This window comes from Cohnella lupini, assembly GCF_003386205.1.
Taxonomy (GTDB): Bacteria; Bacillota; Bacilli; order Paenibacillales; family Paenibacillaceae; genus Cohnella; species Cohnella lupini.
The window spans coordinates 346,029-394,524 of record NZ_QRDY01000004.1 but is presented as its reverse complement, the minus strand read 5'-3'; the positions used below and the strand labels follow the sequence as shown (position 1 = coordinate 394,524).

Here is a 48,496-nt window from a genome sequence, read left to right as displayed (position 1 = left end):
ATTACTAAGCGGGGAAGAAAGAAGCTGCGAGCCTTGCTCTTCCGAGTCATAATGCCGCTGGTGGCGAAGAACAGGGCCTTTAAGACTTTGCATGAATACTACACCAAGCGACCGGACAATCCGCTAAAAAAGATGCAATCGTTGATCGCGTTATGTAATAAGTTGATTCGAGTTCTTTTCGGCATCATGAAAAAAGGCCATGAGTTCAGTGAAGCAAAGATGTTGCAGGATATTCCTCGATTCAATGTTTTAGAGATGGCAGCTTAACGTAGTAAACGTCATTTGCGTTCGAACAAAAGCAGTGAAAACAGACAACTGAAGCACGGATGAGTCAGAACTCAACTAACATACGGACAAAGATCCTGTCGGGCAGCATATCTGACCTCCACCTCATGGACAGGTTGAATGAAGGAATGTGGGAGCGTAGACTCTGTGAGACTTGGGAGGGTTGACCTCCATGAGGCATGTGGAGATCCATAAGTGCAACCATACTTTTCCTAGATAACCACTTTCTTTAGAGCAGTGGCTAAGGAGATGTTCTTTTGCACTTTTCTTGCCCCCAACATTTTCTTTGATTTCAACTTGATTCCAAAATGAAGTCGTCTGCACTGAATGAATTAAATCATAAACCTAAGATACAACGAGCATTCAAAAGAAAAGTGATTCTCCATAGAGGGAGATTAGTTTAAGCAATACGGTATTTAAGAGCATTGGTATATTACTATGTTTTAAGAGATGATAGAGGAGTAGATGGTATGAGTAATAAATCGGAAGAATTCCTTAGAAAAATGTTAGATTTTTTACCGTCAACCGAAGTTGAGTATAGAGAATCAATCGCGTATCATGGTGAGGTTCTAGATACTATTATCATTGAACTAGTATTCATGCCGAAAATTATTGAATTATTAATTGAGGACAGAAACATCAATTTGCTAGAGAGTATTTTTAAATACTTTGAAGAAGTATCAAAGAGTAAAGATTTTCACTTAAAGAGCATTTATAAAACTACAACATTAGAAATATTTGGGAATGATAAATCAATTCTAAGGACTGCACAGAAATACATGGGAGCCAAAACTATGCAGCTTCAAATAGAAGCTGATATAGCATTAGGTAGAATCTAATTCTCACAGACTCGTAAGATATTGAGGGTCCCAACTGAGAAGTTGAAGTAACGGGCAGGATTGCTTAGGCGCTTCACGAATTATTTAGGATCTGCAAACATTTAGTGCATATGAGGAGGAACATGAATGTTTGGTTTTAAAAACAATAAAAAATATAAAATTCCTGGAGATAAAATACTAAAGTTAATGGATTCTAATGAGGGATGTATTGCAACTGACAGGATTACCATAGATGGCTGTAAAGTTGGTTTCATGTACAGAGAAGTACCGTCCCCTAGCAATCCTGATAGTGGTTGGCGCTTTATGGCTGGCGATGAGGATGACGACTATATGAATAATCCTGAGAATCATTCCGTTTATCAGGTAAACACGATATGTAATTATGATACAGAAATTATTCAATTTCTTGATGCTCCAACAGGTACTGCTTTTATAAGAGATGAAACAGGTAAGCTTGTTTTAGATGAGGATTGGGAAAGTCCAGAATATTGAACTAACGGATACAATAGTTCAACACATCTTGGAGCAGTTTGCCGTCGCCAGCTGCTCGCTGTTTGGCTCAACTAACTGGCAGTTTAGTTGAAGATTAATTCCGGTGAACCTTACCATAAGTTTTTCTTGGGGGAAGTGACCTAACAATACGATTAGCCAGAATAGTTTGATGTGAATGAAGAAAACAACACTTAGTGTGGTATACACTCGTGTTGCTCTCGTGTTTTAATATCCAAACTTCTATTTCATACTTGTTGATGTTAGATTGGGTTTATGCGCAGCAAAATTCTTCCGCGTCCATGTCTTGCTTCGCTTTTCTCCAGTGCTTTATTAGCTTGGTTTAGCGGGAATATGGAATCAATCACTGCTTTAATCGTACCGTCGGCAATTAATTCCGTTAAGGTCTGCAGATTCGCGTATGTTGGGAATTTGGTGTTAAATTTAGCTGTAACACCATGCTTTTGAGCGTTCTCTTGTGATGGATCCTGAGTCAAAGAGACGAGAATTCCCCCCTTCTTTAGAACGGCCCACGATCGATTCTCGGTCTCGCCTCCAATGGAATCGACGACCAGATCCACTTCTTTGACGACGTCTTCGAAAGCCGTCATGGTATAATCGATGACTTGATCCGCACCTAAAGACTTGACGAAGTCCATGTTAGAGGTTGAAGCCGTAGCGATCACGATCGCTCCCTTCCATTTGGCCAGCTGAACGGCAAATTGTCCAACGCCGCCTGCTGCAGCATGAATGAGGACGGTTTGGCCAGACCGGAGTTCACCTTCAATGAACAACGCTTTCCAAGCCGTTTCGGCTCCTGCTTTAATCGTTGCTGCATCTTCAAAGGTGAGAACATCGGGCATCTTAACTAATTCCTGGACTTTCGCAATGCCATATTCTGAATAGGCTCCTCTAATACTACCAAAAATGCGATCACCGGGCTTGAAATCTGTTACACCTTGCCCCACCTCTTCGACAACTCCGGAAGCGTAAAATCCAGGAATGTAGGGGAAGGTTATAGGAAAAACTTCTTGAAGCCAACCGTTACGGATTTTATAGTCTAGCGGAATAATCGTAGCATATACGATGCGGACGAGCACTTCATCCTTTTGCGGTTGGGGGCGTTCAACTGTTTCTACCTTTAAGACATTTGGACCACCATATTCATTGACCAGAATGGCTTGCATCGACTTATTAGACATGCTTATCTCTCCTTTATCAATCATCATTTTCTTAAAATTTACAGTTAATTTTCTAAAGAAGCGGCTATTTTTTGTGCCAGAGCTACAAACTGTTTTTTTTCTTCGTCATTGAGAACTTTGGTTGTGATCTCTTCCAGCTTGCTCCAAGCCTGAATCACTCCGGGTTCAACTTCACGCCCTGTTTGAGTGAGCGATACGATGGTTACGCGTTTATCTTCCTGGGAGCGGCTGCAGGTGACCAACCCCGCATCTTCCAAACGACGAACGGATTTAGCTATTGTCGAGTGATCAAGGCGTAGCGACCTTGAAAGACTATTCTGTGATTGGCTGTCTCGGTGCCACAGCTGCATCAGTACGAGTTCCTGCCCTGGGTATAGGCCTGCTTCTCGAAGCAGTTGTCCTGCATTTCTATGATGTGAACGAGCCATGCTGAATATAGAGAAGCTTACGGGAAATTGCGTTACCGAACTGATTTCATTTTCAATGGTTTCGTTATTGATGTTTTTCTCCAATGTTTCATTCCTTCTTTCAATTGTGTGGTCGTCAACATATTCGATTAAACACAGGATAACATTTAGATGTGTTGCCGTCAACATAAATATAAAACAGATTAATTTCCCAGTTGGTGTGGATGACTTTGGAGTTGCAGTTGGTTTAACACAAGTGACATTAAGGGGCAATAGTTAAAAGAAATTTTTAAAAAAGCTGCCATATAGGCAGCCCGGTGATAATATGCCGATAGTATCGATAAGCTTAAAAGCACCATCGTCTAATAACAACAGGTCATTCCGTTAACGGATACAAATCGAATTACATCTACGCCGGATGCCCTAAGTCCATTGGCGAGGATATATTTTCATGTAAGGAGTAATGAAATGGTCAGAGTGCTGAATGGATTGGCTATATTTTTCATCATTTCAGGGGTTTTCTCGGGTATCATCCTTGGGAATTACGGCACGGGCGGATTTAGTTGGAGTCTGGCTATTACGTGGTGGATCAGCGGAATGATTACAGGTATCGTTTTCTTCGCGATCGCAGTAATTCTGGAGTATGTCGAAGACACGAATGCCCGAGTACGGAATCTGGAATATGAGCTGATTCAAAAAAACGCACCGCCGTCTGTACCGACTAAAATCGGCAACTCCAAAGCCAACCTTAGCAAACTAAGCGGGTTCACACTTGGAAAACCGGAGGAATAGACAAGCAAAAAAACGTTGAGTCACAAAATGAGAGCTATGAGAGGCTGGCCTTTAACGTACCCCGCTCGCTGGATTTAAAGACCGGTATTCGGACTGTAGAAGATTGGACCATTCGCTAAACTAACGGATATCGATAGCGCAATAATCATGAGAAGATGGCAACCAGTGTTTCGGCTGTCGTCTTCTCAACTAACGGGCATGATTGTTCAATAACTTCGCGAATAGGGCATATAAAGGTCAAGAACGGATAAGGGCATAAGTAGATCAAGACATATTCGGTGGGTAACTCTAAGAAGAGGAAGCATCGGCTAACACCGCAATCACGCTTCGGGCTACGCCCTCGAAGTTGAGAAGCCAGGTAGTAGATTCAGCCGGACACATCCGACTCCGTCGGACGTCGAGAATTCGAGAACGTTAGCCGAAAGAAGTTCTTATATGTTTAGGAGGAGTCTATATGATATTAGAAAAAGTTATAAAAAGAATTGTAATGCAAAGTGAATATAAGGATTTTGTTGATAAGTATATAGATAATATACTTACCGAATTTAAAGGTAAGATTCATAGCATTTATATGTGTGGCTCGATTCCAAAAGGAACTGCTAGACCTTTTAAGTCAGATGCAGACTTTACTATTGTATGTGTAAATCCCAAAGATATTGATTACGAAAGATTGTCAAATATTAAAGACAGGCTTTTGGGAGAATATCCAGTATTAACTAAGATTGATACGACAATTTGCTCGATTGACGATGTATTAAGTAAACCGAATGAGTGGGGTTTTTGGATTAAGATAATTTGTGTTTGCATGTATGGTCATGACGTTGGTGAAAGAGTGCCACCGATAATTATTTCTCCAGAGTTCATTTTAGACTTAAATACAGAGACCAAGGAGGAAGTGGATCGTATACATAGTTTACTTTCTAATGCTAGTGATAACACATTGAAAACTAGATATATTAAAGGATATTCTAAGAGATTAATTCGTGCATTATACTCTTTGGTTTTAGAAGATACAGGTGTATGGCAAGATGACATTATTAAGATGAAAGATACCATTTTAGACTATTGTGAGATTGACTCCGCTTTAGTTGATTATCTGTATGCTTGTTACTTGGATAGTCATGTACATGTTGAAGAGTTTCTTGGAATTGCAGATGAAGTATATAGCTATTTTGAGAACGCCTTAAATACAATGGCTGCTTCCAGAACTTCCTTCGGCTAAACCAGCTAATCAAAGTCAATACAGAGGTTTCCTGCGCAACCGTATGACACAAAACGACGCACTCAAATAAGCCTTCCCGGAATTAGAAGGCATATGGTAAAATGTTCCTAATATCTAATTGCCAGATGTGTTAAATGGCGTATTTCCGCTCCAGACGCCGAAAATCATGCGTAAAAGCTTGTTTACAGTAGCGACAATGGCGACTTTTGCTAGCTTGTCTTGCGAGCGTTTTAACTGGTAATGTCGCGATAGAATTTCATTTCTCGGACCGTTAACTTGCTTCGAGATTCCGGCAACGGTAGCTTGAAACAAAGCGGTACGGAGGTACGTTGAGCCCCTCTTTGAAATGCGATTCTGATTGGCCTTAAAGGTTCCCGACTCGTAAACAGATGAATCCAGCCCTGCAAAAGCGGTCAACTGTTTAACGGAAGGGAACCTTTTTATATCGCCAATCTCGGCATGGATGGTAGCCGCTTACGCATCGGGGCATTCGCCCCTCGGTCCGGCAGGAGCGTGTCGGGTTGGAAATTGTAACTTTGACCTACGACTCAAAACATACGTCATTTTATGCGGAGAGTGGTTTCATACCTTGTTCTGGAGGTTTGTGGAGGAAAAAAGACTAAGCTAACTAAGTGAGATATGGAAATATTTGCGTAATAAATAGAAACGCTAAGCCGATCACAGCAAGAGGCACCTGAAGCTGCAATGAGTCCTTATATAATAGAAAAACAAACAAATGGGAATGTGATTTTGATATACTGGAAATAAAAGGGAAGCGTGCAAACCGTGCAGGGGAGCCTCGATATGCATATTTTATTGATCTTTATTTTTGTTGCCGTAATTTTTCTTCTAGTTGCCAGCATATTAAGAGGACGAGGAAGAGAACAAAGCTTCGAGGGCCGAAGATCCTGTCATACTACAGCTTGCAAACCGCGACCGGACCTTACTGAGGCTATGATGCACATCGCTTCGTTGCCGTTCCTCGATGAGCACTCTACTGTTATTGCGGCGGGGGCCGACGACGTCTGGCTTAGATTGGGCGAAAAACTAGACCGATTCTTCTCGCGTCCTGGTATGGCCAGCTATGCGCGACTGGTTGGATCCACCGATTGCACCGCGTCTGGGCCACGGCCCCTTGCAGAGGGCTCGACGTTGCCCGGTTTTCGGGTAGTTGTTGCGGTCCCGGGACGTGAGCTGGTTCTCGAGGGGTGCCATCGTTTCTCGTCCTACGCACTGATCTTTCGCCTCGAAAACGTCAGTCCGGGTCGATCACGGTTACGCGCCGAAACTCGAGCTGCCTTTCCCGGCCTGGCAGGCGGCCTCTACCGACTGATCGTCATTGGTACGGGCGGGCACGTGGTTGGAATGCGCCGCTTACTCTCATCAATCCGACTTCGATCTGAGTAGCGCACACACGATATCGTGCCCGAGGCGATGATACTACCACTCACAGCTAGGTACGTAGCAATGCGGCACACATTTCGTAAAGTAATATTTCTATGCAAAGGAGAATTGCATTTTGAGAGAAGAGAGGATATTGCTGATCGATGATGAGGAAGGCCTTCTGGTTATGCTGGAGAGTCTGCTTCGTAAAGAGGGTTTTGCGTTTATCACCAAAGCACTCACGGCGGCTGAAGCTCTACAGGCTGTTTGCCGCGCTCAATATAAACTAATCGTGCTGGATGTCATGCTCCCGGATATGGATGGTTTTGCCCTATGCACGGAGTTGCGTAAAATTACGCATGCTCCAATCTTATTTCTTACTGCCCGTTCAAGTGACTTGGATAAGCTGCAAGGCCTGTGCCTTGGCGGCGATGATTATATAACGAAACCATTCAACCCGATGGAACTTACAGCCCGTATACATGCTCAACTTCGAAGAATATCAGTTTATTCGTCAGCGGAACCAAATCACGCTGAAGAGGTATACGAATACGATATTTTTACTGTAAATCCAACGACCGGAGAGCTTATCGTAGATGGGATAGACGTGCCGTGTCCAGCCAAGGAATTCGAACTGTTGCAGTATTTCTGCAAGCATCCTAACCGCGTATTTACTGCGCAACAGCTTTACGAGCAAGTATGGGGCTCGATGGTGCAAGGGGATGAGAAGACTGTCGTTATCCACATCTCCAGACTACGGAAGAAGATTGAAAAAGACCCATCGGATCCTCAAATCCTCAAGACGCTAAGAGGGATCGGGTACAAGTTCGTTGCCCCTGTCGATAGGAAAAAGCTATGAGTTTCATGATTCGAATTGCACTGCTGCTATTATTGGTAGTTGTTATTTTTTCCCTAAGTGTACAGTTGGTCTTGTTCGTGACTTTAGAGCTTTTTTGGCCAAACGCTAAAAATTCTGATGGTTTGGAATTGTATGGATTAGTGGTGGCCGGCTTTTTCTTCCTGTTCACGTTACTGCTTATCGGGTGGTACTTAGGAAAACCGATTTACGGGATGATCGTATGGATCAGACAACTGGCTAACGGGAATTATGAGGTGCCCGAAAGCTGGATTGCCATCCACTCCCGGAAAAATGACACCCTCAAACGGCCTTATGCGCTCTATAAAGAACTGTATGATCACCTGCTGTTACTTACAAATACACTTAAAGAAAATCATCAGGACAAACTTAAGTCGGAGCAAGTTAAACAAGAATGGATTCAGGGCATATCCCATGACTTGAAAACGCCGCTAACTTACATTTCCGGGTATTCCGCGATGCTGCTTAATCCGGGGTACCAGTGGAGTGAAGCGGAACAGAAGGAGTTTCAGTCTGTTATCGGGCAGAAGGCCGCACACCTCCAGGAACTTGTCCAAGATCTGAATGAAAATATCCATACGCAAATTCCGATTAAATTGAACGAAGTAGATCTCATTGAGCTTGTACGCAGAACATTGGCTGATGTCAGCAGTGCACCTTGGGCGTCCGGCTATTCTCTTATGCTGGATTCGTCGGAGACGTTAGGGCTTGTCGTATCTTGCGACTCGAAGCTGCTAATGAGAGCTCTGCGAAATCTACTTGTTAATGCGATTGTCCATAATCCGGAAGGAACCGAAATCGTGGTTCACATTAAGCGTGGTGGCGATCGGATTGCGGAAATTGATGTAGTGGATAACGGTATTGGTATTAACGATTCGCTGTCAAAAGGGGAAAACGCTACATCGTCTCAAGGACGATCGGGATTGGGATTATCCATTGCCAGACAGCTTATCGAAGCGCATGGTGGAAAAATGAACGTGATAAGTCAGATCAATAAAGGAACTTCGATTTCGATTCAGCTGCCCTTAGCGGGGAATTAAGTTGGAGTTGTGTTTCCGTTTACCTCGTGTTTATTTGCGATCCCTATAATGAAAGACATCAGACCGATCTTTGTCGGCTCATTCTTTCAAGGGTACCGCAAAGCAAAACAGGAGGTTTTTTATTATGCATTCTACTGCTAAACACCAAATTTCTATCAGATCAATTAGGCTGTCGCATTGGCCGCAGTGGATCGGGTATGCAGCGGCTGTCTGGTCACTACTTTATGGTCTGCTAGGTGTTTATTGGACATTGGGAGGGGAAGGATTTCCGTTTGGCCACGGTCATGACCCAAATCCTGAGTACTCGGCACTCGGATATGTACGCATAGAGACGGCAGCCCCTGTTATCGCAATTATGGGCCTATTGGGGGCAGTGGTTTGCTTAATGATGACTCTGACACGCCGGAGACATGCAGGCAGTCTTCGACTGGCTCTTTCAGCTTATGCTTGGCTCTTAGCGATATTGCTTCTTCTGGTCGTTCCTGATTATCGTACACTCGGCAGCGTTGCCTACGTCTTCGTTCTTAAATTCAGTATTATAAACTGGAGTATACTCAACCAGTTTCTCTGCATCATCGGGGGATTTCTATGGGTATTAACCGCCATTGCATATCAGAGGCGAGTCCATTTCGCTTGTGAAAATTGCGGAAGAACGGAAAAAGGCGTTGCCGGATGGACAGAGCCGGCAGCCGCAGCCAAGTGGGGCAGATGGGTCACGCTGATTGCTGTCTTCATCCCCATGGTGTATACAATAACAAGAATTGCTTGGGCATTTGATATTCCACTGCTGGTCAGCAGTGAATTTCTTCACAGCATGAATGACGAATTCCCGGGTATTTGGTGGTTTGGAGCTGCTCTGGGCCTTATTGAAATAGGAGGCTCAGTTCTCACATACGGACTTATTCGGCCTTGGGGGGAAGTCTTTCCACGGTGGACGCTGGGCTTGTCCGGCAAAAAAGTTCCACCCGCACTTGCCATCATTCCGGCTTCCATTATGTCTGTACTTACTATAGAGGCTGGTTTGATGATTTGGCGAGGATTTCTCTCGGGTGCGTTTGATCCAGGCAACATCGGAACCTTTGCGCCATCTCTTCTTTGGCCATTGTGGGGGCTTGCATTGGGAGCCGCGACGCTTGCCTACTATTACCGCAGACGTGGCCGCTGTATGCATTGCGGTCAAGGAGAGTGATAAAGTGATGAATACTAGGGGAGGACAACTTTCGCACAATACACAAGGTTATATCCCTGACACTGCAGACAAAAGCCTTCGTTGTTGGAGGAGGTGGCCCGCGTGGGTTGCGTATGCAGCAGCCGCCTGGTCCTTAATGTATGGGGCTCTCGGATTGTTCTGGACGCTTGGTGGAGCTGGTTTTCCCTTTGGAGTTAATGATGCTAGGGCTATGGCCGGGGAAACGATGTCGATGCTAGTCGGAATAACGCCAGAGGTAACGGCGCCTATTATAGCTTTTCTTGGATTGTCAGGTGCGGTGGTGGCACTGGCAATGGTGCAGTCATGGGGGAAGCAGGTTTCCCGTTCCATCCCTGTTACATTCGGGGCCATAATGTGCATCATTTTACTATTTGTGATCCCCGATATTCGTTTGTTGCAAAATTTCGCCTATGCTCTCATGCTTTACTTTGGTTTAGTCGATTGGCAAGTATGGAACCAGGTAATCTGTTTAATCGGCGGATTGTTATGGGGAGCATCGCTGTTGGCATATGGACGGAAAATAAATCATGCTTGTTCGAACTGTGGTCGGAAAGCCGGTATTGACCATTCAACGAGAGTGGCGATTGCGATGAAATGGTGCAAGCGATTATCATGGATCGCCATCATTGCTGCTTTACCTTATGGATTGACCCGCTTTGCGTGGAACTTCGGCATCTCTCTCGGATATCCGGTTAAAGAATACTTTGGAGAATTCGGACTTAGCTATGACGGGATTCGATATTATCATTTACCTTGGCAAGCCTGGGTATTGGTCGCCTTGGATTTCGCTGGAGCAGTCCTGATGCATGGTCTGATCTCTCGATGGGGTGAAGTTTATCCCCGTTGGTTTCCGTTTAAAGCCGGCAAGCGGGTTCACCCTATGACGGCGGTTATTCCTGCTTTGATCATTTCAACTTTAATCACCATAGCTGGAATTGGAGTGTGGTTTTCAACGATACAAGCGATCGTGAACGGTTCCTTCGATAGCCAGGATTTTCTTGCGAACTGGGGAGCCTCGGGACCAGGATTTCTCTTTATTTTTTGGGGGATTGGATTAGCAGGAGCATCAATTGCTTACTATTACCGTAGACGCGATCGGTGCTTGCACTGCGGAGAATTCTAAATGATTGGAGGATCAAAAGATTATGGACCAAAGCGTAAGCAATAACGCTTCATCCGAGCAAAGATTGAATGCCTTTGAACGCTTTACAAAGACATCAGTATGGCCGGGTTACGTTGGTTGCGTCTGGGCTGTCCTGTATGCGGTTTTCGTTCGATTCTATCAAGCAGCAGGTGGATCGATAGGGATTCCAGGTCAACCAATAAATCCTGAAACGCTTGCCATGGTAAGTTATATCGCTGGGCTCATCATCATGGTCTGTGGATTTGTCTTGATTGCACTCGTCAAGCCTTGGGGAAGGGTCGTTCCCAATTGGATCCCGTTTGTTGGAGGGAGAAAGATCCACCGGCTCATTATTTTAATCCCCACCCTCATCTGTACTGCTTTTTTAATTGCTCACGGAACCGCCAGTAGGCTATTTGATTTTAGTTATTCTTCTGACTACTCTTTTTGTGTCCTCTATCGTTTTTGATTTTGTCGATATAATAAGCTTTTAAGGAGATGCAGTCCTATGGATGATGCTATAAGCGTTACAATGAAACCGTTGACGAAATGGATTGGATTCGCCGCCTGTGCCTGGGGTTTGTTATTTGCTGCTGGCCATGTCTTATTATTCTTTGGAGGAGGTTCTTTCATTGTTCGACCTCAGTTTGCCAACAATTATGGGATCTACCTCCTCGCTTCCACCATCTCGGTGCTCTTGTTCATTTCCATTGCGATGTTGCCTCTGGCGTTGGTTTGGCCGTTTCGTTGGATTAGTCAACGCCGCTTGCAAATCCTCACCCTCCTGTTGGCATACCTAGCGTTAAGCAGTTTTGCCATCTATGAGTGGGTTATCGCCGCAGAACAAAGAGCGGCTCTGCTCACCGCTCTCGTGTGTGCCATTAGCATAGTGGCAGCCTTCGTGCGACCAAAGAGTCAGAGCGTTGCACGGTGGTTGGTGTTCATTGCCACCTGGGTATTTGGTGCGGGGATGGCCCTCTATGGCGGCGCCTATTTGATTCTTGCATTCTTCCAGCCCACGTTTGATAAATTCCTCGGCTACCTCTTCCTCGGAGGAATGACTTTTTTTGTCGAGGGTCTCCTCTTTTTGGCAACAGGTTGGTTGGTGAGCCGCAAGCGAGTCTTCGCACGTCACTTCTCGCAGCAAGTTTGATACATTAAAGCCTCATCGGAAAAATGGATCTCCTGCGCGATATCTACACCGACACTATTAAAATTCCAAAAGATTCGTTCACAGAAATTCTAAACATTCCTGTAAGGGCTAAGAAATGGCCTTTGTCAAAAAAGGAGCGCCTCGGTATGATGGGTTTGTCCACGGGTTCGAAACCCAACACCATCAAGGAGGCGCTCTTATTATGAAGTTTAAGCAATCAGACGGACAAATCAACGCGTTGAACGAATTACCGCTTCTCATCTTGTTATAGGTATCGATATGGCAAAAGAGACCGATGTGGCACAAGCTACAAACTACCGGGGGATCGTATTGTCTAATCGACATCTATCTTTTAGTAATACCATTGAGGGGTTTGAAAAGCTACGGCGGTGGATGGAAGGATTGCGGCAAAAGCACCGGCTAAGTAGCCTCATCATTGGCATGGAAACCACCGGACACTATTGGTGGAACTTGGCGAACTGGCTTGCAGACAAAGGCTTTAATGTGGTGCAGGTGAATCCTGCAACCACTAAAAGAAATAAGGAGAACCGCGATAATTGTCCTTCCAAGAGTGATCCGAAGGACGCACTTGTTATTGCAGACGTTGTAAGCCGTGGCTATTACTATGAATACTCCCGTCAAGCGACCAATTTTCAAAGGTTGCGCACCATGATGAGTGATCGAGAATTTTGGGTCACAGATAGCGTTCGCTTGCAGAATCGAATTGTCCGTTGGCTGGATATTCTCTTCCCTGAATATGCCTCGGTGTTTCAAGATTGGACCTGTCCACGATCGTTAGCGACCCTCAAAGCGTTCCCGTCTCCGCTTGATCTTAAAGGTCAATCGACGGCAGAGGTAATTACAGGTTGGAGAAAATATATGCAGCGAGCTGGCGGTTCCACTGGCATTCAGAAAGCAGCAGAACTCATTTCTAAAGCGAGCATGAGTGTGGGAGAAACTGCTGCGCTTGATGAGGCAAAACAGGATTTACAACGTTTAGTAGAAGAATACGAACGCGTCGTTAGCATATTAGAACAGATTGAACGGAAAATCGTAGCTTTACTCGGTGAGATTCCTATAGCTGGCCAACTTCGCTCAGTTAAAGGTCTCGGCCCGATCTATACCGCAGCAATTCTGTCTAGTGCGGGCGACCTGTAAGAGTATGCCCACGGGAAGGAATGTAAGGGCATAGACCCGTTGAGCCGTGGGATGGTAAGCTTCCAGGGATTTTGTGGAGTAACGCGTGCAGTAGAAGAAATTGGGGGAGATGTTCCAGACGTTTCTTCTGTTCCCGCATGCCCAGAACAATGACCTCACGGGTGCTACAACTTAATTTCCTTCCGAGCACTGCATTTCAACGTGATGAAATCCTGCGAATGAGTGAGTATACGTGAGATAAACCCTTAAGATCGAGGGACGTGTACGATAGATGAATAGCGCACATTGGTGAGCAGGCCCTGCAGGAGCCTGTTCATTTTATTAATTTAAATGGCAGGATAACGCAACCTTTTCAATTGGTAAATGTCCTAATTTATGGAAGATATTCAAGGAAAATCTGAAAAGATGGGGGAATGGTGTGAAGCAGAAAACGGTTATCAAGTTTGCTGTATTGATGTGTGCTTTCTCACTATTGTTCTTTCTTGGGGCTTGTTCTTCCAAAAGAGCCCACCAAGTTCAAGACATAAAAACCGCGATGAGCAAAGCTAATATAAACTATGAATCCATTCATCACATTGAAACTATTGATGAAGGTGTTGTTGTTTATTATTTAACTACTGGTGGTTTAAACGAGGGATTCATCGAGCGAAAAAGAGATCGATGGAAATGGGTTTTTGGTGGAGGAAGTGCTGGAGAGTCTCCTCAAAATGGTGTTTCCTGGCAGGTGACAAATGTAAAAGAAATGGGTATTGGATTAGCTAGTGGTCTTATTACAAATGAAAAGATAATCAAAATAACTTTTAATGATGAACCCGCTAAGATTGTTTCTAATAATGGAAAGACAGTTTGGTTTACTATTACACATACTCCTATTTCTAATTTTCAAGTGAGAGGCTATACAAATGACAATCAAGAAATTATAGTCAATTAATCTAACGTTCCCTGTAGCATAACACTCAACAGACCATCGATAAATTCGGCAGCATACTGAGCTAAAGGGCAGGATAACGCAACAATTAACTTCCATTTTCGTCAGTAACATTGCTTTGTAAAATTGGGGGTTTTGAAATGAAACGAATATGTTTAATGCTATTTATGTTATTACTTTTAAATACTGTTTGTGGTACGTGAACAGATTTTGGGACGAAAAGCAAAGAAGCGGACTCACATAATGAATCGAGTGTAGATTACATAAATTTTGGAGATAAGCAGTACCTTAACGATTGGGAATTGTTTGTTGTTGATACTGCGACGTTGAACATGGATCTCGGATCTCGGCTGGCACCGCTATATACAATCGAGGGATATCCTGACAGAGACGTGATTGCGGTGAAAGATGAAAGCACTGAAACTTGCTGCATTTTTAATACAACGGGCTACAGCATTTATTATTTATTTGAGGGATCGCACCCCAAATTACTTGAGTTACAAGTTTCTAAAGGATCCCAATTACTACGAACGCTTGAAGGAGAAGATATATGAACTTTTCAAAGCCTGTTGGATCAGACGGAGAGTTTGGTTTGGCTCATATCGAAAGTAAATTGCCTGCAGATATTTCACAATTTTTTATGGAATAGATCTGATCTTCTTTTTATCACGCTACGGAACGGTAACTCAATTAATACGGAGGCAAACATGAAACTACTGGCATACTTTACTCGCGCTTTGTTAACGCTTGCAACACTCGCTTCGCTGCTGTTACTCGCAGTCGCTTTTCTATTCAACGATACCGGCGAACCAGCCAATAGATTGCTTGCGATATGGGGAGTGTATCCGCTTATAGGAATCATCCTTCTAATCGTGAACGAGATTTTGCTACGAAGAACGTTCGCGAGTCGTTCTTTCTGGAAGGTTTACGGTGTTTTTTGGGCATGCGTCGCGGGCGCGGGGGGTTGCGCTTGGGCGATATACGTGTTTATCTGAAAGGTTTCGATAACGCAAGATCAGAGGGCTGCCGCGTAGGCAGCCCTCTCTCAACTAAAAATCAATAATCATTACAAGACATCAGCCGATCCCGCAACAATCAGCTGTCGACTTTACGTTATTGGGCAGTATTGCGCAATTCTGACAGGTGATAAACAATACTTTATTAATCAATCCAGGGCTTTGCGAGTGCGCACAATCGGATTGTGGTTCTTTTTATCTTGGCTATGTTAAATCTTGTTGTTGATATTTGATGACTACGAACAAATTCTTGTTAAACGGGCAGGTTTGCTTCATCATTTTGTGCGGGACTACCCATGGTTTAGCTAAATATACTTACGCTAACGCGAAAAGATAGCTCAATGAACCGCCTTTTTATCAAGGCGGTTTTCTTATGGCAAAATATCAACATTAGAATTTAACATAGCCTTTATCTTACACAATACAAAGAAAACGAAGGCGCACACGATGGATTTTCAATTGAAGGCGTAGGAACAATTGAGGTATTTGAAGGTAGTATCGGCTTCATTGAAATTTTCCCAAGTAAACTTGGTCATGAAATACGGTTAAAACTTAGCAACATCGGACTAAGCTAACTGGGAACGATAGCGAAATGAAGCAGATTGAGCGGCAGTCTGCTTTTTCATTGAAGTAACGGGTAGTTGTTATAGCGAATAAAGGAAATCAATGGTCATCTATAGAAATTATAGGAGCAGGTTAATTGGCGGATAAACAAACTATTACAAGGAGAAATATATGCTAAAGCTACCTGTTAATCATTCTGTTATTTCTTCTGAAGCATTAGGACCTGTCCTAATCGATCTATACGAAATCGGGAATATCATAGAATGCCGTTTTCTCATGAACGGGCTTAATGATACTTATTTACTGAAGACCTCTTCTGGGAAATACATACTTCGGATCTACAAAGCGAATTGGCGAAATAAAGCTGAAGTCCTCTTCGAGGTTGAGTTGCTGAATCACTTGATCATGAAGGAAATCCCTGTCGCGAGTCCATTGATCAAAAGGGATGGCGGTTATCTGACTGAAATCGTTGCCTCTGAGGGACAACGTTTTGCGGTTCTATTTACTTTTGCTGAAGGCGGGTATTCGGATACAAAAGAGGGCTGTGACTTATATGGCGAACAAGTGGCAAGGATGCATTTGGCTATGGATGATTTCAAATCGGATCAGCTAAGGTTTTCGATTGATTTGAACCATCTGCTTGACCAGCCCATTCAATCCATTCGAAACTCATTAGCCCACAGACCTGAGGACATGGACTATCTGGATTCTTTGTCCAAATTATTGTGGAACCGCGTAGATGAAATCTCATCGGAGCTGGAATGGGGAGTATGTCACGGCGATCTTCATGGATATAACGTACATTTTCACGAGAATTCCTTAACCCACTTTGATTTTGACTGCGGAGGCTATGGTTGGAGAGCCTATGACATTTCCGTTTTCTTATGGTCAAAGGTTAGGGGGAAGCAAAAGGAGCATTTTAACAATGAGCTGTGGAGTACTTTCCTAGAATCATACCAAAAAAACAAAGTACTATCTGAATACGATCTTAAAGCGATACCTTTGTTTGTAGCTATCAGGGAAATATGGCTGATGGGTCTTCACATCGGCAGCTCGCATATTTGGGGTGGAGGGTGGCAAAATGATCATTATTTTGATACCAACCTGCTTTTTCTACGAAATTGGTGCGAATTTCATTCTATAAATTGAATAGGGGGAATCATAATTGAAGAAGAAGTGGATGATAGGCGCAGTTGCAGCTATATTCCTACTCGGAAATGCAACGGGTGCTTGGGCGGGGTCGGCTTGGAAAGAAGTGAAGGCTCTCTTTAACCCTTCGATTAACGTAGAGCTAAACGGTGAACAAGCTGAAGGTATTAAGGCATTGCAATACAATGGAAGTCTTTATATACCTGTTAGGAGCGTCTCGGATTACTTCGGACTGAATTCGAAATTGGAGTTCGATAAGAAGGCGAATAAACTTACGATCGGCGGTCCAATGTACTTAAACTTGCATGAGAAGTGGGGCGACAACAGTTATCAGATTATCGTCAATGGAAATTGGAACCCTTCGATTCTGACGGATACAAGGAAACTGTACAGTAACTACTATATGGGCGTAGACTTCCAAGAGGAGACTATCAAGGATATAACAATGGACGACTATATTAAGCAGTCATTGGCTGACCAGTTCAAGTATCTCCATGTTGGAAAACAAACAGATACGAAGATAGCTGGAGTCGATGCTCAAGTTATGGATTATCAGACGAGCGATACAGTCGGTAAATTATTGATCCTCCAGAAGGATGCTGACTTTGTCTCCTTGATGTTTTTCGTAGATAAGACTCGTTACCAAGCCTCCGATTTAAAGGAATATGACAAGATCATCTCCACGTTTAATATTCAATAGTAAGCAAGCAAGGGCTTGCATTGAATTTTATGATGTTTAATTTATTGAGTATTGAGGATTCGTAAAACACACGCACGAGGTGAATGATGAGTAGCAATGTGATATTGCGAGATGTGAGTGAAGATGACCTGCCGATTTATTTTGAGCAACAATTGGACAAGACGGCCAACTATATGGCTGCCTTTACTGCTAAAGACCCATCAGATAAGGTCGTCTTTAAGGCTCACTGGGAAAAGATATTAAACGACGAGAGGATTATAAAGAAGACCATAATCCTTAACGGGGAAGTGGCGGGGCAAATTTCAAGCTTTGAACAGTTCGGTGAGCCAGAGGTTAGCTATTGGATCGGACGAGAATTCTGGGGTAAAGGTGTTGCGACGAGGGCACTCTCACAATTTCTTAACGTCGTAAACATTCGTCCCCTGTATGCTCGTGCAGCGAAAGACAATATAGCATCAATTCGGGTATTGGAAAAATGCGGGTTTAGGATTTGCGGTGAGGACAAGGGGTTCTCCAATGCACGTTCTGAGGAAGTAGAAGAATTTATTTTGAAGTTACCTCTCTAGGGAGAGTAGCAATTTGTACACATAAGGAGATAATACTATGGCAAAAAGCAAATTACTAAGAATGGACAATGTTAGCATCGTTGTAGAATCCCTTGATGAATCAATCTCTTTCTTCGAGGAGATTGGCTTGAAGCTCGAAGGGCGAGCTACTATCGAAGGCGAATGGTCTGGTCGCGTAACCGGGCTGGGTTCGCAGCATGTAGAAATTGCTATGATGGTTACCCCGGATGGCCACAGCCGAATTGAGCTTTCGCGATTTCTCACCCCAGCTACTATATCAGATCACCGAACTGCTCCCGTAAATGCCCTCGGTTATCTACGCGTCATGTTCACCGTTGAAGACATTGACGAATTGCTATCCAGACTCGCTAAGCATGGTGCTCAGCTCGTTGGCGAAGTGGTTCAATACGAGAACTCTTATCGGCTCTGCTACATTCGTGGAAATGAAGGACTTCTAATCGGTTTGGCGGAACAACTCGGTAATAAATAAGTGATGTTTAAAAGAAGGCTTAACAGAAATGGGTATATCATATAAACGCCGCCGGTTTCATGATAACATCGTGAGCCGGCGTTTTTTTGCGGGGATTTCTAAGTATGCTTTATAGAACACCAACAGATTCGATAGCCCGTTGAGCTAACTGGAAGAATAAAGTAACTATTTCATTGCTTTTACGTTCATATATATGGGGCGATTTGGATGGGGGCATGCAGGGACAAATGTAAACATTGCGTTAAGAGATGCCTGAGCTTAAAAATGGGTGTAATGCTAGGAGTGAGTAACCATTTATGAGGAGTTATAAATATTTATTTATTCTGGTTGTTTTGCTTTTATCGGCTTGTCAATCATCAGAACAATTAAAGCCGATAAGAGAAGAAACTATAGATTTCGACATGAAAGTTGCAAATGAAATGGTTGAGAAGAAAGAAACAATGATCATTGATTTAGCCCTGAGAGAAAAGGTGTCAATAAAAGAATACGAGGAATTAGAGAAATCTTTAACCGCAGAGTTTGGAAGCCATGCTAGGGAAATTTTAACGATATTATTTAACCATAATTCAGATTCCGAGCCCACGTCAGATATGTATATACAACAGAACACTTTATACCCAACTGTCTTCCATGAAGGAATAACTATAACAAACGCGGTCATTTATAAGAGCTATTACGAGAATGAGTTTTATAACGAAACTAGATTAAGCATTAAGGAAGAATATATGGGTGATGATGAGAAGTTAAAAGATTGGAAACGAGAATACATCTTTATTCCGAACGAAAATGGGGAGTGGAAACTAAATGGATTTTCTGGAGTTATGAATTTTCTGGGAGAAGATTACAATATGAACTATCTAGTGTTAAGACCGATTACCGAATGAGACCAAGAATGTATACCGATTTCCGATGCCAAAATAAGAAGGGTGAGTTGCGACATGATTAAATGTGAAATTCTTGTAAGAGACACCACTTTTTTAGCTGGATTCAGTTTCTCGGGACCATTCCCGCAATCATTTCCTTCGGAAGCTGTTAACGTACAGCAATTACTCGAAAACAGAAAGTCCGATTTCCTACCGACAGTAAATACCGACATTGTTTTTAGTCCGTACTATGTGTGCGAGACTCTAGCTACATATTTTGCTTGTTACGAGGTGTCTGAAGGGGCTGCTATTCCTGAGGGAATGGTGACGTTCAAGCTCCCAGGTCATACTTATGCAAGGGTTACTTGCACCAACAAAACCATCACTGATGGATACGATGCGATATTTGATTGGATTCAAACTAATGGTCATAAGCAACTTAATGGAGCTTGTTCTATTGAAATATTTTATAAAAAGGATACAGAACAAGGGAAAGCTGAGATTTTAATACCTGTGGAGTAATCGTACGAAGCTATAAGAAATATTTTACAACTGAGGGGGACTTTACTTGGATCTTGTTGGTTATGGATTTGGAGGTATCTTCGTTCTTTTCATTTTTTTATCTTTCATTTTTTTCGTAATTCATATCGCTCTTTGCGTTTGGGCATATCGTGATGCAAGAAGGAAAGGTAAGAGTCCCGAATTTGCCATCATTGTTCTTATTGCTCTGTTTTTCTTTCCAATCTTAGGGTTAATCGTTTACTTATTAATTCGAAATGATGATAGTCTTCGCTTATAGCGTCCTAGCACCGGCAGTCAAAAAGCCGACCAGAAATGGTCGGCTTTCGCGTATCTATGGCAACCGACTCGGCGCGGGAAGCAGATTCATTCGGTTCGAACAATCCGTTGCCTTTACCATTTACGATACCTGCGGTTGCGAATGCATTGATAGGCTCGGAAGCCCGGTATTGTATCGGAGTCGGCTTGTTTAATTTTCTTTGAGGTCGACAGTTGCTAAGGGGTACATTTCACATGTGGCCATGGTTTTTAATGTTTTTGATCATTAATTTTAGGCAAAGTAATTAATTTGTAATATTACCTTGACAGTCATAGTAGTATGCCGTATTATACAGATATGGAGGCGATGGTATGAGCGAGAACAAAATCACTTCCGACCTGCTGCGAGGACATACGGATACGATGATTTTACGGATCCTGTCCGAAGCAGACCGCTACGGCTACGAGATTGTTAAGCTCATTGCCGAGCGATCGGGCGGCGAGTACGAATTAAAGGAAGCGACGATGTACTCCAGCGTCAGACGTCTTGAGGTCGAAGGCGATATAGAGTGGTATTGGGGCGATGAATCGCAGGGCGGAAGGCGCAAGTATTTCAGGATTACGGAGAAGGGCAAGGAAGCTTACGCCCGCAACAAAAGCAATTGGGAGTATTCAAAACGCGTACTAGAAAACTTATTATGAGGGGACTTGACGAGATGAATCCGAAATTGACGAATTATTTGAACGGCGTATTTACGCCATACGATGGGGTAAAAAGCGTTACCGAATTAAAAGCCGACCTGCTCTCCGATTTACAAGAGAGGTACCGTGAACTAGTTGCCGAGGGCAAAGACGATGAAACGGCGTTTAACATGACCATTGATGGCATCGGCGACATCGAGGAAACGATACTGGAGGTCGCCAATATATCTCGCTCGCTGGAGCGGAAAGTCTTGACCAACTTTAGCGCGAGCAACTTGCCAAAAAGCGACTTTGCGGGCGTTATCGCGCATAAAGGACAATTTAATGCCAGCGCGTTACGCGGTGCCGACTTTGCGGGCGCGGACTTGACCGGCAGCTCGTTTAAGAGCAGCGACGTACGCGAAGCCAATTTTAACGGTACGAATCTGACTGACTGTATCTTTAACGCTGTTACGCTTACGAATGCAAGCTTTCATAAATCGATCCTTGTACGCACCAACATCAACGTTTCGGGGCTGGACGGCGTGAAATTCACGGGCGTAAAACTGACCGACGTCACGATAGCCAAGTCCGAGCTTAGAAAAACGATCTTTGATAACTGTATCTTTGACGGCGTGGTCTTCGATTATTCCGACCTGAGCGGGCAGTGTTTTGACGGGCAAACCTTTATCGGCGTTAAGTTCGACAAGTCGGCATTAAACGAAGCTTCGTTTAAGGGCGCTACGCTCAAAAATGTGTCATTTCAACCGTATTTTTCATTGACCAACAAGTATTACCGCTCTATCAAAACCATCTGCTTCGACGGTGCTTTCATGGATAAGCTGACCTATGCTTGGCTAAAAGGCATGGGAGCCGAATTGTCGAAAGTTACGGTTATCTAATCTTGCGTCCCTTTAAGCTTGGCTGTAATTGGCATTTTGTTTAGTTATCTCTCCGAATGAAGCAGACTGCAGCGGCAGTCTGCTTTTTCCAGTGAAGTGTCGACGGAAGGCGATATGGGAGGTTACCGATTCCAAGCCATCAACATCTGTCCTTTCTTGCCGCCCGCTGCGCTCGAGCGATGCGCTTCCGCGGCGCCCTCGGCACTGAACGGGAAAATCCGGTCAATATGCACCTTCAGCTTCTGCTCCTTGACAAGTCTAATCAGTGAAGCCCAATCGCTGCCGTTCGGTGCTACCCGGACAAATAATGCCTCTATTCCACGAATGATTGGTTTTTGTCCGATTCCCGGGGATACGAGGGAGAGAAGTTTGCCCCCGTCCTTTAGTACTTCGTAGCTTTTGCGTTCAGTCTCTCCACCGTCTCTAACCATATCGAGCACGAGGTCGACCGGGCTGACCGCGCGCGTAAAATCGTTTGCCACGTAATCGATTACCTCATCAGCCCCCAGTTGCCGGACGAATTCATGATTATCGGAACGCGCCGTAGCCACTACGTAAGCTCCATGCTGTTTGGCCAACTGAACGGCGATATGCCCTACAGCCCCGGCGCCTGCGTGAATGAGAATGCGGTGCCCCGGCTTCAGTTGGCCGTATTGGAATAGGGCCTGCCAAGCGGTCAATCCTACGCCTGATAACGCTACAGTTTCCTCGAATGAGAGCATGGGAGGGATTGCCGCAAGCGCTTTTTCATCGATGGCCACCTCATCCGCATAGCCTCCGCCAACAGCCGTTAGTCCGATTACGCGATCGCCTGGTTTTACCATTGTTACCTTTTCTCCGATTTCCCTCACCACTCCGGCGATTTCAATTCCTAGAACATGCGGCAACTGCAGGGGAACGATATCGCGGAACCCACCAGAGAGGAACAGATAGTCTCCGGAATTGATTGTTGTGACATACATATCCACCAGTGCTTCTGTTTCTTTCAACTCGGGCTTAGCCAGCTCCTGCTCCTGCAATACCGTAGGATCTCCATAATCAACCATCACGACTGCTTTCATATTGGTTCCTCCTATTCATGAGCATCTATTGTGCCCTGATCTATTTAGGAGTATAGTATTCGCAACCATTTTACCCAAGAGTAAAACTACACCTAGGCTAGAGGGGGAGAAAACCGTGAATGGCAACCGTAGTCCGCAATATTCATTTCTGAATGCGACAATGGAAGAAATAGAGGCGCTTCGGACAAAGCGTCAACGTCTATATGCCGACCAAACCCATCCTTCTTTAAAACGGTTCACGCAGCAAGAGCTAAATGACGAGGCATGTCCAACGTATAAGAACTTGCTAATCGGACGTTCGCACCGTCTGCCGGATCGTCAAACGCTGCTTCGAATAGCCGATTATCTGGAATGCACCCTCGAGGAACGCAATGATCTGCTCGTCGCTGCAGGGTATCTTCCGATTCATTCCGAAATGACTAGACAATCCTTGGAGAATGATCTGAAACAGGCGCAACAAATGATGAGCCAATTATCTCTTCCAGCCATGATCGTAACGCCGACGCTAGATATTCATGAGTTTAATGACTCATTCCGCCATTTATTTGATGTCTCCCACGAAACCTTTAACAAGCGAGGTATGAATCTGTTCGATTTTCATTTTAATTCAGATTTCCCTATTCGATACCGCTCCACCTTTAATGAGGCATCGTTCAGGCAGTGGGAGACTCATGCTATTCAGGGGCTCCAGGCTTTCAAACGGAACCATCTGCTTTCCCGTCATGAGGACTGGTATCAAAGGCTGATTCAAAAATTACATCAATATGAAGATGCCGCTAAGTATTGGAACGTGGAGCGGAACCAACCGGAACCCCAAGATAACCATGCCAGAACCATCCTAGCCAGAACGGCAAGCACAGGTGAATGGGTTCCCATCCGTTATAAACAGACCTTTCTTTCTGTCGGCAGAACAATGCACACCCGAATCGGGGTTTTCTTGCCGGATGACGAGCCGGCACGCAAGATTTTTGAAGACTTTAGTTGTCTTACACATTAACGCGGAGAACTTCGTGGAGTCTTCGGCTTTCGATCGTGCTTAATTGTCTTCCATGCTTAAAAAGAGTAATATCATGAGATTGGAAATCAAGAGGATGGCCGGTAATCACGCTGTTCTTAACATAGAAGGAGTGAGCTTGATGAATAAATTACAAGATCATTATGCCACGGTACCCGCCGAGAAGCTAAAGAGCTTCGTTGCTTCCCTGACCCAGCAGGCCGGAATGTCGGAAGAGAAGAGCCTGCTACTGGCGGATCTACTTGTCGAAAATGATTTGCGCGGCGTCTTCAGCCATGGATCGAGACAAGTTGCCACGTATGCACGCATTATGCGCGACGGGCTGATCAATCCGAATCCCGATGTGAAGGTGATAAGCGAAACCCCCGCGACTTTGCTGGTCGACGGCGACGGGGGCTTGGGCTATTTTCCCGCTTTTCGGGCAGCCGAGCTGCTTGTCGAGAAGTGCCGGGCATGCGGAATCGCCGCCGCGGTTACCAGGAATCACGGACACATCGGGGCGGCGGGCATTTATTCCCGGGTGCTGGCCGAGCACGATTTGATCGGTTATGTGACATCCGGACATCAGTTATCCTTAAACGCGGACCAATCCATCATGAAAGCGGCGGGCGAATCCCCGATGTCGTTTGCCGTACCGGCAGGTGATTCATCCGCTATGGTATTGGATTTCGGAGCGATGCACGACTTGTACGAGGATTCTCCCCACAGGGAAGAACTGATCCGACTGACCCCGGGCTTGGTATTCCGAAACATGGGTTTGGGCTTCATGTGCCAAGCTTTGGGAGGTTTTCTGGCCGGCGTGCCGGTTGAACAAGAGCGGGCGACATATACGTTTAAAGGCGCCAATCAAGGATCGCTCATTATCGCTCTGGATGCAGCCAAGTTCGGTTCGTTAGATGCTTTCAAAGACGAGATGGACCGGTATATGCAGCTGACGGCGGAAATGCAGCCGCTCCCCGGCTTTGACCGGGCTACCTTACCTGGAGTTCTGGAAGCCGAGCGTGAACGGAAATGGGGCGCAAGCGGCATCCCAATCGGCGAAGAGCACAGGAGCGTATTGGAGCAAGCTGCACGGGAGTTCGGCATCGAGCTTCCTTTTTAAGGTAAGTTATTTAGTCGAGTAAGAGCATTGAGCATTAGGCTACGGTTAAAAGGTGATTCCGTGTTGAACAGGGGTCATCTTTTTTCATTTGGCAAAACTACGATTCTATCAATAAAAAGGCTCCAACCAGCATATATAGGTGATATCCGTTCGGATTTGGTTGAGGAGGATATCATGATGCCTATGTTACCTAGCGAACATTATTTCGGTAAGTTAGAGCTTGTATTTTCATTTTATGGAGCTATGCCAACAGGGGTTAGCGTTTCGGAATCCGGCCGGTTTTTCATCTGCTTTCCGAGATGGGGGGACGACGTTACATTTACGGTGGCGGAAATTGTCGGGGGTAAATTGAAACCTTATCCGAATATAGAAACGAATGCGGTAAATCCATGGGATGTCGCAATGTCTTTCGTCAGCGTCCAAAGCGTATTCGCCGATGGAAGGGGAACGCTATGGGTATTAGATACGGCAGCACCTAATTTAACCGAACCTATTAAAGGCGGGGCAAAATTAGTCGCTGTAGATTTAAAGACAAATACGATAAGGAAGGTATATACATTTACGGAAGACGTGGTCCTGCCAACAACCTATCTGAATGATGTGCGATTTGATTTTCGTGTCGGTAAAGCAGGTTTTGCCTATATAACGGATTCGTCTTCCAAAGGACCGGGAGCAATTATTGTTCTGGATTTATACAACGGAAATGCGTTTAGGCGGTTAAATGGAGCATTTTCTACCTCGCCCGATCCTTATTTTCTGCCGAAAGTAGAAGGTAAAATTTTAATGAATCGAAATAAAGACGGCTCGACTTCTCCCTTTAGATTTGCGTGTGATGGAATTGCGACTTCCCCTGACGGTAAGACTATATTTTTTTGTCCGCTGTCCAGTCGTCAACTATACTCGATCTCGGCAGAAAGTATAAGAGACAGAACAATACCGGATACGGCTTTAAGCGATCATGTAAAGTATTGGGGAGAAAAGGGAGCGTCGGACGGAATGATGTCCGATGCGCAAGGAAACGTGTATGCGGGGGACTATGAAAACAACAGCGTTCGAAAAATATTCCCGAATGGCAGGATGGAGACCATCGCGCATGATCCGAGAATTCTATGGCCGGATACTTTTTCGATCGGTCCGGATCGATACTTATATTTTATCGTGAACCAATTACATCGCCAGGCGAATTATCATTATGGAATAGACCTACGGCAAAAGCCTTATAGTTTACTTCGTCTGAAAATCGATGAATTACCCGCCCCTATGAGCGGATAACCTTGGATACATTAGCGGCGCGTACGAGAAAATAAGACATAAGCTGACTAGTTTAAGGTCTATAATGGCATTAGATCAACAAAAGGAGCAACAAATCATGAAACGAAAAATAATTTTAGATTTAGCAGTTACTTTAGACGGTTTTATCGAAGGGAAGAACGGTGAAGTCGATTGGTGTATTATGGACCCTGAGATGGGGTTTAATAGTTTCTTAAATCAAATCGATACCATTTTGTATGGAAGAAAAAGCTTTGATTTATGGGGACGATATGTTCCGGGAATTGATCAAACCGATTCTGACAAAGAATTGTGGGGATTAGTTCACAGTAAAGAAAAGTACGTGTTTTCCAGGACGCAAAAAGGGACCGATGATAAAGTCATATTCATAAACGATAATATTCTTGAAGAAGTAAATAAATTAAAGAATAAGCCCGGCAAAGACATCTGGCTCTATGGCGGAGGAAGCCTTATTACGACCTTTATTCATTTAGGGCTTGTCGATGAATTCAGACTATCTGTTCACCCCGTTATCTTGGGAGAAGGAAAACCGTTGTTTAATGATATAAAACAGAGGCAGAGTTTAAAAATGGTTAATGCCAATAAGTTCTCCTCAGGTGTAGTGCAACTAATCTATCATTTGAATGGGTAATAACGTTTCAACGACGAAGACATTTTGAGCGAATTAGTGACGATTTGAAGTTTTTGCATTTAGTTGATATGATTAGTTCTCAAAATTGACTGTGTGTGACTGGCGGAGCATGGGTAACCATGAGGGAGCACATGGATTACAAGCCGTACGCCTGGGCAGAGGTAAGGGGATGTCACATCCCCTTACCTCTTTATGTTTCGATCGAACTAGAAAGGGATGATAAGATGACAACGGAGAAATTAATCTTGGATGGTAATCGAGTCGCAGCCGACATTAAGGAATCATTGTTATTCAGAATTAATCGCCTGTCTGCAAAAGGAATTATCCCATGTTTGGCGACGATATTAGTCGGCGACGATCCGTCATCCGCTACCTACGTAAGGATGAAAGGAAACGCATGCCAGCGACTAGGTATTCAATCTATTCGTGTTGTTCTTCCAACGAACACCTCGACGGATGAATTAATTGCGGTAATTAGTAAATTAAATGCTGACCCTAACGTACATGGAATACTGTTACAACACCCCGTTCCTAAGCAAATAGACGAAAGAGCAGCATTCGAAGCAATAAATATAGAAAAGGATGTAGACGGGGTAACCACTCTGGGATTTGCTCAGAACGCCTTTGGGTTAGCCGATTTTCCGTCATGTACGCCAGCGGCGATAGTTGCTATTTTAGACTATTACAATATTTCTATTGAAGGGAAGCACGCTGTTGTCATTGGAAGAAGCCCGATCCTTGGAAAGCCTGTATCCCTAATGCTTTTAAACAAAAATGCAACTGTAACGACATGCCATTCCAAAACAACGAATTTAGTGGATGTGGTTCGTTTAGGCGATATCGTAGTGGCAGCGGTTGGTAAGCCGAAATTCGTTCAGGGTGATTGGATAAAACCAGGGGCTGTTGTATTAGATGCCGGTTATAATGTTGGTAATATTGGGGATGTTGACTATGATGCTTGTTTAAAGAGAGCTTCGGCGATTACGCCGGTTCCGGCAGGTGTCGGTCCGGTTACAATAGCAACATTGCTTAAACACACGGTTGAAGCCGCCGAAAAATTAGAGCAACAACAAATTATTCAATAAAACAGCAGCAGTCTAGGACTTTAATTTCTTGTCCAGGGCTGCTGCTGTTTCGATTCTTAGTCTGCTATTCCAGGCACATCTCCTGCAAAGCTTCCCGCTGTTCCTTCCGCAAGCCGAATTCTTCGGCCAGATACGAGTCGACACTGCCATACGTCGTCTTGATAGATCCGAAGACCGCTTCCATGAATTCTTCTTTCACGCCCAGCATTTGCTCGATATTGCGCAATTCCGCTTCATCTACATGTTCTGCAAACCGGCGCAACTGTTCACCATTATAAGCTTTCATCATTTCATTGGTCAGCAGATAGTCCTCCATGATCGTTTCTTCCGGAACGCCGAGGGCGAGCAAAATCAGCGCGGACCCGACACCTGTACGGTCTTTACCCGCCGTGCAATGATGAAGGAGCCCCAGCCGATCAGGGAGTCGGATAAGATCCATAAGCCGTTTGTAGGATGGATTATTGATCGCAATCTTCGAATAGAGTTCAATCAACATGGCGTCTGCGCGAAATTTTTTGAAAAAGCCGCTGTTGACCATATCTTCAATAAAGTGTTGGCTTCGGTCCCGGCTCTCCATCTTGCCGGGCATATTGATCCGCGTGACTTGATCCTCGGGAACAGCCGATAACCGTATATTAAGGGCGCCGGCTATCGCCGGATCCGGCTTATGGCGCGCTTCGCCTTCATCGCGGTAGTCGAATATCGTTCTTATATTGAGAGTTCGAAAAGCGGTTAGATCTTGCTCTGTCAGGGCAGTCAATTCATCGGAGCGAAAAAATAGACCGAATTTGACCTTTCTTCCGTCGGCCGTTCGATAGCCGCCCATATCGCGAAAATTATTCGTGCCTTGGAAGGGAATAATTCTATTCATGCCTGTACCTCATCCTTTCGAATAAAAAAGGCCAGGGATGCGGTTGAACATCCGGGCTGAAGCCCCTCAACCGATCCCTGGCTCGGTGAATCCTGATGTTATTGCTGTGTTTTCGCCCACTCGTCAAGCTGCTTCTGTTTCTCGGCTACGATTTTATCGGCGCCGGCAGCCTTCAATTTAGCTATGAACTTCGGCAGATTCTCCCCGGGATCGAGCATCCCCGTCTCAAGACCGAGGGCATATTCGGAAACCGCGTTAGAGACCGCAGCTACTTCCGTCTTCACATTGTTCACATCGAATACAAAACCCAAAGCCTTCGATGGTGTCGCGTTCTTGTTAAATTCGTCTACTTTCTGCCACTTGTCCGGGTTTTCCGTTGTCCAGGTGTAGGACAGGAACTGATTGCCGAACAAATAGGATAAGTTGAAATTATAACCGACGTTCGTAGCATCGACACCCTGTGGATAATCGATTACATTGTCCGACTTCTTCACGTAATCCTTGCCTTCGATTCCCCAGGCGAGTAGATTGAACAGTTCTTTGTCCGAGTAGAGCAGGTTCATTAGCATCATCGCCCTGTCCGGATCCTTGGAGCTATTCGGAATCGCCCACATGGAATTGTTAATCGTATCGGAGGTCGCATGATCGGCGGTCAGTCTGACACCGATCATCTCCGTGCCGACAACCCGGGAGATCGTTGAGTCAAAGTCAGGCATCATATTCCCCAAGAACGCAAACGCCTTCCCGGCCTTCACGAGCTCGATGCCGCTTTGTTTGCTTGTGGCAGCATCCTTCAGCACGTAATCGGCTTGAAACCATTTGTGCATCAAATCCAATTCATTTGCATATTGCGGCGTTTCATACCAGTTGGCCACTTTCAACCCGTTATCGTAATCCGGAAGCACGCCGATGCTACCGCCTAGTGGGTCAAAGGGAAGGTAACCAGCATAAAACGGCGAAGTTCCCGGGTTTTTGGCAACAAGCGGCGTTACATCCGGTTCGTTCTCTTTGATTGTCTGGAAGACGGTAGTCAAATCGTCCAGCGTCTTGATCTTCGTTACATCGATATGGTACTTGTCGACCATATCTTTACGCATCTCAATACCGTAATAAGAGGCCATGTCCTTGATTGTCGGAACTGCATAGGTTTGACCGTTTACTTCAGCGGCCGATAATTGGGCGGGCGTCACTGCCGCCTGGATGCCGGAACCGTATTTCGTTATCAGTTCGTCGAGAGGAAGGTACACGCCGCTTGCCGCTCGAGTGGGATAATTGAATAAAGTGGAAGCGATCATCAGATCCACCTTCTCGCCGCTGGTAAGCATCAGGTTCGATTGTTCTCCCCATTGGCTGCTAGCTATCGGCATCACCTTGATCGTGGCATTGATTTTTTCTTTCAGAATTTTGTTCATGGCTTCCTCGACTTCGGGCAAATCCTTCTGATCATTGCCCCAAAAAGCGATCTTAAGCTCGTATGGAGGCAAGTCCGCTGCGTTTGACGTCGACGAAGATGTTGCTTCAGCTGACGATGAACCGCTATCGTTTTGGGTGTTGCTCGCATTACTAGCGTTGTCTGAGTTATTCGAGCCGCAGCCTGCCAGCAGCATACCCGATGCGAGCAGGACTGTCAGTCCCGCTTGCACTGCATTTCGTTTCTTAAACATGAAATGAAATCCTCCTAAGAAGTAGATGTTATATGCCAACCAGCATAAGACTGGATAAGGCCTTACCCTTTAATTGCGCCAATCGTCAATCCCTTCACGAAATAGCGCTGAAAGAACGGATACGCGATTAGAATCGGAACGATCCCGATGACCGCCATCGCCATGCGCACCGTCTCCTTCGGAACGTCAGCAAATATATCCCCCGAATTGCCGGAAAAGTTGCTGCTGGTCAGAAAATCGAAGTCGAGCAGAATGCGGTTCAGCAGATTTTGCAGACTGAACAGCTTGCTATCGGTAATATAGATCATGCCGTTAAACCAATCGTTCCAATAATGAATCGTCTGGAACAGTCCGACGGTAGCCAGAATCGGCATCGACAAGGGCAGTACGATCTGAACGAATGTCCGGAATTCACCGGCACCGTCAATGTTGGCCGACTCGATTACGGGAAACGGTATCGAAGATGCGAAAAACGTGCGCATCATCATGACATAGAAAGCGTTCATTAGCAGACCCGGTACGATCAGAGCAAGGAGCGTGTTCTTCATATCGAACAGTTGCGTGTAGACCAAGTATTGAGGTACCAACCCGCTGTTAAGCAGCATTGTGAAGAATACGACAAACGACCAAAACCTGCTGAATGGCATATCCTTTCGCGATAGCGGGTAGGCCAGCAGCGCCGTAATGATCAGGCCGGTAGCGGTCCCGATCACCGTAATGGCGATTGTAATTCCGTACGCGTGCAAAATCCGGTCGATATCGTGCCACAAGTACTGATATGCAGCCATGCTGAAGGCCCTTGGAAAAAAAGAATACCCGTGACGAAGAATCGACTGCTCGTCCGTAAAGGATGTGATGAACAGCAGAATGAACGGAAGCAGGCAAAAGGCCGACAAAATGAGCAGCACGATGTGGACGAACCATTGCCATATGGAATTTTTCGTTTTCATGCGAGCCACCCTCTAAAATAATGCATGATCTTTGTTGATTTTTCTGACCACGAAATTGGACAACAGCACCAGCACGAAGCCGACAAGCGATTGATACACACCGGCAGCCGAGGACATGCCGACATCGCCAAGCGTCATCAGGGAGCGGTAGACATACGTATCGATGACGTTGGTCGTCGATTGCAGCGCGCCCGCATTCAGCGGCACCTGGTAGAACAGGCCGAAGTCGGAGTAGAAGATGCGGCCGATCTGCAATAGAGTCATAATCGTAATCACCGGCACCAACAGCGGAATCGTGATTCGTTTGATCTGCTGCCACTTGTTGGCCCCGTCTATCATCGCCGCTTCATAATACTCGGGATCGATCCCGATAATCGAGGCTAAGTAGATTACGCTTAAGGAGCCCGCGCTGACCCAGATATGAACGGAGGTCAGAATATAGGGCCAATAACGCGGCTCGCTGTACCAGGAGATGTCCGGCAAGCCGAGCATCGGCAGTATCGTTTGACCCAGAAAGCCAGAATCCGCACTAAGCATCGCATAGACGAGATAACCGACGATGACCATCGAGATCAGGTAAGGAAGCAGGATAACGGTCTGATAAAAGCGCGATAGCCGCTTTTTCCTGACCTCATTGAGCAGAATTGCCACGCCGACTGGCACGATTAGGTTCAAGCAGATGAAGGCGGCGTTATACAGAATGGTGTTTCTGGTAATGAGAAGCGCATCGGATGTCTTGAATAGATACTCGAAGTTTTTGAGTCCAATCCAATCGCTGCCGAAGATACCCTTGGTATAGTTGAAATCTTTGAACGCAATAATGACACCGAACATCGGCAAGTAGTTATTGATCAAGAGGTAGAGGAGGCCTGGTACCATCATGAGCCCTAAGGCAGCGTATCGCCGTGACTTTCTCGCCTTTGTGCCGACCGCTAGCAGCTTCATTTCGATTTTCCCTTCTTTTAATGCTAGTCTGCGAAGCGCGATAGTTCCACACGGAACAACTCTTCGTTTGGAGTCGGCAGAATAATCGTTTGAACGGTTGCTTGAAGGTCCGTCACGGTGACGAGGTTATAGCTGCAGAAGTTGTAGCCTGCGGCTATGCCGTCGCCAATTCGTTTCCCGATATAGGCAGAACCGCTTGCGGCTATATTGAGAATGCCGTCATAGAGCCCCACGTTGTTCGAATGCACGTGGCCGGCGAAGACGCCGATAATATCTCGTCCGGTTTTTAGGACTTTGCTGACTTCCTCAGCGTTCCTCAAGTTATACTTGGCCCCTATGTCGTTGACCCTCAACATCGGATGGTGAACGGCGATGACGGTACCGTGCGGCGCCGTTGTTTTCATCTCTTCGGCCAGCCAATCCAATTGCTCTCGGTCGATTAGGCCAAAGCCGGAAGTCTCGCCGGGCACTTCCGAGTCAAGTCCGATCAGACGCATGCCGCCGATTGTCGTCGAGTAGTAATACGGTCGCTCGGAAGGCGTCTCGCCAAGATAGCCTTCGCGGAAAGGCGAACGACGGTCATGGTTGCCAAGAATGACATGGACGGGCGCGTCAACAAGCGCTGAGCCTTCGTCAACCAGCTTGCGAATATAGGCATAATCCGCCTCATTGCCATCAAACGCAAGATCGCCGGTTATGACGACAAAAGCGGGCGAGAAGCCGGAGGTTTTCACGTCCTGAAATACTAGTTTGAGCTTGTCCGTCATGCTCACGCTCGAATAATTCTGGCCAGGCGCATTCATATGAGGATCGGTTATTTGGACGAATTGTACGGACTTCATCTTTTCTACCTCCGATTTTGTTTTTCTATCTTACATACATGAATATAAATCTTGTATGTAAAGAGAGTATTAATGCGGTTTTAGGTTTTTGTAAAATAACTTTATGATGCAAAAGTAGCAATATTATTGGAATGGGAAGAGGATGTGGAAGGAGCTAAAAAGACCGCCTCATCGCATTGGCAATGGGAGGCGGTCTTAGGTTTTCCATATAATAGAAACTCTACTACAAGTATCGTACCAATTCCTCGCGGATATTCCTCATTGACTCGACAATCGCCTTCTTAGCTCCCGTCATATTGCCTTCGGAAAGAAGACGGTATACCTCTTGGTACAGTTTTTTACTTGTATAGGGGCGGTTCGGGCTGTTGACGGTACGGTAAACGACGACGAAAAACAGGATTTTATCTTTATACATATCGAACGTCTGCAAGATACTCCGGTTATGCATGGTTGCCAGTAGCGCCCGCATGAATAACAGCCCGTTTTCATAGTACTCGCGGTAACGTTTCTGCTCGGCAGCCTCAATAAGGTTATCCAGATACACCTTCATTGTCGGCAGATCTTCCTCGAATTGTTGAGGCTCCACAACGTCCAGCACGTAGACGTATAGCGCCGTCATCAAGTCAAACATGTCGTATAACTCTTTGATATCGACACCTTTAACGAGTATGCCGCGCTTCTTGAGCGTTTCGACGTAGCCTTCCCGAGATAGCAATGCCATTGCATCGCGAACCGGCGTCCGGCTCATATTCAGTTCTGTTGCGAGCTCATTCTCAGAGAGCATGGTTCCAGGCAAATAGTCGCCGTTCAGCAGCTTTTGGCGGATTTGGCGGTAAGCGATTTCCACCAGGGGTAAATCGGACATGATTAACGGCTCCTTTTTCACGAATAATCGCGCGGCGTTTACTATATCCAAGAATTATCGATCTTGTATGTAAGATGAGTGTCATTGGGATATTAATTATGTGTAAATTTTCTGCCGTTAAAACAACAGTTGACGAGAAAAATTAGAGAATATAGAATTGAAATAAATTGCGCAAATATTTTCCTAAAGGCAGGGCTAGAAGATATGGCTGAGAAAATAACGGAGTTTGCATTGTTGAAGGATGAATTTTGGTGGGGCGGGGCTATTCACGATGGCATTCGTATGCCTTACGGCACAATCGATGTCGAGCACGATTTGAGCAACTTACTGGAGAATTCCGGAGCTCCTTTTCTCATATCTAACCGAGGTAGGTATATATGGCAAAATAGGCCATTTCGATTCGAATTTCGTTCCGGGAAACTGAGCATCGGTTGCGAAGAAGAAGTAAACCTACACGAGGGGCATGTTACGCTGTCGGAAGCTTTCCACGAAGCGGCAGGCAAATACTTTCCCGCGATTGGACGTATGCCCGATCCGCTTGCGATTACCGCGCCGCAATATTGCACTTGGATGGAGATGCATTACGAACCGACGCAACAGAAGACATTGGACTATGCGAGGGAAATTATCCGACAAGGCTTCCCGCCGGGCGTGCTAATTATCGATGATAACTGGATGGAGGATTACGGGACTTGGAAATTCAATCCGAGCCGTTTTCCGGATCCTAAGAGCATGGTCGACAAGCTTCACGACCTGGGATTTAAAGTCATGCTTTGGGTATGCCCGTATGTTAGCCCGGACAGCCGAACGGGGAGGTCGCTTGGGAAGCAAGGCTTTCTGGTCCAAGATGAAAAAGGAAAAACGGCCCTCCGAAGATGGTGGAACGGTTGCAGCGCCGTATTGGATTATACGCACCCCGAAGCGTGGACGTGGTTTAAAGAAACGTTGGACGGATTGGTGGAGCAATACGGGATTGACGGCTTCAAATTCGACGCCGGAGACCCCGCGGGTGATCCGAATAGCGAATGGGCAACGGGTTTTCAATGGAAGGGGACAGATATTCCCAATGAGGATTGCGCGGCCTATAGCCGATTAGGGCTGCATTATCCGCTAAGCGAATATCGCGCAAGCTGGAAGATGGGCGGAGCGCCGCTCATGCAAAGATTAAGGGATAAACCGCATAGCTGGGGCAAAGACGGCATTCGGATGCTGATTCCGAATTCGATCGCGCAAGGACTTGTCGGCTTTGCGTTTAATTGCCCGGATATGGTCGGAGGCGGTTGGGACGGAGATTTAGGCGGCAATGCGTTCGATCCGGAATTGTTCGTGCGTTACGCGCAATGCGCGGCGCTGTTTCCGATGATGCAATTTTCTACGGCGCCATGGAAAGCGTTGGACGAACGGATGGCGTCATACTGCCTAGAAGCGGTGAAGTTGCGGGAAAGCCTGGGGGCGGAATTGCTTTCGCTCGCGGACGAAGCGGGGAGGAAAGGGACTCCTATCCTGCGAGCAATGGAATTCGTGTTCCCGGGACGGGGGTTCGAATCCATAAAGGATCAGTTCATGGTAGGAGACGAGATTCTAGTTGCCCCCGTGCTGGTAAAAGGAGCGGCAAGCAGGCAAATTATTTTCCCGGAGGGGGAATGGGTCGGGGATGACGGGAGCCGAGTGGTTGGGCCGGTCAATCTTCGGGTGGAAGCCCCGCTTTCGCGGCTTCCTTGGTATCGTCGCGAGATAAGATCCGTTTGACTCTTATTCCAGCTCTCATTAATATGAAATGGTAGGTTGTACCGGACGGAGGAGATGTTCCCATCAAGCTCAAAGAAATCGCCGATAAGGCAAACGTATCGATCAGCACCGTGTCCCGCATCATTAATAACCAAGGTAATTTTAGCGAGGAAACAAGACGCAAGGTGATGGAGCTTGCGACCGAATATTTGAAGCCGGGTATCTCTCCGTCGAGATTTGCGGGAATCGCTTATAGCATTGCCGTTTTCGTTCCCGAAGCCAATGATTTTTTCGATAACGATCCGGCTTCCTCTGCCGACTTGAACGACTTGAAGGAGCAATTCGAAGCGCAAGGACATCAATTTCATATGACGACCCATAACGCGGAACTTTCCGTTTCTTCGTCGGCTTATCGATTGCTGGGGGAGAAGAAGATCGACGCGGCAGTGGTGTTCGATCCGTCTATAGACGATAAGCTGGTCGACGAGCTTGTTAATCGAGGCATTCCTTATTTGGTGACGAACGGCAGAAGCTATGATCGTTCGCAGAACTTCATCGATTACGATAATCGTAAAGGCGCATCCGATGTTATTCATTATTTACATGGGCTTGGCCATCGGAAGATCGGCTTAATCGCCGGACCAAGCCGACATTTGGTGAACGAAAATCGCCTGCGCGGATGTCGGGACGCCTATCGAGAATTGGGTCTTGAATGGGACGATTCCAGAGTGCTGACCGGCGCCTTCGATCCGGGGCACGGATATCAAACCGTTAAGGGGATGGTTGCCGAGCATCCCGATATTACGGCCATATTCGCGTTTAATGACATGATTGCCTTTGGAGCCATGAAAGGGTTGTCCGAGCTGAAGCTCAAAATCCCGAAGGACGTATCGCTTGTCGGCTTCGACGACTTGAAGCTATCCGAGTTCATGATGCCGCCCCTTACGACGGTGAGAAGATTCAGGTACGATATTAGCCAATTGATCGTCAAAATCATAACGGAGTTAATTACGAACAAATATATATCGGAAGTCAATATCAGCCTTAAGACGGAGCTTATCGAACGGGAATCGTGCGGTAAAGTAAAGTGAAATAACGAATAGGGCTCATTGGCTTGAATAACGATGATTACCATCGTTCCGGACAGCGGGCACCTAAGTAGTCAAATAAATATGAACAAAACCGAGGGGTTACTCCCTCGGTTTTGTCATATTATCCATTCTACTTGGCTATCAGAAAGTATATATTTTTGCGTTCTTTATACTCATCTGATAGCTCGATACAAACGTTTACTGCCGTCCCAAGGACGGCGAAGCCGTTTTACTTGTAGAGCGAAAGGCTTTCATGTCGACGACTTCGCCGCCGCGAAGGCGGGATTGCTCTGCGGCAAACGCCATGAAATGACTTTCCAGAGCGGAATCGGCGGAAGTGAGATTGCTCTCGAATCGCCGATCCCGCAGATCGGACAGAAATTGCCGCATGATTTCATCATCGCCGCCTTGATGGCCGCCATCCCCTACCTTTGTTTGAATGACAGAGCGGATTCCCCCGGAAAACTCGAAGAGATCTATTTCTCCCTTAACGAGATCCCCGCGTATTTCTCCTTTGGTTCCCATGATTTGAACGATCCGGTTAATGTCCCTAGTAAAACCGCACATGCTGAACATGACCGTGGCGCCATTCTCGAACTCCATGTTTACGATTTGGTGATCGACGACATTGTTATCCGTTCGATACACGCACTTCCCGTAAGGTCCGGACGTAATGGCGTTCATTCGGTTATCCGTGCTAGGCGGGTCGGCGATTAATTTGGCGAAGGGATTGTCCTTAATGTCTTGTAAATAAAACCGCAACGCGGAATAGGGACACGAGCTCTCTACCGCGCAGCCGTCCGTACATCGCTCCGTCGAGCCTGTTGGAGCATTTTCCAAACGGAAATGGCTTAGCGAGCCGAACGAACTGATTCGAGCGCATTCGGAGTCGACGAGCCAACGGATTAAGTCCATATCGTGGCAGGACTTGGCTAGAATCATCGGACTGGACTGATCGGAATTTCTCCAGTTTCCTCTGACGAAGCTGTGCGCGTAATGAAGATAACCTACGTTCTCGTTGTGCTGGATGGAGACGACGTCGCCGATTCGGCCGTCGGCGATCAGGCTCTTCATTCGTTGCCAGAATGGCGTATACCGAGAAACGTGACAAATCGAAAGCAGAAGCCCGCGTTTGCTTGCTTCTTTCGTTATTAACGAGCATTCCAGCGGGTCGGCGGACATCGGTTTTTCCAAGAGAACGTGATACCCCTTGCGCAAGGCTTGCATCGTCGGTTCAAAATGCATGCGGTCTTGCGTGCAAATCAGCAAGGCGTCGCAAAACTTGGGTTGCTCGAGCAATTGCTCCCAGGATAGGTATACTTGGTTTTCGTTTAACCGGAAAGTTTGTGCAAAGTCGGCTCTCCGCCGAGCATCCGGTTCGGCAACGGCAACGATTTCCGCTTCGTTCGGGTGCTGGAGAACATAAGGCATGTAACTTAGAAAACCGCGTGCTCCTGCGCCGATAACGGCTATTTTTTGTCTTTTCATGGTGCATCTCCACCTTTGCAATCAATATTTGCGCAAATTTTTATTTAATATTTTCCTAATAAATATTTAACATGGATTCAGTGAAATTGAAATACGTTCTTAAAAATGTGGTGATAATCTTAAAAATTCGGCATTTATTTGTGGTCTGTGGATGTTTATGATGAAGAAGTCAACAGTGCTATTGATGTTATGGATGAGAAAATTTGCGCAAATTTTCTCGGATGAGTATTTCGATGAGGATAATTCTTGAGGGGGAAATGTAGATGTGGCACAAAAGTAAAAAATCGACCTTCTTGTTGGTCGCCATTCTCGCGTTCACGATGATTATGACGGCTTGCAGCGGAAACGAGAAAAATAACGGAAATCAAGCCGGCGAGTCGGCTTCGAACGAACAATCCAGCCAACCTGCAGGCGAACAACCGGCCAAGGAAGTCACGCTCAGCTACACGATTTGGGATATGATCCAACAGCCTGCCATGGAAGCAATCGCCAAAGAATTTACGGAGCAGCATCCGAACATTAAAGTCAAAGTCGAGGTTATCCCTTGGGGCGACTATTGGACGAAAATGTCCGCCGCGGCTCCCGCGGGCACGTTGCCGGACGTATTCTGGATGCATGGCGGTCAATTCATTAAATACGCGACGGGCGGATTCCTCGAGCCGATTACGGACAAAGTGCAAGCCGGCATTATCGACTTGAATAATTACGCGTCCAACCTGGGTTCCATCTACACGCTCGACGGTCAAAACTACGGCGTGCCTAAAGATTTCGATACGATCGGGCTTGCCTATAACAAGGAATTGTTCGACCAAGCAGGCGTTCCTTATCCGGACGATACTTGGGATTATAATAAACTCGCGGAAGTCGCGAAAAAATTGTCCCATCCGGACAAAGGAATCTACGGCTTCGCGGCAAAGCTGGACACGCAAGTCGGCTACTGGAACGACATGTTGGCGAACGGCGGATATATTCTGAACGAGGACATGAGCAAATCCGGATATGACGATCCTGCTTCCATCGAAGCTCTGAAGTTCCGTTATCAAATGGTGCTGGACAAAGCCTCCCCGACGCATCAGCAACTGACGGATACCGATTCCACCGAGATGTTCAAGTCCGGAAAGCTAGCCATGATCTTCGAAGGATCTTGGCGCAACGTGGATATCGACAGCAGCGAAATCATCCATGGCAAATGGAACTGGGCTCCGCTTCCGAAAGGCAAAGTAAAACGCGGCAACATCATTAACGGTCTTGGAAACACCATGTCCGCTGCGGGCAAGAACAAGCAAGAAGCCGGATTGTTCCTCGAGTTTCTCGGTTCCAAACGCGCGGCGGAAATTACCGCGGAGATGGGCGCGGCAATCCCGGCATTCAAAGATACGCAAGCCGCTTGGGTCAAATCGAAACCGGATTTGAATTTGCAAGTATTCATCGATCAAGCGTCCGATGCGGTTCCTTATCCTAGCGGTTCGAAATCGTACCCGGTTTGGTTCGCCAAAGAATCGGAAATCATGTCTCAGGCATGGGGCGGAGCGATCTCCATAGAAGAAGGCGCCAAAAAAGTGGCGGAAATGATGAATCAAGCAATCGCCGAAACGAAATAACGAATAGACAGATTAGCGTCGAAGGCATTCCATCAAGACGGAATGCCTTCGGCAATCGGGAGAGGTGGCGGCGATGAATTCTAGAAGCAGGAATATGTGGGCGTACTTTATGGTTGCTCCCACTTTAATCGGCACGTTGGTGTTCTGGAGTTGGCCGGCCTTCTATTCTATCTATCTCGGTTTCCTGAAGTCCGAGAATTTCGGGCTAGTGAACCATTGGGTCGGGTTTGACAACTACCAAAAGCTGTTCAAGGATGAAGAGTTTTGGCAAAATCTTAAAAACACGCTTAAGTACATGGTGTTATTCGTACCCTCTACGATAGTTCTATCTACGTTTTTTGCCGTGTTGCTGAATGCGAAGATCAAGGGGCAATCCGCTTACCGGGTCATCTTCTTCCTCCCGCAAGTCACGATGCCCGCAGCTGCGGCCATGGTATGGGTCGTACTGTTCGCTCAAGATTACGGCCTCTTGAACCATGTGCTCGGTACTCGCGTTTCATGGCTGTCGGATCCTCGGTTCGCCATGTACTCCGTCGTTTTAGTAGGAGTATGGGCGGCGATCGGGTTCAACATGCTGCTCATTCTGGCAGGATTGCAGGGGATTCCCAAAACGCTTTACGAGGCGGCGGAAATCGACGGCGCCGTCAGGTTTAATAAGTTTCGCTACATCACGTTACCCTTGCTGACGCCTACGCTCTTTTTTACGACGGTCGTGCTGATGATCGGCGCTTCGCAAATTTTCGACTCCATCTATTTGCTAATCGGGAAGACCAATGTAGCGTTGCCATCCGTTAGATCGCTTGTATATGCCTATTATCAAAATTCATTCGTCTATTACGACCAAAACTATGGCGCGGTCATCGTTAATATCTTGTTATTCATTAATCTAATCCTGACGGGACTTCAGTTTCTGTTCCAGAAAAAATGGGTCGTTTACGACTAGGGAGGCATGAGATGAACGGCAGCGAAACGTTATCCAACAAAAAAACGAATATCGTCATCCATGCGGTGCTTATCGCAACTTCCGTCGTCATGATCGTGCCTTTTATCTGGATGCTGCTTACTTCCGTTAAGACGCCTATGGAAGCGACGCAAATCCCGGTGAAAATCTTCCCTGACGTATTGCGCTGGGGAAGCTATACGGAGGCGTTCGTACAATCGTCGTTCAAATACTACTATTTCAATACGGCATTCTCGGCCTTAATGAAGACGGTGTTCCCGATCATATTCAGCTCGATGGCGGCATTCGCCTTCGCGAGAATTCGATTTCCGGGAAGAGGGATATGCTTTTTCGTCATCATTTCGGTCATGATGGTACCCAACCCGGTCTTCTACACGCCGCAATATTTAATGATGAGCAAGCTGGGATTGGTTAACACGGTGACGGCTCTATGGATCGCCGCTCTCATCAGTCCGTTCGCGACTTTTTTGCTCAGGCAATTTTTCCTCGGAATATCGAAGGAGTTGGAGGAGGCAGCCATTCTGGACGGTTGCAATCCGTTCCAAATCTACTGGCACATTATGCTTCCGCTCGTGAAATCGGCGTTAGTCGCGGTAGTTATCATTCAAATGTTATGGGCTTGGAACGAATTGCAGTGGCCGCTGATCATCAATAGTTCTCCGGAAAAGCTGACGTTATCCGCGGGGCTGGCAACTCTCGTTTCCAAATTCGCCACCAACTATCCCGTACTGATGGCCGGAGCATTCATGGCCGTTATTCCGATGATCCTCTTGTTCTTTGTTTTCCAGAAGCGGTTTATCGAAGGCGTGGCTTTCAGCGCACATAAAGGTTAAGGCGATAAAAAGGGGCTTGAAGACGGCCCCTTTTTTTAACCGCGACTTGAAAGCGCTTTACAAATAAATAAGAGGAGGAATTATGATGAGAGGAAGAATGAGGTGGCCTGGCATGATGAGCTTGTTGGCTGTGCTGGTTGCCGCAGGGGGGGCGGGGTGGCCGAGTAAAGATGCTCGCGCCGCCGTGGGGACTTTGACGGTCAACTTGTCCGAGACATCGGAAGCGTTCAAGAATCCCAATATGGGATTTAGACCATCGGTGTACATCGGAAGCACGAACTTTCCGGACAAAGAGTATACGTCGATCTACAAGCATTACATTCCGTATACGGCTTTGGAAAACTTGGCTTCCGACTCGGTGCAAAAAATTAAAGATTGGAGCAATACGGCCTGGGCGGGGCTGGAAAATCGCAACCTGAAAGTCGTGCCCCGGGTTGTCATCGTTTATCCGAACGTGGGAGAGTACTGGCCGGACGGCATACCGCATACGGATACGGCGCAGCGATGGCTTTCGGATACGTACAAGAACAGGATGATCGCGTTCATAGGCAAGCTCGGTCAAGCGTGGAATAACGATCCGCGAGTCGCCGCCATCGAGTTCGGCTTATTCGGCAATTGGGGCGAGCAGCATATATGGCCGGATAAATTCTCCGACAATACGGACCGTATTCCCCTAAGTATGCAGCAAGCGCTTGGAGATGCCTATGTGAACGCGTTTCCGAACAAAAAGGTCATGGTGCGTTACCCGGATACGTTCGTCGGTTATCCGTTCGGGATCCAATGGGATTCGTTCGCTCTGCCGGACGACGTCTCGGGCGGGAACGGGGAAATCGCGAGAGATACGTGGAGAACGCAAATCAACAGCGGCGAGGTGGCCTACGATTGGGGCGATCAATCCAACCTCGGAGGCAGTCCCGACGGCACGTTAGGCAGCGTTAACAACACGAATTACGTCATCGACTGGATCATGAGAACCCATACCTCCAGTCTGGGGTGGATCGCGGAGTACAATGCGGGCAACTCTGCCGTTGCGGCCGGGGCGACTTCGATGCAGAAGAAGCTCGGTTACCGTTACGTCATTAACCAGGCTTCTTACTCCGGCAGCGTCCAACCGGGAGGGACGATGAACGTCGCGTTTAACGTAACGAATAAGGGGTCGTCGCCGTTCTATTATAATTGGCCGGTCGAAGCAAGCTTGCTGAGAGCGGATAAGTCGGTAGCGTGGAAAGGCGTATTCACCGCGGATATTCGCCAATGGTTGCCTGGAACCGATTGGAACCTAAGCACGAAAACGTATAATAACGCGCCGGCATCGAATGCCGTTTCGGGATCTTTTACGATTCCGAGCGGTTTGGCGAACGGAACGTATACGCTTGCGTTGGCCATTTTGGATCCATCGGGCTGGAAACCGAGCGTTAGATTCGCGAATACGAACTACTACTCGGGCGGCCGTACGCCGATCGGGAAAGTCGGTATCGGAGGCGACCCGAGCGATCAAAATTTAGGTTCATTCAATAGCCTGAAAAGCGATAACACGTTATCTTACAACTTGACTAGCGGGGCGTACGACGGCGGATTAAGCGGCGGAGGCGGAGGCGACACTCAAGCGCCGACGGCTCCAGCGGGTTTAAGCAACGCGGGCGTTACCTCGAGCAGCGTTTCGTTATCTTGGAATGCCGCTACGGATAACGTGGGAGTCACGGGTTACGACGTTTACCGCGGAAGCAGTCTCGTCGGGACGACGGCGGCGACTTCCTTTACGAATACGGGATTGGCGGCAAGCACCTCGTACACTTTTACCGTAAGAGCGAAAGACGCGGCGGGTAACGCCTCCGCGGCGAGCAACGCGGTGACAGCAACGACATCGGCGAGCGGAGGCGGAGGCGGGACCGCATCTTACGAGGCGGAAGCGACGGGCAATACGTTGGCGGGAGGCGCGTTAGCAGGCTCTTGCGCCAGTTGCTCGGGAGGAAATAAGGTAGGTTACGTCGGCAACAACAGCGGGACTCTTCAATTCAACGGGGTAAGCGCGGCAGCCGCCGGATCGGCGACGTTGACGATTTCCTATTTGAACGGCGATGCCAGCAGAACCGCCCAATTGAGCGTGAACGGCGGAACGGCCGTTGCCTTAACCTTCCCGAGCACGGGGAGCTGGACGACGGTAGGCACCGTGCAAACGCAAGTAACGTTGAATGCGGGCAACAACACGATCAAGCTTTCCAATTCTAGCGGTTGGGCTCCCGACTTTGATCGGATCCAAGTCGGTACGAGCGGCGGCGGAGGAACGACGGGACTGTTGCTAGACAACTACGACAGTTCACCTTCGTGGCCGAGCAACAACGACTTAGGGAAATGGACGGGAGCCAACAGTTTCCTCAATGGCGCCGGGGTTATTGAAAGCGGAGCCTTGAAGCTTCAATACAACAATAACGGTTGGTTGGGAAGCGACGTGACTCAAAGTCTGACGGGTTATACGAAGATGGTTATACGGGTGAAAGGTGCCGCGGGCGGCGAGCAGTCGCATTTCCGCATCGCGATCGGCGGCGTGGAGAAGACTCTGGCGGAGTTTAGCGGCAACACGGTTACGACTTCTTACAAAGATATCGAAATCGATTTGGTAGCGAACGCCGTGAATCGCAACGCGCCCGGACAGCTAACGATGACGTTCTGGCATGGCGGAAGCGGGACGGTATGGATCGATGAAATCAGGTTTGTATAAGTACGATTGCATCCAGGCTTCGCGCAAATAACATCTTAAATAGAGGAAGGGTTGAGGGCATTGGGGAAGAAAGCTTGGTTTAGTAAAAAGGCTGGAATATTCGCGCTTGCGATCGCCGTCGTCTCTTCAGGGTATTCACAGCCCGCGGTATGGGCAGCAAAGGGAGCGGCACCCGCCGTGTTAGATGATTACGAGAGCTATGGGAACGATGAAGGTTTGCAAGCCGCATGGAAATTAGACTGGTCCGATAAGGCTGGATCCGTCGCGATCGGAATCGGGCAAGGAAGCGGAAGCAAGACGCTGAAGCTGACGGTCGTCGACAAAACGGCGACATGGGCGAACGTTATGCATCCGATCGCGGAAGAACAAAGCGACGCCTCTTCCTTTGAAGGCATCACCTTCTGGCTCAATAACGAGACAGCCGACGGGAAGCCGCTCGATCTGGGGATGGAGCTGAAGACGAACGTTCCTAACGGAGCGTTCAATTTGAAGCAGAGCGGTACCGCGCAGCTGTCGGCGGCGGATGGAGAATGGAAGCCCTCTTCGTTCAATGCAGGCTCGTTGCATATCAATGCCGGATTCAAGGGCAATGTTCGTATCGCGTGGAGCGAGTTCAATCAAGCAGCCTGGCAATGCGGCGGGGATCAAACCCCATGTGCCGCGGTCATCGACTCTGGTAGTCTGACCGGACTTCAATTCGGGTATAACCCTTCCGCTCATGAAGGCAATACGATAGAGATCGACGACGCCGGGTTCTATGGGGCTACATCGTCGAACGGCAACGGCGGAACGCCGCCGGCCGAGCCGGCTAAACCTAAACCTGCGGAAGCGCCGAAAGCTCCGGTTTGGGCGACCGCATCGGGAACGCAAGAGCTGGCTTATAAACCAGCGCCGATCGATAATCCGCTGAAAGGCTTCATGCCGTTTCTGGACGCCGGCAAGGAAGGCTTCTTCAAGGAAGGAGACGACTGGCGCGACCGGCCGAGCCAAATGCCCTACAGCCTGGAGTTTTTCTACGAACCGCTAAGCGCGGTCATGCTCGGTATCGATAAGTTCGATTGGTCTCACTTCGACAAGCAATTAAACGATATCGCTTCTCGGGGACATCAAGCCGTGTTTCGGTTTTATATCGATTATCCCAACAAACCCTCGGGTATTCCGCAGTTTTTGCTTGACGGAGGGTTGAAGACGCGAGCATATACCGAATTCGAGAACGGGAAGGAAACGGCCAGCGTGTCGCCCGATTGGGACGATCCGAACCTCGTCTCGGCCATCGAGAAGTTCTCGGCGGCTCTTGGCGAACGTTATGACGGAGATCCGCGCGTCGGCTTCATCATGGTCGGGTTGATCGGCTTTTGGGGCGAATGGCATACGTATCCTTATGACGGATGGACGCCGAAGACGGATGCCGACGGCAAGGAACTGAAAGACGACAAAGGCGAAACGGTTCGACTGGCGAACTGGATGCCTTCAGAAGCGAACCAGAAGAAGGTGTTGGACGCCATGGACGACGCCTTCGACCAAACTCGACTCGTCGTGCGAAACCCGATAGCGAACGAAACGTTTCAGACCAAAAATTACGACATCGGCTATCATGACGATTCGTTCGCATTCCAAACCTTGCCGACTAGCATGGGCGGGCAGGATTGGCATTTCTGGGGGAGAGCGATCACCGCAGAGGATACGGATTTCTGGAAAACGCGCCCGATGGGAGGAGAGATGCGTCCGGAAATCCAAGTGCCGATGTGGAATAACGATCCTCCGAAGTATAACGATCCCGTTAAACCGATCGAAGGGGCTCAAGGCGAAGATTTTTACGACGCCGTCAATCTCACGCACGCCTCCTTCATGATGAATCAAGGAGTGTTCCAAATTCCGTTGCAGCCGGTCGCTCTCGGGCGGGCCCAAGAAGGCTCCCGCAGCTTAGGCTACGAGTATTCGGCGGTAAAATCCTATTTGAACGACTCCAACGGCTCGCTGAATATCGGCGTTGAAGTAGAGAATAAAGGAGTCGCTCCGTTCTATTACGACTGGCAGGTCGAGCTATCCGCCAAAGTAGGGAACAAAGTAGTGAAAACCTGGAGCACCGATTGGAAATTAAGCGGAATATTGCCTAACGACGCGAACGGGAATCATAACGTATTGTGGCAAGGGTCTTTCAAGCCGCAACTGACTTCCGGAGACTACGACATTTATTTGAGAGTCGTGAACCCGTTAGAGAAGACCACTTCCAAAGCCGTGAAGTTCCGTTTCGCGAACAAAGACCAATCCGCCGACGGTTGGCTGAAGCTGGGTAAAGTCACCGTCTCCGGGGCAAGCCGTTCCGGCGAATACGTCGTGAGGGCGGGTGACAACTTGTCCAAAATCGCGTCACGTATCGGCACGACATGGCAACGCATCCAAGCCCTTAACCGGTTGCCGAATCCCAATCTGATATATCCCGGACAAACGCTGAAGTTGCCGGAATAAACGAAGCGATAACCTCCATCCCGCCATAAACGGGGTGGAGGTTTTTTATTCTTAAATTTAGGGCATCGATTCTTGAATTGCGGGTCTATTCGATTCGCGCGGAATCATGTAACCTGAAATTACTATATAAAATGGGGGATCTGCATCCATGCGCAAACGTACGGTATTCGCCGTCTCGATGCTCGTCTTTGTAGGCGCTTTCTTGAGCGCGTGCTTTGGCAACGGGAATGAGGAGAAAGCTACCTCCTCGTTCGGGAGCGGTATGGACAAGTTCGTTAAGCTGAAAATGATTATGCCCGGAGACGAATCCCCGCGTATGAGGGAATTCGTGGATAACGAACTCAATGACAGGCTGAAGAAAGATTTGAATATGGAGCTTGATTTGACCTATATCCCATGGGCGAATTATCAGCAGAAGCTTGAAATGATCCTCTCTACGGGAGAAAAGTACGACTTATTCTGGTACGGGACTCCCTTCGTTTCCGGTTATATGTCCCAAGGCTACATTCAGCCGCTAGACGATTTGCTCGAACGATTCGGCCCGGATTTGATCGCGAACATTCCAAACGAGAATTTCAAGCTTCATCGTATAGAAGACAAGCAATGGGCGATTCCGTCCCAGGCGTTCACGTCCGCCGGCAAGTTTACGTCGGTGCTCGTTCGCCAGGATCTGCTTGAAGCGGTCGGCATGACCGAAATCGGAACGATCGCCGACCTGGAAGCGTTCTATGAAAAAATGCATGGCAAAGATCCCAGTTATTACGGCTATTTGGAAACGGATCGCGGCCTGGACATTCTATGGAGAGAAATTACGGACAAAAACTATACGATGCTGGACGAGCGTCAATTGTTCGCGGTAGACGAAGATTCGGGAGAACTCGTTAATTACGTGGAGTCCGAGCTTTATAAACAGACCGTTAAGCTTCGCGAGTCGTGGGTGGTTAAGGGGATAATCGATAAAAACCTCGTCGGTAATCCGGCAGCCAAGATCGACCAAGAAAACGCCGGAAAACTGCTCTTTCGCGTTGGCGCGGTTTCGCGCGCGATGGAAAATTGGCAGACGGCCCAGAAAGCCGATCCTAAAGCAAGGCTTCGCGAGTACTATTTGTCGCCTAACAAGCCCAAATATATTACCGCGCCTAGCAACGAGGCCTATATGATCCCTGTCGCCGCCGAAAACCCCGAGCGCGCCATGAAGTTCATGAACTGGATTCTGAAAAGCAAGGAAAACTACATGTATATCATTTACGGCGTAGAAGGCAAAGATTACGAGATCGATAACGGAAAAATCAGGCTCCTTACGAACGATCAGCTCATGTACGAGTGGATGTGGAGAAACACGAACTATTTTACCGCGCCAACGTTCGTTGACGATAAATTGGTCGACGACATGCTGAGAAACGACGATAACGCAAAAATCTCCAAACTGTTCGGCTTTCATTTTAACGAGGAACCCGTCAAGAGCGAAC

47 protein-coding genes, 1 pseudogene and 1 riboswitch (1 of these 49 running past the window's edge) are annotated in these 48,496 nt (G+C 47.0%); of the genes and pseudogenes, 36 read left to right on the top strand and 12 right to left on the bottom strand.

Annotated features, from left to right (window positions below; translation table 11 throughout):
- The 3 genes and pseudogenes from DFP95_RS10720 to DFP95_RS10710 form a co-directional block, all read left to right on the top strand.
- Nucleotides 1-267 (top strand): annotated as a pseudogene (locus DFP95_RS10720) (IS110 family transposase); the annotation flags it as partial.
- 488 nt (nucleotides 268-755) lie between these two features.
- On the top strand, nucleotides 756-1,124 hold the full coding sequence (locus DFP95_RS10715; RefSeq protein WP_115992597.1) for a DUF7674 family protein: 369 nt from the start codon (nucleotides 756-758) through the stop codon (nucleotides 1,122-1,124).
- Between the two features lie 126 nt (nucleotides 1,125-1,250).
- The gene (locus tag DFP95_RS10710; protein ID WP_115992596.1) at nucleotides 1,251-1,616 is read left to right on the top strand and encodes a DUF2185 domain-containing protein; all 366 of its coding nucleotides are present in this window, start codon (nucleotides 1,251-1,253) and stop codon (nucleotides 1,614-1,616) included.
- Between the two features lie 260 nt (nucleotides 1,617-1,876).
- Here the strand turns inward: DFP95_RS10710 and DFP95_RS10705 are convergent, their stop codons facing one another.
- Together DFP95_RS10705 and DFP95_RS10700 are read right to left on the bottom strand one after the other, a co-directional pair.
- Nucleotides 1,877-2,815 (bottom strand): NADP-dependent oxidoreductase, encoded by a 939-nt coding sequence (locus tag DFP95_RS10705; RefSeq protein WP_115992595.1) that lies wholly within the window; start codon nucleotides 2,813-2,815, stop codon nucleotides 1,877-1,879.
- Between the two features lie 44 nt (nucleotides 2,816-2,859).
- Nucleotides 2,860-3,327, bottom strand: coding sequence for a MarR family winged helix-turn-helix transcriptional regulator (locus tag DFP95_RS10700; protein ID WP_245987532.1), 468 nt, complete (start codon nucleotides 3,325-3,327; stop codon nucleotides 2,860-2,862).
- A 363-nt stretch (nucleotides 3,328-3,690) separates the two neighbouring features.
- On the opposite strand from DFP95_RS10700, the gene DFP95_RS10695 reads away from it, so the two are divergent.
- Both DFP95_RS10695 and DFP95_RS10690 read left to right on the top strand, forming a co-directional pair.
- A complete protein-coding gene (locus DFP95_RS10695; protein WP_115992594.1) occupies nucleotides 3,691-4,014 on the top strand; it encodes a hypothetical protein in 324 nt (107 codons plus the stop codon).
- A 454-nt stretch (nucleotides 4,015-4,468) separates the two neighbouring features.
- A complete protein-coding gene (locus DFP95_RS10690) occupies nucleotides 4,469-5,236 on the top strand; it encodes a nucleotidyltransferase domain-containing protein (protein WP_115992593.1) in 768 nt (255 codons plus the stop codon).
- 114 nt (nucleotides 5,237-5,350) lie between these two features.
- Here DFP95_RS10690 and DFP95_RS10685 read toward each other — a convergent pair whose 3' ends face one another.
- On the bottom strand, nucleotides 5,351-5,701 hold the full coding sequence (locus tag DFP95_RS10685) for a transposase (protein WP_281273408.1): 351 nt from the start codon (nucleotides 5,699-5,701) through the stop codon (nucleotides 5,351-5,353).
- A gap of 1,054 nt (nucleotides 5,702-6,755) precedes the next feature.
- On the opposite strand from DFP95_RS10685, the gene DFP95_RS10670 reads away from it, so the two are divergent.
- The 16 genes from DFP95_RS10670 to DFP95_RS29315 all read left to right on the top strand — a co-directional run bounded on the left by DFP95_RS10670 (nucleotide 6,756) and on the right by DFP95_RS29315 (nucleotide 20,255).
- Nucleotides 6,756-7,478, top strand: coding sequence for a response regulator transcription factor (locus tag DFP95_RS10670; RefSeq protein WP_115992592.1), 723 nt, complete (start codon nucleotides 6,756-6,758; stop codon nucleotides 7,476-7,478).
- Complete coding sequence (locus DFP95_RS10665; RefSeq protein WP_115992591.1) at nucleotides 7,475-8,536, top strand: sensor histidine kinase; 1,062 nt, start codon at nucleotides 7,475-7,477, stop codon at nucleotides 8,534-8,536. The genes DFP95_RS10670 and DFP95_RS10665 overlap by 4 nt, the downstream gene beginning before the upstream one ends.
- 124 nt (nucleotides 8,537-8,660) lie before the next feature.
- Entirely contained in the window at nucleotides 8,661-9,725 is a 1,065-nt protein-coding gene (locus DFP95_RS10660; RefSeq protein WP_115992590.1) for a hypothetical protein, read from the top strand.
- Between the two features lie 154 nt (nucleotides 9,726-9,879).
- Nucleotides 9,880-10,869: a hypothetical protein gene (locus DFP95_RS10655; protein WP_147304158.1), complete on the top strand. Its 990-nt coding sequence runs from the start codon at nucleotides 9,880-9,882 to the stop codon at nucleotides 10,867-10,869.
- 22 nt (nucleotides 10,870-10,891) lie between these two features.
- The gene (locus DFP95_RS10650; protein WP_245987529.1) at nucleotides 10,892-11,338 is read left to right on the top strand and encodes a hypothetical protein; all 447 of its coding nucleotides are present in this window, start codon (nucleotides 10,892-10,894) and stop codon (nucleotides 11,336-11,338) included.
- 39 nt (nucleotides 11,339-11,377) lie between these two features.
- Nucleotides 11,378-12,022, top strand: coding sequence for a hypothetical protein (locus DFP95_RS10645; RefSeq protein ID WP_115992588.1), 645 nt, complete (start codon nucleotides 11,378-11,380; stop codon nucleotides 12,020-12,022).
- A 279-nt stretch (nucleotides 12,023-12,301) separates the two neighbouring features.
- On the top strand, nucleotides 12,302-13,180 hold the full coding sequence (locus tag DFP95_RS10635; RefSeq protein WP_245987528.1) for an IS110 family transposase: 879 nt from the start codon (nucleotides 12,302-12,304) through the stop codon (nucleotides 13,178-13,180).
- Nucleotides 13,181-13,598: 418 nt separating this feature from the next.
- Complete coding sequence (locus DFP95_RS10630; RefSeq protein WP_115992586.1) at nucleotides 13,599-14,111, top strand: hypothetical protein; 513 nt, start codon at nucleotides 13,599-13,601, stop codon at nucleotides 14,109-14,111.
- 704 nt (nucleotides 14,112-14,815) lie between these two features.
- Nucleotides 14,816-15,103, top strand: coding sequence for a hypothetical protein (locus DFP95_RS10625; protein WP_115992585.1), 288 nt, complete (start codon nucleotides 14,816-14,818; stop codon nucleotides 15,101-15,103).
- Between the two features lie 756 nt (nucleotides 15,104-15,859).
- Nucleotides 15,860-16,837 (top strand): phosphotransferase enzyme family protein, encoded by a 978-nt coding sequence (locus DFP95_RS10620; protein ID WP_115992584.1) that lies wholly within the window; start codon nucleotides 15,860-15,862, stop codon nucleotides 16,835-16,837.
- Nucleotides 16,838-16,853: 16 nt separating this feature from the next.
- Nucleotides 16,854-17,537 (top strand): hypothetical protein, encoded by a 684-nt coding sequence (locus DFP95_RS10615; RefSeq protein WP_115992583.1) that lies wholly within the window; start codon nucleotides 16,854-16,856, stop codon nucleotides 17,535-17,537.
- Nucleotides 17,538-17,620: 83 nt separating this feature from the next.
- Nucleotides 17,621-18,103 carry a GNAT family N-acetyltransferase gene (locus tag DFP95_RS10610; protein WP_220376368.1) on the top strand — a complete coding sequence of 161 codons (483 nt, stop codon included), beginning with the start codon at nucleotides 17,621-17,623 and terminating at the stop codon, nucleotides 18,101-18,103.
- A gap of 37 nt (nucleotides 18,104-18,140) precedes the next feature.
- On the top strand, nucleotides 18,141-18,593 hold the full coding sequence (locus DFP95_RS10605) for a VOC family protein (protein WP_115992581.1): 453 nt from the start codon (nucleotides 18,141-18,143) through the stop codon (nucleotides 18,591-18,593).
- 296 nt (nucleotides 18,594-18,889) lie between these two features.
- Nucleotides 18,890-19,477, top strand: coding sequence for a hypothetical protein (locus DFP95_RS10600; protein WP_115992580.1), 588 nt, complete (start codon nucleotides 18,890-18,892; stop codon nucleotides 19,475-19,477).
- A gap of 54 nt (nucleotides 19,478-19,531) precedes the next feature.
- The gene (locus tag DFP95_RS10595; RefSeq protein ID WP_115992579.1) at nucleotides 19,532-19,978 is read left to right on the top strand and encodes a GyrI-like domain-containing protein; all 447 of its coding nucleotides are present in this window, start codon (nucleotides 19,532-19,534) and stop codon (nucleotides 19,976-19,978) included.
- A gap of 91 nt (nucleotides 19,979-20,069) precedes the next feature.
- Nucleotides 20,070-20,255, top strand: coding sequence for a PLDc N-terminal domain-containing protein (locus tag DFP95_RS29315; RefSeq protein WP_425453269.1), 186 nt, complete (start codon nucleotides 20,070-20,072; stop codon nucleotides 20,253-20,255).
- 4 nt (nucleotides 20,256-20,259) lie between these two features.
- Here the strand turns inward: DFP95_RS29315 and DFP95_RS29795 are convergent, their stop codons facing one another.
- Entirely contained in the window at nucleotides 20,260-20,406 is a 147-nt protein-coding gene (locus tag DFP95_RS29795; RefSeq protein WP_425453268.1) for an S-layer homology domain-containing protein, read from the bottom strand.
- A 199-nt stretch (nucleotides 20,407-20,605) separates the two neighbouring features.
- On the opposite strand from DFP95_RS29795, the gene DFP95_RS10580 reads away from it, so the two are divergent.
- Nucleotides 20,606-20,935 carry a PadR family transcriptional regulator gene (locus DFP95_RS10580; protein WP_115992576.1) on the top strand — a complete coding sequence of 110 codons (330 nt, stop codon included), beginning with the start codon at nucleotides 20,606-20,608 and terminating at the stop codon, nucleotides 20,933-20,935.
- A gap of 14 nt (nucleotides 20,936-20,949) precedes the next feature.
- A complete protein-coding gene (locus DFP95_RS10575) occupies nucleotides 20,950-21,816 on the top strand; it encodes a pentapeptide repeat-containing protein (RefSeq protein ID WP_115992575.1) in 867 nt (288 codons plus the stop codon).
- 122 nt (nucleotides 21,817-21,938) lie between these two features.
- On the opposite strand, the gene DFP95_RS10570 is transcribed toward DFP95_RS10575, so the two are convergent.
- Nucleotides 21,939-22,877 (bottom strand): NADP-dependent oxidoreductase, encoded by a 939-nt coding sequence (locus DFP95_RS10570; RefSeq protein ID WP_115992574.1) that lies wholly within the window; start codon nucleotides 22,875-22,877, stop codon nucleotides 21,939-21,941.
- A gap of 115 nt (nucleotides 22,878-22,992) precedes the next feature.
- On the opposite strand from DFP95_RS10570, the gene DFP95_RS10565 reads away from it, so the two are divergent.
- From DFP95_RS10565 to DFP95_RS10545, 5 genes are all read left to right on the top strand, one after another.
- The gene (locus DFP95_RS10565; protein ID WP_245987527.1) at nucleotides 22,993-23,874 is read left to right on the top strand and encodes an MmyB family transcriptional regulator; all 882 of its coding nucleotides are present in this window, start codon (nucleotides 22,993-22,995) and stop codon (nucleotides 23,872-23,874) included.
- A 139-nt stretch (nucleotides 23,875-24,013) separates the two neighbouring features.
- Nucleotides 24,014-24,994 carry an Ldh family oxidoreductase gene (locus DFP95_RS10560; RefSeq protein WP_181907347.1) on the top strand — a complete coding sequence of 327 codons (981 nt, stop codon included), beginning with the start codon at nucleotides 24,014-24,016 and terminating at the stop codon, nucleotides 24,992-24,994.
- Nucleotides 24,995-25,168: 174 nt separating this feature from the next.
- Nucleotides 25,169-26,266, top strand: a complete 1,098-nt coding sequence (locus DFP95_RS10555; RefSeq protein ID WP_115992572.1) for an L-dopachrome tautomerase-related protein — start codon at nucleotides 25,169-25,171, stop codon at nucleotides 26,264-26,266.
- Between the two features lie 64 nt (nucleotides 26,267-26,330).
- Nucleotides 26,331-26,915: a dihydrofolate reductase family protein gene (locus tag DFP95_RS10550; protein ID WP_425453266.1), complete on the top strand. Its 585-nt coding sequence runs from the start codon at nucleotides 26,331-26,333 to the stop codon at nucleotides 26,913-26,915.
- An 85-nt stretch (nucleotides 26,916-27,000) separates the two neighbouring features.
- Nucleotides 27,001-27,079: riboswitch (ZMP/ZTP riboswitch) on the top strand.
- 60 nt (nucleotides 27,080-27,139) lie between these two features.
- Nucleotides 27,140-28,000: a bifunctional 5,10-methylenetetrahydrofolate dehydrogenase/5,10-methenyltetrahydrofolate cyclohydrolase gene (locus DFP95_RS10545; RefSeq protein ID WP_115992620.1), complete on the top strand. Its 861-nt coding sequence runs from the start codon at nucleotides 27,140-27,142 to the stop codon at nucleotides 27,998-28,000.
- 64 nt (nucleotides 28,001-28,064) lie between these two features.
- Here the strand turns inward: DFP95_RS10545 and DFP95_RS10540 are convergent, their stop codons facing one another.
- From DFP95_RS10540 to DFP95_RS10515, 6 genes are all read right to left on the bottom strand, one after another.
- Entirely contained in the window at nucleotides 28,065-28,871 is an 807-nt protein-coding gene (locus tag DFP95_RS10540) for a tyrosine-protein phosphatase (RefSeq protein ID WP_115992570.1), read from the bottom strand.
- Nucleotides 28,872-28,969: 98 nt separating this feature from the next.
- Complete coding sequence (locus DFP95_RS10535) at nucleotides 28,970-30,535, bottom strand: ABC transporter substrate-binding protein (RefSeq protein WP_115992569.1); 1,566 nt, start codon at nucleotides 30,533-30,535, stop codon at nucleotides 28,970-28,972.
- Between the two features lie 62 nt (nucleotides 30,536-30,597).
- Nucleotides 30,598-31,485, bottom strand: a complete 888-nt coding sequence (locus DFP95_RS10530; protein ID WP_115992568.1) for a carbohydrate ABC transporter permease — start codon at nucleotides 31,483-31,485, stop codon at nucleotides 30,598-30,600.
- A gap of 12 nt (nucleotides 31,486-31,497) precedes the next feature.
- Nucleotides 31,498-32,430, bottom strand: coding sequence for an ABC transporter permease (locus tag DFP95_RS10525; protein WP_245987525.1), 933 nt, complete (start codon nucleotides 32,428-32,430; stop codon nucleotides 31,498-31,500).
- Nucleotides 32,431-32,453: 23 nt separating this feature from the next.
- On the bottom strand, nucleotides 32,454-33,272 hold the full coding sequence (locus tag DFP95_RS10520) for a metallophosphoesterase family protein (RefSeq protein ID WP_115992567.1): 819 nt from the start codon (nucleotides 33,270-33,272) through the stop codon (nucleotides 32,454-32,456).
- Nucleotides 33,273-33,495: 223 nt separating this feature from the next.
- Nucleotides 33,496-34,137: a GntR family transcriptional regulator gene (locus DFP95_RS10515; protein WP_115992566.1), complete on the bottom strand. Its 642-nt coding sequence runs from the start codon at nucleotides 34,135-34,137 to the stop codon at nucleotides 33,496-33,498.
- Between the two features lie 204 nt (nucleotides 34,138-34,341).
- Here DFP95_RS10515 and DFP95_RS10510 point away from each other — a divergent pair, with 204 nt between their 5' ends.
- Nucleotides 34,342-35,886, top strand: coding sequence for a glycoside hydrolase family 31 protein (locus DFP95_RS10510; RefSeq protein WP_115992565.1), 1,545 nt, complete (start codon nucleotides 34,342-34,344; stop codon nucleotides 35,884-35,886).
- Nucleotides 35,887-35,948: 62 nt separating this feature from the next.
- Nucleotides 35,949-36,956, top strand: a complete 1,008-nt coding sequence (locus tag DFP95_RS10505; protein WP_342768203.1) for a LacI family DNA-binding transcriptional regulator — start codon at nucleotides 35,949-35,951, stop codon at nucleotides 36,954-36,956.
- Nucleotides 36,957-37,154: 198 nt separating this feature from the next.
- On the opposite strand, the gene DFP95_RS10500 is transcribed toward DFP95_RS10505, so the two are convergent.
- Complete coding sequence (locus tag DFP95_RS10500) at nucleotides 37,155-38,444, bottom strand: Gfo/Idh/MocA family protein (protein WP_115992563.1); 1,290 nt, start codon at nucleotides 38,442-38,444, stop codon at nucleotides 37,155-37,157.
- A 263-nt stretch (nucleotides 38,445-38,707) separates the two neighbouring features.
- On the opposite strand from DFP95_RS10500, the gene DFP95_RS10495 reads away from it, so the two are divergent.
- From DFP95_RS10495 to DFP95_RS10470, 6 genes are all read left to right on the top strand, one after another.
- Nucleotides 38,708-40,045, top strand: a complete 1,338-nt coding sequence (locus DFP95_RS10495; protein WP_115992562.1) for an ABC transporter substrate-binding protein — start codon at nucleotides 38,708-38,710, stop codon at nucleotides 40,043-40,045.
- A gap of 73 nt (nucleotides 40,046-40,118) precedes the next feature.
- A complete protein-coding gene (locus DFP95_RS10490; protein WP_115992561.1) occupies nucleotides 40,119-40,988 on the top strand; it encodes a carbohydrate ABC transporter permease in 870 nt (289 codons plus the stop codon).
- A gap of 11 nt (nucleotides 40,989-40,999) precedes the next feature.
- On the top strand, nucleotides 41,000-41,839 hold the full coding sequence (locus DFP95_RS10485; protein ID WP_115992560.1) for a carbohydrate ABC transporter permease: 840 nt from the start codon (nucleotides 41,000-41,002) through the stop codon (nucleotides 41,837-41,839).
- 82 nt (nucleotides 41,840-41,921) lie between these two features.
- Nucleotides 41,922-44,558, top strand: a complete 2,637-nt coding sequence (locus tag DFP95_RS10480; protein WP_115992559.1) for a DUF4832 domain-containing protein — start codon at nucleotides 41,922-41,924, stop codon at nucleotides 44,556-44,558.
- Between the two features lie 60 nt (nucleotides 44,559-44,618).
- Nucleotides 44,619-47,027, top strand: coding sequence for a LysM peptidoglycan-binding domain-containing protein (locus DFP95_RS29610; RefSeq protein WP_115992558.1), 2,409 nt, complete (start codon nucleotides 44,619-44,621; stop codon nucleotides 47,025-47,027).
- 148 nt (nucleotides 47,028-47,175) lie between these two features.
- Nucleotides 47,176-48,496: the 5' portion of an extracellular solute-binding protein gene (locus DFP95_RS10470; protein WP_115992557.1), read on the top strand. 185 nt of this gene lie beyond the right edge of the window; 1,321 of the gene's 1,506 nt are visible here — the first part of the coding sequence; the start codon lies at nucleotides 47,176-47,178; its stop codon lies off the right edge, out of view.

Excerpts from the sequence above, each read along its gene's own strand:
- DFP95_RS10715 (WP_115992597.1), top strand. The coding sequence starts at position 756 with ATGAGTAATAAATCGGAAGAATTCCTTAGAAAAATGTTAGATTTTTTA.
- DFP95_RS10710 (WP_115992596.1), top strand. The coding sequence starts at position 1,251 with ATGTTTGGTTTTAAAAACAATAAAAAATATAAAATTCCTGGAGATAAA.
- DFP95_RS10705 (WP_115992595.1), bottom strand. The coding sequence starts at position 2,815 with ATGTCTAATAAGTCGATGCAAGCCATTCTGGTCAATGAATATGGTGGT.
- DFP95_RS10695 (WP_115992594.1), top strand. The coding sequence starts at position 3,691 with ATGGTCAGAGTGCTGAATGGATTGGCTATATTTTTCATCATTTCAGGG.
- DFP95_RS10690 (WP_115992593.1), top strand. The coding sequence starts at position 4,469 with ATGATATTAGAAAAAGTTATAAAAAGAATTGTAATGCAAAGTGAATAT.
- DFP95_RS10665 (WP_115992591.1), top strand. The coding sequence starts at position 7,475 with ATGAGTTTCATGATTCGAATTGCACTGCTGCTATTATTGGTAGTTGTT.
- DFP95_RS10660 (WP_115992590.1), top strand. The coding sequence starts at position 8,661 with ATGCATTCTACTGCTAAACACCAAATTTCTATCAGATCAATTAGGCTG.
- DFP95_RS10650 (WP_245987529.1), top strand. The coding sequence starts at position 10,892 with ATGGACCAAAGCGTAAGCAATAACGCTTCATCCGAGCAAAGATTGAAT.
- DFP95_RS10645 (WP_115992588.1), top strand. The coding sequence starts at position 11,378 with ATGGATGATGCTATAAGCGTTACAATGAAACCGTTGACGAAATGGATT.
- DFP95_RS10635 (WP_245987528.1), top strand. The coding sequence starts at position 12,302 with ATGGCAAAAGAGACCGATGTGGCACAAGCTACAAACTACCGGGGGATC.
- DFP95_RS10625 (WP_115992585.1), top strand. The coding sequence starts at position 14,816 with ATGAAACTACTGGCATACTTTACTCGCGCTTTGTTAACGCTTGCAACA.
- DFP95_RS10620 (WP_115992584.1), top strand. The coding sequence starts at position 15,860 with ATGCTAAAGCTACCTGTTAATCATTCTGTTATTTCTTCTGAAGCATTA.
- DFP95_RS10610 (WP_220376368.1), top strand. The coding sequence starts at position 17,621 with ATGATGAGTAGCAATGTGATATTGCGAGATGTGAGTGAAGATGACCTG.
- DFP95_RS10605 (WP_115992581.1), top strand. The coding sequence starts at position 18,141 with ATGGCAAAAAGCAAATTACTAAGAATGGACAATGTTAGCATCGTTGTA.
- DFP95_RS10600 (WP_115992580.1), top strand. The coding sequence starts at position 18,890 with ATGAGGAGTTATAAATATTTATTTATTCTGGTTGTTTTGCTTTTATCG.
- DFP95_RS10595 (WP_115992579.1), top strand. The coding sequence starts at position 19,532 with ATGATTAAATGTGAAATTCTTGTAAGAGACACCACTTTTTTAGCTGGA.
- DFP95_RS10580 (WP_115992576.1), top strand. The coding sequence starts at position 20,606 with ATGAGCGAGAACAAAATCACTTCCGACCTGCTGCGAGGACATACGGAT.
- DFP95_RS10575 (WP_115992575.1), top strand. The coding sequence starts at position 20,950 with ATGAATCCGAAATTGACGAATTATTTGAACGGCGTATTTACGCCATAC.
- DFP95_RS10570 (WP_115992574.1), bottom strand. The coding sequence starts at position 22,877 with ATGAAAGCAGTCGTGATGGTTGATTATGGAGATCCTACGGTATTGCAG.
- DFP95_RS10560 (WP_181907347.1), top strand. The coding sequence starts at position 24,014 with ATGAATAAATTACAAGATCATTATGCCACGGTACCCGCCGAGAAGCTA.
- DFP95_RS10555 (WP_115992572.1), top strand. The coding sequence starts at position 25,169 with ATGATGCCTATGTTACCTAGCGAACATTATTTCGGTAAGTTAGAGCTT.
- DFP95_RS10550 (WP_425453266.1), top strand. The coding sequence starts at position 26,331 with ATGGCATTAGATCAACAAAAGGAGCAACAAATCATGAAACGAAAAATA.
- DFP95_RS10545 (WP_115992620.1), top strand. The coding sequence starts at position 27,140 with ATGACAACGGAGAAATTAATCTTGGATGGTAATCGAGTCGCAGCCGAC.
- DFP95_RS10540 (WP_115992570.1), bottom strand. The coding sequence starts at position 28,871 with ATGAATAGAATTATTCCCTTCCAAGGCACGAATAATTTTCGCGATATG.
- DFP95_RS10535 (WP_115992569.1), bottom strand. The coding sequence starts at position 30,535 with ATGTTTAAGAAACGAAATGCAGTGCAAGCGGGACTGACAGTCCTGCTC.
- DFP95_RS10530 (WP_115992568.1), bottom strand. The coding sequence starts at position 31,485 with ATGAAAACGAAAAATTCCATATGGCAATGGTTCGTCCACATCGTGCTG.
- DFP95_RS10525 (WP_245987525.1), bottom strand. The coding sequence starts at position 32,430 with ATGAAGCTGCTAGCGGTCGGCACAAAGGCGAGAAAGTCACGGCGATAC.
- DFP95_RS10520 (WP_115992567.1), bottom strand. The coding sequence starts at position 33,272 with ATGAAGTCCGTACAATTCGTCCAAATAACCGATCCTCATATGAATGCG.
- DFP95_RS10515 (WP_115992566.1), bottom strand. The coding sequence starts at position 34,137 with ATGTCCGATTTACCCCTGGTGGAAATCGCTTACCGCCAAATCCGCCAA.
- DFP95_RS10510 (WP_115992565.1), top strand. The coding sequence starts at position 34,342 with ATGGCTGAGAAAATAACGGAGTTTGCATTGTTGAAGGATGAATTTTGG.
- DFP95_RS10500 (WP_115992563.1), bottom strand. The coding sequence starts at position 38,444 with ATGAAAAGACAAAAAATAGCCGTTATCGGCGCAGGAGCACGCGGTTTT.
- DFP95_RS10495 (WP_115992562.1), top strand. The coding sequence starts at position 38,708 with ATGTGGCACAAAAGTAAAAAATCGACCTTCTTGTTGGTCGCCATTCTC.
- DFP95_RS10490 (WP_115992561.1), top strand. The coding sequence starts at position 40,119 with ATGAATTCTAGAAGCAGGAATATGTGGGCGTACTTTATGGTTGCTCCC.
- DFP95_RS10485 (WP_115992560.1), top strand. The coding sequence starts at position 41,000 with ATGAACGGCAGCGAAACGTTATCCAACAAAAAAACGAATATCGTCATC.
- DFP95_RS10480 (WP_115992559.1), top strand. The coding sequence starts at position 41,922 with ATGATGAGAGGAAGAATGAGGTGGCCTGGCATGATGAGCTTGTTGGCT.